General features: G+C 70.4%; 39 protein-coding genes and 1 pseudogene (1 of these 40 cut by a window edge). 20 read left to right on the plus strand and 20 right to left on the minus strand.

Annotated features, from left to right (window positions below):
* A protein-coding gene (locus ACFP3H_RS14350; RefSeq protein WP_378605418.1) for an acetyl-CoA C-acyltransferase crosses the window boundary here: on the plus strand, positions 1–279 show its 3' portion. It extends 1,011 nt beyond the left edge of the window; the window shows 279 of its 1,290 coding nt (coding positions 1,012–1,290); its start codon lies beyond the left edge, outside the window; it ends in the stop codon at positions 277–279.
* 6 nt (positions 280–285) lie between these two features.
* Here the strand turns inward: ACFP3H_RS14350 and ACFP3H_RS14355 are convergent, their stop codons facing one another.
* Together ACFP3H_RS14355 and ACFP3H_RS14360 are read right to left on the minus strand one after the other, a co-directional pair.
* On the minus strand, positions 286–687 hold the full coding sequence (locus tag ACFP3H_RS14355; RefSeq protein WP_378605421.1) for a VOC family protein: 402 nt from the start codon (positions 685–687) through the stop codon (positions 286–288).
* Entirely contained in the window at positions 657–1,427 is a 771-nt protein-coding gene (locus ACFP3H_RS14360) for a MerR family transcriptional regulator (RefSeq protein ID WP_378605424.1), read from the minus strand. Before ACFP3H_RS14360 ends, ACFP3H_RS14355 begins: the two co-directional genes overlap by 31 nt.
* A 60-nt stretch (positions 1,428–1,487) precedes the next feature.
* Between ACFP3H_RS14360 and ACFP3H_RS14365 the strand changes: the two genes are divergently transcribed.
* Complete coding sequence (locus ACFP3H_RS14365) at positions 1,488–2,633, plus strand: erythromycin esterase family protein (RefSeq protein ID WP_378605427.1); 1,146 nt, start codon at positions 1,488–1,490, stop codon at positions 2,631–2,633.
* 51 nt (positions 2,634–2,684) lie between these two features.
* Here the strand turns inward: ACFP3H_RS14365 and ACFP3H_RS14370 are convergent, their stop codons facing one another.
* The 3 genes from ACFP3H_RS14370 to ACFP3H_RS14380 are packed head-to-tail and all read right to left on the minus strand — an operon-like array spanning position 2,685 to position 6,447.
* A complete protein-coding gene (locus ACFP3H_RS14370; RefSeq protein ID WP_378605430.1) occupies positions 2,685–3,533 on the minus strand; it encodes an HAD family hydrolase in 849 nt (282 codons plus the stop codon).
* On the minus strand, positions 3,530–4,909 hold the full coding sequence (locus ACFP3H_RS14375) for a metallopeptidase TldD-related protein (protein WP_378605548.1): 1,380 nt from the start codon (positions 4,907–4,909) through the stop codon (positions 3,530–3,532). The genes ACFP3H_RS14370 and ACFP3H_RS14375 overlap by 4 nt, the downstream gene beginning before the upstream one ends.
* An 8-nt stretch (positions 4,910–4,917) precedes the next feature.
* Positions 4,918–6,447 (minus strand): TldD/PmbA family protein, encoded by a 1,530-nt coding sequence (locus ACFP3H_RS14380; RefSeq protein WP_378605433.1) that lies wholly within the window; start codon positions 6,445–6,447, stop codon positions 4,918–4,920.
* A 178-nt stretch (positions 6,448–6,625) separates the two neighbouring features.
* On the opposite strand from ACFP3H_RS14380, the gene ACFP3H_RS14385 reads away from it, so the two are divergent.
* Complete coding sequence (locus ACFP3H_RS14385; protein WP_378605436.1) at positions 6,626–7,270, plus strand: TetR/AcrR family transcriptional regulator; 645 nt, start codon at positions 6,626–6,628, stop codon at positions 7,268–7,270.
* On the opposite strand, the gene ACFP3H_RS14390 is transcribed toward ACFP3H_RS14385, so the two are convergent.
* Positions 7,267–8,034 carry a sulfite exporter TauE/SafE family protein gene (locus ACFP3H_RS14390; protein ID WP_378605439.1) on the minus strand — a complete coding sequence of 256 codons (768 nt, stop codon included), beginning with the start codon at positions 8,032–8,034 and terminating at the stop codon, positions 7,267–7,269. The genes ACFP3H_RS14385 and ACFP3H_RS14390 overlap by 4 nt on opposite strands.
* Positions 8,035–8,089: 55 nt before the next feature.
* Between ACFP3H_RS14390 and ACFP3H_RS14395 the strand changes: the two genes are divergently transcribed.
* The 9 genes from ACFP3H_RS14395 to ACFP3H_RS14435 all read left to right on the plus strand — a co-directional run bounded on the left by ACFP3H_RS14395 (position 8,090) and on the right by ACFP3H_RS14435 (position 30,012).
* Positions 8,090–9,265, plus strand: a complete 1,176-nt coding sequence (locus tag ACFP3H_RS14395; protein WP_378605442.1) for a sensor histidine kinase — start codon at positions 8,090–8,092, stop codon at positions 9,263–9,265.
* A gap of 24 nt (positions 9,266–9,289) precedes the next feature.
* On the plus strand, positions 9,290–9,949 hold the full coding sequence (locus ACFP3H_RS14400; protein WP_378605445.1) for a response regulator: 660 nt from the start codon (positions 9,290–9,292) through the stop codon (positions 9,947–9,949).
* Between the two features lie 72 nt (positions 9,950–10,021).
* The gene (locus ACFP3H_RS14405) at positions 10,022–10,513 is read left to right on the plus strand and encodes an FxsA family protein (protein ID WP_378605448.1); all 492 of its coding nucleotides are present in this window, start codon (positions 10,022–10,024) and stop codon (positions 10,511–10,513) included.
* Positions 10,514–10,531: 18 nt separating this feature from the next.
* Positions 10,532–10,735: a hypothetical protein gene (locus ACFP3H_RS14410; protein WP_378605451.1), complete on the plus strand. Its 204-nt coding sequence runs from the start codon at positions 10,532–10,534 to the stop codon at positions 10,733–10,735.
* A 49-nt stretch (positions 10,736–10,784) separates the two neighbouring features.
* The gene (locus ACFP3H_RS14415) at positions 10,785–12,377 is read left to right on the plus strand and encodes an amidohydrolase (protein WP_378605454.1); all 1,593 of its coding nucleotides are present in this window, start codon (positions 10,785–10,787) and stop codon (positions 12,375–12,377) included.
* A gap of 35 nt (positions 12,378–12,412) precedes the next feature.
* A complete protein-coding gene (gene lnt / locus ACFP3H_RS14420; protein WP_378605457.1) occupies positions 12,413–14,188 on the plus strand; it encodes an apolipoprotein N-acyltransferase in 1,776 nt (591 codons plus the stop codon).
* Positions 14,189–14,391: 203 nt separating this feature from the next.
* Positions 14,392–28,059, plus strand: coding sequence for a non-ribosomal peptide synthetase (locus ACFP3H_RS14425; protein ID WP_378605460.1), 13,668 nt, complete (start codon positions 14,392–14,394; stop codon positions 28,057–28,059).
* Positions 28,056–29,045, plus strand: coding sequence for an ATP-binding cassette domain-containing protein (locus tag ACFP3H_RS14430; RefSeq protein ID WP_378605463.1), 990 nt, complete (start codon positions 28,056–28,058; stop codon positions 29,043–29,045). Before ACFP3H_RS14425 ends, ACFP3H_RS14430 begins: the two co-directional genes overlap by 4 nt.
* 166 nt (positions 29,046–29,211) lie before the next feature.
* Complete coding sequence (locus tag ACFP3H_RS14435; RefSeq protein WP_378605551.1) at positions 29,212–30,012, plus strand: ABC transporter permease; 801 nt, start codon at positions 29,212–29,214, stop codon at positions 30,010–30,012.
* Between the two features lie 95 nt (positions 30,013–30,107).
* Here the strand turns inward: ACFP3H_RS14435 and ACFP3H_RS14440 are convergent, their stop codons facing one another.
* Positions 30,108–30,443: an RNA polymerase-binding protein RbpA gene (locus ACFP3H_RS14440; protein ID WP_378605466.1), complete on the minus strand. Its 336-nt coding sequence runs from the start codon at positions 30,441–30,443 to the stop codon at positions 30,108–30,110.
* A gap of 490 nt (positions 30,444–30,933) precedes the next feature.
* Here ACFP3H_RS14440 and ACFP3H_RS14445 point away from each other — a divergent pair, with 490 nt between their 5' ends.
* Positions 30,934–31,260, plus strand: a complete 327-nt coding sequence (locus ACFP3H_RS14445; RefSeq protein WP_378605469.1) for a hypothetical protein — start codon at positions 30,934–30,936, stop codon at positions 31,258–31,260.
* Positions 31,261–31,272: 12 nt separating this feature from the next.
* Here ACFP3H_RS14445 and ACFP3H_RS14450 read toward each other — a convergent pair whose 3' ends face one another.
* Positions 31,273–32,247: a hypothetical protein gene (locus ACFP3H_RS14450; protein WP_378605471.1), complete on the minus strand. Its 975-nt coding sequence runs from the start codon at positions 32,245–32,247 to the stop codon at positions 31,273–31,275.
* Positions 32,248–32,761: 514 nt separating this feature from the next.
* The gene (locus tag ACFP3H_RS14455; RefSeq protein ID WP_378605474.1) at positions 32,762–33,415 is read right to left on the minus strand and encodes a M23 family metallopeptidase; all 654 of its coding nucleotides are present in this window, start codon (positions 33,413–33,415) and stop codon (positions 32,762–32,764) included.
* A 279-nt stretch (positions 33,416–33,694) separates the two neighbouring features.
* On the opposite strand from ACFP3H_RS14455, the gene ACFP3H_RS14460 reads away from it, so the two are divergent.
* Entirely contained in the window at positions 33,695–34,033 is a 339-nt protein-coding gene (locus ACFP3H_RS14460; RefSeq protein WP_378605476.1) for an ArsR/SmtB family transcription factor, read from the plus strand.
* On the opposite strand, the gene ACFP3H_RS14465 is transcribed toward ACFP3H_RS14460, so the two are convergent.
* The gene (locus ACFP3H_RS14465) at positions 34,015–34,998 is read right to left on the minus strand and encodes a glycosyltransferase family 9 protein (protein WP_465263762.1); all 984 of its coding nucleotides are present in this window, start codon (positions 34,996–34,998) and stop codon (positions 34,015–34,017) included. The two genes, ACFP3H_RS14460 and ACFP3H_RS14465, sit on opposite strands and share 19 nt — an antisense overlap.
* A 152-nt stretch (positions 34,999–35,150) precedes the next feature.
* Between ACFP3H_RS14465 and ACFP3H_RS14470 the strand changes: the two genes are divergently transcribed.
* Both ACFP3H_RS14470 and ACFP3H_RS14475 read left to right on the plus strand, forming a co-directional pair.
* Positions 35,151–35,738, plus strand: coding sequence for an HdeD family acid-resistance protein (locus ACFP3H_RS14470; protein WP_378605482.1), 588 nt, complete (start codon positions 35,151–35,153; stop codon positions 35,736–35,738).
* Positions 35,739–35,818: 80 nt separating this feature from the next.
* Entirely contained in the window at positions 35,819–36,169 is a 351-nt protein-coding gene (locus ACFP3H_RS14475; RefSeq protein ID WP_378605485.1) for a hypothetical protein, read from the plus strand.
* A gap of 30 nt (positions 36,170–36,199) precedes the next feature.
* Here the strand turns inward: ACFP3H_RS14475 and ACFP3H_RS14480 are convergent, their stop codons facing one another.
* The 3 genes from ACFP3H_RS14480 to ACFP3H_RS14490 all read right to left on the minus strand — a co-directional run bounded on the left by ACFP3H_RS14480 (position 36,200) and on the right by ACFP3H_RS14490 (position 39,190).
* A complete protein-coding gene (locus ACFP3H_RS14480) occupies positions 36,200–37,000 on the minus strand; it encodes a HugZ family pyridoxamine 5'-phosphate oxidase (RefSeq protein WP_378605488.1) in 801 nt (266 codons plus the stop codon).
* Positions 36,997–38,253 carry an esterase/lipase family protein gene (locus tag ACFP3H_RS14485; RefSeq protein ID WP_378605491.1) on the minus strand — a complete coding sequence of 419 codons (1,257 nt, stop codon included), beginning with the start codon at positions 38,251–38,253 and terminating at the stop codon, positions 36,997–36,999. The genes ACFP3H_RS14480 and ACFP3H_RS14485 overlap by 4 nt, the downstream gene beginning before the upstream one ends.
* Positions 38,254–38,473: 220 nt before the next feature.
* Positions 38,474–39,190 (minus strand): metal-dependent hydrolase, encoded by a 717-nt coding sequence (locus ACFP3H_RS14490; RefSeq protein WP_378605494.1) that lies wholly within the window; start codon positions 39,188–39,190, stop codon positions 38,474–38,476.
* Between the two features lie 88 nt (positions 39,191–39,278).
* Here ACFP3H_RS14490 and ACFP3H_RS14495 point away from each other — a divergent pair, with 88 nt between their 5' ends.
* Together ACFP3H_RS14495 and ACFP3H_RS14500 are read left to right on the plus strand one after the other, a co-directional pair.
* Positions 39,279–39,689, plus strand: coding sequence for a nitroreductase/quinone reductase family protein (locus ACFP3H_RS14495; protein ID WP_378605497.1), 411 nt, complete (start codon positions 39,279–39,281; stop codon positions 39,687–39,689).
* A 57-nt stretch (positions 39,690–39,746) separates the two neighbouring features.
* On the plus strand, positions 39,747–40,202 hold the full coding sequence (locus tag ACFP3H_RS14500) for an SRPBCC family protein (RefSeq protein ID WP_378605500.1): 456 nt from the start codon (positions 39,747–39,749) through the stop codon (positions 40,200–40,202).
* A 57-nt stretch (positions 40,203–40,259) separates the two neighbouring features.
* On the opposite strand, the gene katG is transcribed toward ACFP3H_RS14500, so the two are convergent.
* The gene (gene katG / locus ACFP3H_RS14505) at positions 40,260–42,485 is read right to left on the minus strand and encodes a catalase/peroxidase HPI (RefSeq protein WP_378605503.1); all 2,226 of its coding nucleotides are present in this window, start codon (positions 42,483–42,485) and stop codon (positions 40,260–40,262) included.
* An 11-nt stretch (positions 42,486–42,496) separates the two neighbouring features.
* Positions 42,497–42,931, minus strand: coding sequence for a Fur family transcriptional regulator (locus ACFP3H_RS14510; RefSeq protein WP_378605506.1), 435 nt, complete (start codon positions 42,929–42,931; stop codon positions 42,497–42,499).
* Between the two features lie 146 nt (positions 42,932–43,077).
* Here ACFP3H_RS14510 and ACFP3H_RS14515 point away from each other — a divergent pair, with 146 nt between their 5' ends.
* Positions 43,078–44,127, plus strand: coding sequence for a fused (3R)-hydroxyacyl-ACP dehydratase subunits HadA/HadB (locus tag ACFP3H_RS14515; RefSeq protein WP_378605509.1), 1,050 nt, complete (start codon positions 43,078–43,080; stop codon positions 44,125–44,127).
* Between the two features lie 70 nt (positions 44,128–44,197).
* On the opposite strand, the gene ACFP3H_RS14520 is transcribed toward ACFP3H_RS14515, so the two are convergent.
* Entirely contained in the window at positions 44,198–44,806 is a 609-nt protein-coding gene (locus ACFP3H_RS14520; RefSeq protein WP_378605512.1) for a TetR/AcrR family transcriptional regulator, read from the minus strand.
* A gap of 114 nt (positions 44,807–44,920) precedes the next feature.
* On the opposite strand from ACFP3H_RS14520, the gene ACFP3H_RS14525 reads away from it, so the two are divergent.
* The gene (locus tag ACFP3H_RS14525; protein ID WP_378605515.1) at positions 44,921–45,781 is read left to right on the plus strand and encodes an SDR family NAD(P)-dependent oxidoreductase; all 861 of its coding nucleotides are present in this window, start codon (positions 44,921–44,923) and stop codon (positions 45,779–45,781) included.
* A gap of 5 nt (positions 45,782–45,786) precedes the next feature.
* Here the strand turns inward: ACFP3H_RS14525 and ACFP3H_RS14530 are convergent, their stop codons facing one another.
* The 4 genes and pseudogenes from ACFP3H_RS14530 to ACFP3H_RS14545 form a co-directional block, all read right to left on the minus strand.
* Positions 45,787–46,392 carry a GTP-binding protein gene (locus ACFP3H_RS14530; protein WP_378605518.1) on the minus strand — a complete coding sequence of 202 codons (606 nt, stop codon included), beginning with the start codon at positions 46,390–46,392 and terminating at the stop codon, positions 45,787–45,789.
* A complete protein-coding gene (locus ACFP3H_RS14535; protein WP_378605521.1) occupies positions 46,373–46,747 on the minus strand; it encodes a DUF742 domain-containing protein in 375 nt (124 codons plus the stop codon). The genes ACFP3H_RS14530 and ACFP3H_RS14535 overlap by 20 nt, the downstream gene beginning before the upstream one ends.
* Before the next feature lie 12 nt (positions 46,748–46,759).
* Positions 46,760–47,164 (minus strand): roadblock/LC7 domain-containing protein, encoded by a 405-nt coding sequence (locus tag ACFP3H_RS14540; protein ID WP_378605524.1) that lies wholly within the window; start codon positions 47,162–47,164, stop codon positions 46,760–46,762.
* Position 47,165: 1 nt separating this feature from the next.
* A pseudogene (locus tag ACFP3H_RS14545) lies at positions 47,166–47,491 on the minus strand (sensor histidine kinase); the annotation flags it as partial.

Raw genomic sequence — 47,491 nt, forward strand, 5'->3', positions numbered from 1 at the left:
GCCTTCGCCGCCCAGACCCTGTCGGTGCTGAAGATGCTCGAGAGCGCCGAATGGGCCAAGACCCGCCTCGACCGCGACGAGGCCGTCGGGTCCGTCGACATCGACACGCTGAACGTGCACGGCGGCTCGATCTCGCTGGGCCACCCGTTCGGCGCGACCGGCGCCCGCATGGTCACCACGATGGCCAATGAACTGGCCCGCACCGGGAAAGAGACCGCGCTGCTGGGGATTTGCGCGGCGGGTGGGATCGGCGCGTCGGCGGTGCTCGAGCGGGTCTGAGACAGGTCAGTCGGCGCGGGGGCGGTGCGCCCGGATATCCACCGGGCGCCCGTCGGGGTCCTCGGCCGTCATCGTCCACTGCGCGGGCAGGGTGTCGATCGCGCTCACCGGCAGGCCTGCGTCGGTGAGGCGATCGCGCACCGCACGCAGCCTCGCCAGGGTGCCCACGCGCAGACCCCAGCCCGCGCGGCCGAGAGGATCGCGCTCGGGACGCGGCGCTGTCGGGGTCTGCACGAACATCAGATGGTCGGCGCCACCCACGTCCAGGACGGCGATCCGCGGATCGGTCGAGGTCGCGGCGCGCTCGAAAGACAGTGTCGCGCCGAGGAATTCGGTGTAGTAGCGCACGAGCCGATCGAGGTCGGCGGTGGCGAGGGTCAGGTGATTGATTCCGAGGAGATCGGGCATGGTCGTTCCAGGCTAGCCGGATAGGCGGCGGTGTAGTCGCTCAATGCGGCCGCCGCGTCGAGCATGGCGACGCCCTGGGCGGTAAGTGTCGACTGCCAGGTGTCGAGGGCGCTCGCCAGGGCTCGGGTGCTGCCCGCGTCGCGGATCTGGGCGATGACGGCGGCGATGTGGGTGAGGCGGTGGTGGCCTCGGCGCAGGATGTGGGCCAGTTCGGCGTCGCGGAGGTCGGTGGGGTCGTAGTGGCGGTAGCCGGTCGCGGGATCGCGGGTGGGGGACAGGATGCCCGCGGCTTCCCATGTTCGCAGGGTGGCGGGGGTGACGCGCAGGTGACGGGCGAGTTCGCCGATCGTTCGGGTGCTCGCGGAAAACGGTGTGGCAGGGGGTGATTCGGTGACGAGCTGGTCGACGGCCCGGCGGACCGAGGTGAGGGTGTCGCGGTCGCGCAGCAGTTGGGTGTGGGCGCGATCGATCAGGGTGAGGGCGGTGTCGAGGTCGTCGGCGTGCAGGGCGCGCATGATCTCGCCCGCGGCGGTGTGGCCGTAGGCGGGCACCAGGGTGCGGTAGGTGCGCAGGGCGGCGGCGTGGAGTGCGGTGTAGACGCGGTAGCCGGCGGGGGTGCGCTCGGCGGGTGGGAGGAAGCCGTCGTATTCGTAGTTGCGGACCGCCTGGGTCGAGATGCCGTGCTCGCGGGCCAGATCGGCCGGGCGCAGGGTTTTCGCCGGTTTGAGACTTTTCCGCACCGACGCAGCATAGTTCCTGCTCGAGTCTCCACCGTTCTTTCAACGATACGGTGAATACACATGAGTCGAAGAATTCTGGAGTTCGTTCCGGCGTCGTGCGCATTGCTCGCCCTCGGGGAACCGACGCACCGGGAACCCGGTTTCGCCGCGATCCGCAACGAACTGGTCGCGCAGGTGGTGGCGGGTGGGTTCCGATCTGTTGCCCTGGAAACCGACAGGGTCGCCGCCCTCGCGGTGGACGAGTTCGTCCGCGGCGGCGCGGGCACCCTCGACGACGTGATGCGCACCGGCTTCTCCCACGGCTTCGGGGCGTTGGCGGGCAATCGGGAGCTGGTGGCGTGGTTGCGCGAGGACAACGCGGGTCGACCACCCGCCGACCAGGTCCACTTCCACGGCTTCGACGCCGCCATGGAGACGATGAGCGCGCCCAGCCCCCGCCCCTACCTCGAATTCGCCCGGGACTACCTCGAACTCGACCTCGACATCGCCACCTGGGCCGGGCCCGACGAGCGGTGGAGTCGCACCGAAGCGGTGCTGGACGCGGCCGCCTCGGTCGGGAACACCGCCGACGCCGAGCGGTTACACGTCATCGCCGACGACCTGCACACCGTGCTGTACACCCGCGCACCCGCACTGATCGCCGCCACCTCACTGAACGAATGGCACAGTGCCGCCGTCCATCTCAGCGCAGGACTGGGTCTGCTGCGCTACCACCGTCAAGCGGCGCGACCCGGCGCGGACGAGGTCCGCTGGACCACCCTCGCCGCCACCCGCGACGCACTCATGGCCCAGAACCTGCTCGACCTGCACGCGATCGAAGCACCACGCGGACCGACCCTGGTGTACTCGCACAACCTGCACCTGCGCCGCAACTCGAGCACCATGACGATGGGACCGATGGAACTCACCTGGTCCGGCGCGGGCGCGATCGTCGGCGCGCTACTGGGGGACCGCTACCGCGTGATCCTCGGCAGCCTGGGCCGCAGCGACGGACTCGCCCTCGGCGATCCCGCCCCGGGCACCTACGAGCACAACCTCCACCACCGCACCGACACCTGGGATCTGATCGAGGCGACAGCGGTCGGGACCGGCCATACCCGCACCGATGTGACTCAGGAACAGGGCTACTTTCCGTTGGATGCGGACATCGTCACCGCATCGGACGCGATCCTGCACCTGAGCGTCGGCCGCGCACCGACCGGGTAGGCGCTCCGGGGTGGCGGTCCACAGTTGGTGCGGCAGGTTCGATTCCGCAGCTCAGTGTCGGCCGGGTACTGCTCGCGTTCCCGTTTCGTGCCGCGCCAATTCCTCCAGGTAGGAGGCGACCCCGTCCTCGTCGTTGGTCGGCAGGACCCGGTCGGCCAGGGCGAGGACCTCGGGGTCCGCGTTGGCCGGGACCAGCGCGGTCCCCGCCCACGTCAGCATGGCGACGTCGTTGAGCGCGTCCCCGGCCGCGGCCACCGCTGTCGGGTCGATGCCGTCGAGGGCGCACAACCGGGCCAGCGCACTGGCTTTCGATACCCCCTCGGCCGCCATCTCCATGTACGCCGCACCCGAATGCGTCAGCTCCACCCCGGTGATACCGGCCGACACCGCCGCCCGGTACAGCTGCGCGCCGGGCAGTTCGGGATGGCGGGCCACGATCTTCACCATCGCGTCGAGCCCGGCGGGCAGGGTGTGCGACAGCTCCATTTCCCGCGGATCGCGATGGTGATCGGTGAACGCGCACAGCGCGGCGTAGCCGGGCTCGGCGACGAACCGGGTGGCGCCCACCGTCGCGAACACCACGCCGGGAATCAGGTCGCGGATCCGCCGGATCACCGCCGCGGCGGCCTCGGCCTCGATCGTGACGGTGTCGACGATCGACGGCGTGCCGTCGGCCAGATCGAGCAGCACCGCACCGTTGGCGCACACCGCCTTCCCGCGAAAACCACACGATCGGGCCAGCTCGTCCACCGAATGACGCGCCCGCGCGGTCGCCCACACCACCTCGATACCGGCCGCCTGCGCACTCGCCATCGCCCGCGCGGTCCGGCCCGACACGGTGCGATCCGAGCGCAGCAGCGTGCCGTCGAGATCGGTGGCGAACAACCGAACCCGGGTCATGTGGCCTGGCTGACCGAGGACATGTGGAAGTCGGGAATCCGCAAGGGCGGCATGGCGGTCCGGGTGAACCAGTCCTTCCACTCACGCGGCAGCGTGATCTCGGTGGCACCGGCCTCCGAGACCCGCCGCAGCAGATCCAGCGGACTCTCGTTGAACCGGAAGTTGTTCACCGCCCCGGTGACCTGCCCGTCCTCGACCAGATACACCCCGTCGCGGGTGAGCCCGGTGAGCAGCAGCGTGGCCGGATCGACCTCGCGGATGTACCACAGGCAGGTCAGCAGCAGACCGCGCTCGGTGCGCGCGATCATGTCGTCGAGCGAGGCATCCCCGCCGCCGGTGAGCAGCAGGTTCTCGCCGGGAACCGTGGCGGGCGCGGAGAATTCGGCCGCGGTGGCGCGGGGGTAGACCAGCGATTCGATGACGCCGTCGCCGATCCAGTCCACCCGCTGGGCCGCCAGCCCGTTGTCGAACACCGACAGCGACTCCGACGACGACGGCGTCGCCACGAACGGGCGGTACTCGAGACCGCTCGCGTTCGGATCGGAGTACAGGGTGAGCCCGAGGTCGCCGAGCCGCTCACCGATGCGCGTGCCCCCGGCCCGCGAGAACGCGGTGTGCCCCTCGTGCGCGCCCCGACCCTCCATGCTCCAGGCCAGGTAGATCATCAGATCGGCGACCGCCGAGGGCGGCAGCAGGGTCTCGTAACGACCCGCGGGCAGCTCGACGCGCCGCCGCGACCAGTCCAGCCGCCGCGACAACTCGCCGAGCAGACCCGGGGTGTCGACATCGGTGAAATCGGCGGTGCCGACCCCCACCCACGCGCTCGCCAGATCCTTACCCTCGCCGCGCTTTCCGTTGATCTCCACCGACCCGGTGGGCTGGGAGAACCGCCGCCGGACCCCGGTCGAGGTGCCCAACCAGGTGGTGTGCACCTGGTGGTGGGCGAAACCGTAGAGGCGGTCGGTGCCGTCGAAACCGACCGACAGATCGCGCGCCAACCCGGCGAACACCTCGATCTCGGTGGCCCCTGGCGCCTGATCCCAGCTCGCGGTGTCGTCGACGGTGGCGTCGAGCAACGGCATGGCGTCGCGCGCCGGGGTGGCCGTGCGGGCGGCCTCCTCGCTGGCCCGCACCACCGCCTCGATCTCGGCCGGATCGACACTGGTGGAGCTGATCGAGCCCACCCGCGCCGAGTTCGGGCCGTCGCGGAACACCGAGACCACCGCCCAGTCCCGCGAGATCGAGGAACCGTTGGTGGTCATCGAGTTACCGGCCCACCGCAGCGACGCCTCGTGCGCGTCGGTGACGATCACGATCGCCTCATCGGCTTTCGACGCCGCCAGCGCACGCTCGACCACCGCGCCCGCCGGGAACAGACCCTCGCTCACTGACCGCCCTCCGTCCGGGTATTGAGAATGTTGACACCACGCACCAGCACCGACGGGCAACCGTGACTCACCGCCGCCACCTGACCCGGCTGGGCTTTACCGCAGTTGAACGCGCCCCCGAGCTGCCAGGTGCTCGGCCCACCGAGGGCCTCCATCGACCCCCAGAAGTCGGTGGTCGTCGCCTGATACGCCACATCGCGCACCTGCCCGGCCAATTCGCCGTTGCGGATGCGGAAGAACCGCTGACCGGTGAACTGGAAGTTGTAGCGCTGCATATCGATCGACCAGGACTTGTCGCCGACGATGTAGAGGCCGTCGGAGACCCGCGAGATGAGGTCGGCGGTGCTGGTGTCGCGTTCGGGATCGGGCTGCAACGACACATTCGCCATCCGCTGGATCGGCACGTGATGCGGCGAATCGGCATAGGAGCACCCGTTGGAGCGATCCAGGCCGAGCCGGGGAGCGAACACCCGGTCCAGCTGATAGCCGACCAGGACGCCGTCGCGCACCAGATCCCACTGCTGACCCGCTACGCCCTCGTCGTCGTAGCCGACGGTGCTCAGGCCGTTGACCTGCACGCGGTCACCGGTGACATGCATGATCGGGGTGCCGTAGCGCAGGGTGCCGAGCTGGTCGGGCGTGGCGAAAGACGTTCCCGCGTAGGCGGATTCGTAGCCGATCGCGCGATCGTACTCGGTGGCGTGGCCGATGGATTCGTGGATCGTGAGCCACAGGTTCGTCGGGTCGATCACCAGATCGGTCGGACCCGCCACCACCGTGGGCGCCTTCACCTTCTCGGCCAACCAGGCGGGAATCCGCGCGAGCTCCTCGGCCCAGTCCCAGGTTCCGTCGGCGCCGGTGACGTACTCCCACCCGCGACCGGCGGGCGCGGCCAGGGTCCGCATGGTCTCGAACACCCCGGCGGCGGAATCGACGGTCACCGCCTCCAACTGGGGATGCAGGCGCACCCGCTGCTGGGTGATCGAGGAACCGGCGGTATCGGCGTAGAAGGTCTGCTCCTTGACCTGCAACACCGAGGCGGTCACGTGATCGACACCGTCGGCCGCCGACAGCCGCTCCGAATAGTCTTGCAGCAGTGCCACTTTGTCGGCCGTGGGCACCGCGAACGGGTCGAGGTCGTAGGCCGACACCCACGACACGTCCGCGTAGCGGGGCTCGTCGGCGAGTTCGACGCGCTCGCGATTGAGCGAACGCAGCGCCCGCGCCACCGTCACCGCCCGGCGCGCCACCGCGGCGGCGGTCTCGGGCGTGAGCGCGGCATGGGAGGCGAAACCCCATGTCCCGTCCACGATCACGCGCACCGCCAGACCGAGCTCGGTCGAATCCGTCACCGCCTCGACGCGCCCGTCGCGCAACCGGATCGACTGCGTCACCAGGCGCTGCACGCGCAGATCGGCGTGCTCGGCACCGGCCGCGCGCGCCGCCGACAGCGCCGCCTCGGCCAAGACGCCGAGCCCGAGCGCGCGGAACTCCTCGTCCACCTCTGGGGAAGTAGTGGTACTCACCGGACCTACGCTAGCCGGTGGCACCGACACTCGGCAGCCGCGGCGCGAAAAGTGCCGTCCACCAGCGCGTATTTCGGACCGTCCGGCGCGAAACCGGGCGTGCGCCAGGCACAACCGGGACGCGCGGAGGCTCGCGCGTTCCCGCCGAGGCGAGCGTCGATGCCGTAGGGTGCCCGCCGTGCCGCCATCTGCCCTGCGTGATCGAAAACGGGAACGAACCCGTCGTGCGATCCTCCTGGCCGCCGTCGAACTGTTCGAGGCCAGGGGCTACGACGAGACGACCGTGGCCGATATCGCCGCCGAAGCCGAGGTCGGCACCCGCACCTTCTTCAACTACTTCGCCAGCAAGGAAGAACTGCTCTTCCCCGAACCCGACGACCGGGTTCGCGCGGCCGTCGCCGCCATCGCCACCCGCCGACCCGGCGAACAGCCCGTGGAGGTCCTGCTGCGAGCGCTGCGCGCGGCAGGCGACGACGCGGGCGAACACCTCGTCGACGACGTGAATTCGCGCGTGGCCGCGTTGCGCGCGCGGGTCTCGCGCACCGTCCCCTCGGTCAGTGGTCGCGCCGCGCACGCCCAACTGCTCGCCCAGCGCGAGATCGCCGGGCAACTCCACCTCGCCTTCCCCGACGAACTCGACGAGGTCGGCGCCGCCGCGCTGGTCGGGGCCGTGATCGGCGCGGTCTCCGGTGCGCTGTCGGTGCTGTTCCGCGACCACCGCCACGGCGTCGACGACGGCGAGGGCCTGCACCGCCGCATCCACGAGACCACCGCGCGCGTGCTGCGCCCCTGGCTCACCGCCGCCGCGGAACCGGCGCGCTAGGCGAACTGCTGCCAGCCCAACCGGATCACCATCACCACCACCACGACCAGCAACACCACCCGCACGAACCCGGCACCCCTGGCCAACGCCATCCGCGAACCGACCAGCGCCCCGGCCACATTCGCCACGGCCATCCCCGCGCCCAGCCCCCACAGGATGTGCCCGGTCGCGCCGAGGAACAGCAGCGCACCCACATTCGACCCGCAGTTGATCACCTTCGCCATCGCCGCCGCCCGCACGAACTCGGTGCCCAGCAGCGTCGCGAAGGTGATGATCAAGAAGGTGCCGGTGCCCGGTCCGAGCAGGCCGTCGTAGAGCCCGATCAGACCCGCCGCCAGCGCGACCACCCAGATCACCTTGCGCCGGGTCGGTGGATGGGTGGCCATCGTCAACCCCACCGAGGGTCGCGCGGTCACGAAGATCGCCACCCCGACCAGCACCACCATCACCAGCGGAATGAACAGGTCGCGATCGATCAGCGACACCGCCGCCGCACCGCACGCCGCGGTGATCGCCGCGATCACCGCGCCCGGCAGCAGCACCTTCCACTGCATCGGCACCTTGCGCGCGAAGGTCGCCACCGCCGTGGCCGTGCCGGCCAGCGCGGCCAGTTTGTTGGTGCCCAGCGCGGTCTGTGGGGCGATGCCGGGCATGACGAGCAGCAGCGTCGGCAGAATGATCAGCCCGCCCCCGCCGACCACCGCGTCGACCCACCCCGCCGCCGCGGCCGCCACCAGTAGGACCGTCCAGTCTCCCCATTGCATCGGACAAGGCAATCAAGATCACGGCGCGAACGCCAGCCGAGACTAGGCTGACCGGGTGCGCCGGTTCAGCCTGTGGCTTCGTGGTCGACCCATCGTCGCCGACTCGATCCTGGCCGCGGTGCTCATGCTGATCGACATCGCCGGGGTGGGCGACGAGCGACACAAGGCCGTCTACCTGGTGTTCTCGGTCATCCTGCCGCTGCCGCTGGTCCTGCGCCGGGTGTACCCGCGCGCGATGGCCGCGGTGCTGCTGGTGCTGTCGGTGGTGAACACGATCGTCGGCCATCTGGTCGACGCGGGTGCCACCGATCACATCTCGCTGATCGGGGTCGGGGTGATGCTCTACACCCTCGTCGCCTACGTCGGCCGCCGCGAGGGCCTCATCTACCTGGCCTTCCTCGCCTTCGACCTGGTGTTGTCGGTGGCACTGCTCGACGAACCCACCGGCGTCGACCTGGCGATGGTCGGGCTCATCTACGCCCTGTGCTGGACCCTGGCCGAGTTCAACGGCGCCCGCCACGCCTACGACGCCGAGGTCGCGGCCCGCCTCGCGGTCGCCGACTACGACCGCGAACGCCGCGCGCACGACGCGGTCGCCGCCGAACGCACCCGCATCGCCCGCGAACTCCACGACGTGGTCGCCCACGCGGTCAGCGTGATCATCGTGCAGGCCGACGGCGCGAAATACGCCCTGCGCGCCGACCCCGACACCGCCGAACGCGCGCTGGCCACCATCGCCGGAACCGGCCGCGACGCCCTGCGCGAGCTGCGCCGCACCGTCGCGCTGCTGCGCACCGAACACGCGCCCGAGCTGCTGCCCCAGCACGGCAGCGCGGGCATCGCGAAGGTGGCGCAGATGATGCGCGAGGCCGGCGTGGCCGTGGATCTGGAACTGCGCGGCGAACTCGACGACATCGCCCCCGAACTGAGTCTGGGCGTGCATCGCATCGTGCAGGAGTCACTCACCAACACCCTGCGCCACGCGGGCATCGAGCCCAAGGCGGTGGTCCGGGTGCACCGCCACGAGACCGACATCCTGGTCGAAGTCACCGACAGCGGCGGCGTTCCGGCCCACGTCAACCCCGTGACCGGCATCGCGGGCGGGGGCATGGGCCTGGTCGGGATGCGCGAACGCGTCGCGGTGCTCGGCGGCACCCTGCACGCGGGCAGGCTCGACGACGGACGCTGGCAGGTGCGCGCCGAGCTGCCCTTGCACGTCGAAGCGGACTGATCACCCGCCCACTAGGGTGGGGCCATGCCGATCAGCGTGCTCGTGGTGGACGATCAGGAACTCATGCGGATGGGCCTGAAGATGGTGCTCGGCGCCCACCCCGACATCGACGTGATCGGCGAGGCGGGCAACGGCGACGAAGCCGTGCGCCGCGCGGCCGAGCTGCTGCCCGATGTGGTGCTGATGGACGTGCGGATGCCCGTCGTGGACGGGGTCACCGCCACCGCCCGCATCGTCGCGGCCGGATCGGGGGTGCGGGTGCTCGTGATGACCACCTTCGACCTCGACGAACACGCCCTCGGCGCCCTGCGCGCCGGCGCCAGCGGATTCCTGCTCAAGGACACCCCGCCCGAGGACCTCGTCTCCGCGATCCGCAGCGTCGCCGCCGGGGACGCGGTGGTCTCGCCCAAGGTCACCAAACGCCTGCTCGACCGGCTCGTCGCCGAGGACCCCACCAGCCTGCGCGACCCGAAGATCCTCGACGTGCTCACCGCCCGCGAACGCGAGGTCCTCGAACAGATCGCCCTCGGACACTCCAACGCCGAGATCGCGGCGGCGCTGTTCCTGTCCGAGGCGACGGTGAAGACCCACGTCGGGCGCGTGCTCACCAAACTCGGCCTGCGCGACCGGGTGCAGGCGGTGGTCCTGGCCTACGAGACCGGGCTGGTGCGACCGGGCAGCTGAGGTCTGGGGCACCCTCGGGAGAAAAATCGGACACTCGTGCGTTGAGGGAAGAGATCATCCGAAAGGATCGCCATGACCGCTGTGCTGTTCCTGTCCTATCTCCTTGTCGAGATCGCCGCCCTCGTCGCGCTGTCCCAGCTGATCGGCGTCGGCTGGGCCCTGGTCGTGCTGGTCGCGGTCTCGGGTGTGGGATTGGTGCTGCTCGGCAGGCAGGGCAGGCGGGTGTTCGACCGATTCCGGCGCGCCTCGCGCGGGGAGGTGACCGCCGAGAGCGCCGTCGCCGACGGGCTGCTCGTGGCCACCGGGTCGGTGCTGCTGTTCGTGCCGGGGCTGGTCACCGGTCTGGTCGGGTTGCTGGCCCTGTTCCCGCCCACCAGGGCGCTGCTGCGGCCGGTGCTCGAGAAGGTCGGCACCCGGCGCTTCGGCCCGCTGCCCTCGTTCGCGCCCTCGCCGTATCGCGGGATGGTCGTCGACGCCGACGGTGATGTGGTCGACGGCACGGTCGTCGGGCAGTGGTACGACGACGGTCACACCGGCGGCCCACGCGCACTCGGCCCCGCCTGAACCGACTACAGTACCGGCATGGCCACCGAGCAGATCACCGTCACGGTGAGCGAGGAACTGGCCGACGCGGTGCGCAGAGCGAGCGCCGCTGCCGGGCAGTCGATGTCGGACTTCACCATCGCCGCGTGGCGACTGGAATTGATCGCGGTCGAGGCCGGTGGGCGAGGTCCCACCGGGTTCGGCGAGGCCGAGATGCGCGCCGCGCTGTCGCTGCCCACCTGACCCGTCCCCGACACGGTGCCAATCGGCCTATACGGCAGACTGGGACACCGTGAGTACCCAGTTGCTGATCGGCGGCCGTTTCTACAGTTCCAGCTCCCCGGACGCGACCGCGATGGCGGTCACCGACGGCACCGTGGTGTGGTTGGGTGCCGAGGCCCCCGGCCGGGCGATGCACCCCGACGCGGAGATCATCGACCTCGACGGCGCCTTCGTCGCGCCCGCGTTCGTCGACCCGCACGTGCACGTCACCGCGCTGGGCCTGCAACTGGTCGGCCTCGACGTCCGTGGCGCCCGATCCCTGGCCGAGCTCCTCGCGACCGTGCGCGCCCACGCGGCGACACACCCCGCCGACGAGGTGATCATCGGTGAGGGTTGGGACGACACCACCTGGCCCGAACAGCGCCCGCCCACCGTCGCCGAACTCGACGCGGCGGCCGGGGGCAGGCTCGTCTACCTCGCCCGCGTCGACGCGCACTCGGCCGTGGCCTCCACGGCGCTGCTCGACGCGACCGGCGACCTCGGTGACGACTATCGGCCGGGCGAGCTCCTGCGCGCCGACGCCCACCATCGCGTACGCACCACCGCGCTCGCGAAACTGACTCGGGCACAGCGTGATTCGGCCCGCGCCGCCGCCCTGGACGCGGCCGCCGCCGCCGGCATCGTCGCGGTGCACGAGTGCGCGGGGCCCGAGATCTCCGGGCGCGACGACATCCGCGAGCTGCTCGCGTTCGAACACGGTGTGCACGTGCGCGCCTACTGGGGCCAGGCCGTGCGCACCGCCGACGAAGCGCGCGCGCTGATCGAGGAACTCGGCGTGCACGCGCTCGGCGGCGACCTGTTCGTCGACGGTTCGCTCGGCTCCCACACCGCGCTGCTGCGCGACCCCTACGCCGACGCGCCGGGTCACGGCGCCCGCTTCCTCGACGAGGACACCGTCACCGCCCACCTGCGCGCCTGCACCGAAGCGGGCATCCAGGCCGGATTCCACGCCATCGGCGACGCCGCGATGGACACCGTCGTGTCCGGCTTCGCCCGGGTGGCAGCCGAACTCGGCGGCCCCGCGATCGCCGCGCGCGGACATCGCGTCGAACACGCGGAGATGACCGACGCCGCCGCCATCGACCAACTCGCCGCGCTCGGGGTCATTCTCTCGGTGCAACCGGGCTTCGACGCGGCCTGGGGCGGTCCCGACGGCATGTACGCGACCCGCCTCGGCGCCGAACGGGCCGCCGGGCTCAACCCGTTCTCGGCCATGGCGGCCGCCGGGATCTCCCTCGCCGTCGGCTCCGACGCGCCGGTCACCGACATGAACCCGTGGCGCCAGGTCCGCGCCGCCGTGCACCACCGCACCCCCGGCCACGGGCTGTCCCCGCGTGCCGCCTTCGCCGCCGCCACCCGCGGCGCCTGGCGCGCGGGCGGGGTCCGCGACGGCATGGCGGGCACCCTCGTGCCGGGCGCCCCCGCCTCCTACGCGGTGTGGGACGCGGGCGAGCTCGTCGTCGCCGCGGCCGCCGACACCGTTCAGCGCTGGTCCACCGACCCCCGCTCCCGCGTCCCCGGCCTGCCCCGCCTCGACCCCGACGCCACCCTGCCGACCTGCCTGCGCACCGTGCGCGACGGCATCCCCATCTACACCGCCTGACCGGCCATCAGCAACGAATCACGGAGCCCGACACCATGATCGACCCCGCGACGGACAACCCCGCCCACTCCGCCGATTCGCCGCCCGGGTCGTCGGGTCGCGACGGGTCGGACGCTGTTCCCCAGGACACGGCGCCGCGCGCGGGTGCGTCGGTCGCCGGTGACGCCACGGCCTCGTCGGGTTCGACGCGCGCGCGAACAGCGACCTCGGGTTCGCACCGGACGCGGTCCCTGGTGTCCTCGATCGCGCCGCGCCTGCTCGCGGCCGTGGTGGGCGGGCTGCTGCTGTTCGGCAGCTTCCCGCCGCGACCGCTGTGGTTTCTCGCGCCGGTGGCGCTGGCGCTGCTGACCCTCGCCGTGCGCGGACCCGGCACGCTGCGCGGCGGGTTCGGCTACGGAATGCTCGGCGGGCTGGCCTTTTTCGTGCCGCTGCTGCCGTGGACCGGGATCTACGTGGGGCCGGTGCCGTGGCTGGCGCTGTCGACAGTGTGCGCGGTGTACTTCGGACTGTGGGGTGTGCTCGCGCGCTGGTTGGGCGCGCTGCCGGGGTGGCCGGTGTGGCTGGCGCTGGCGTGGACCACCACCGAATGGCTCAGGTCCAGCTTTCCGTTCGGCGGATTCCCGTGGGGGCGAGTCGCTTTCGGTCAGGCCGACGGGTGGTATCTGCCCCTGGCCGCGTACGGGGGCGCGCCGCTGATCGGCTTCGCCGTCGCACTGACCGGCACCGCCATGGCGGCGCTGATCCTGCGCGTCCGCGCGTGGGTCCGCACCCCGGCGCCGCGCCCGAACACCCGCGCCGTGCGGACCGGATTTGCCACCGCCCTGGTCGCCGTGGCTATCATGCCCCTGGCCGGAGTGATCCTGCGGCCGACGCTGCCCGCCCCGGACGACGGCACCCGGACGATCACGGTCGCCGCCATCCAGGGCAGTGTGCCGCGGCTCGGGCTCGACTTCAACGCCCAGCGCCGCGCCGTGCTGGACAACCACGTTCGGCGCACCGAGGAGTTGGCCGACGCCGTCACCCACGGCGCCGCCGCACGGCCCGACATCGTGATCTGGCCCGAGAACTCCTCCGATATCGACCCGCTGCGCAACGCCGACGCCGCCGCCGAGATCACCGAAGCCTCGGTGCGGATCGGCGCCCCGATTCTCGTCGGCGCAGTCCTGGTGAACGGTGACCGCACGACCACCAACTCGGTGATCGTGTGGAACGGCACGGACGGCCCCGACGATCGGCACGACAAGAAAATCATCCAACCCTTCGGCGAATATCTGCCGATGCGCGGATTCTTCCGTCTGTTCTCCTCCTATGCCGATCGCGCCGGCTATTTCGTACCGGGTGACGGCGACGGAACGATCGTGGCCGCCGGAGTACCGATAGGGGTGGCGACCTGCTACGAAGTCGCCTTCGATCGGGCATTTCGGGAATCCCTCGGCGCGGGTGCGCAATTGCTGACGGTGCCGACCAACAACGCCACCTTCGGTGAGAGCGAGATGACGTATCAGCAACTCGCCATGTCGCGGGTACGCGCGGTCGAACACGGACGCGCGCTCGTCGTCGCAGCAACCACCGGAGTCAGCGGCATCATCACCGCAGATGGCGTGCTCAGACAGCACACCGAACAGGTCGTGCCCGCCGCGTTGGTGGCCCAGCTACCGTTGCGCGACACGGCAACTGTCGCCACCCGAATGGGCGCGGCACCCGAACTGGCGTCCGTTATCCTGACCGCGATCGGCGTCGGCCTGGTGTTTCGTCGACGCCGCGGAGCGAATCAGGCTCTGGCATTGCAGAGTTCGGAAAATTCTAAATAAGCGGTTTGTTTCAACCCGGAGTAAGCGGCACCAAGTTGCGGCACTTCGGGTGTAATCCGTTGACCTCGAAATAAATTCACATCGGTAGCCATCCGGCCGCCGTCGTACTCCGAATCATGGGCGTGGATAAGCCACGCCCTGGGCCCTCGTGTGCCCGGGCGCTGCTCGGGGAGTTGTGACACAAGGCAGAAACGGAGTGCTTGATGAGTTCTTTGGCGACCGACCGCGTCAGTTCATGCGTCACCGACGGGGACCCTGGCCGACCGTTCGCCCTCTCGCCCGGTCAGACGGCCCTGTGGTACGCGCAACGGATCCGGCCCGATATCCCGCTCACCATCGCGCACTACGTCGAACTGCACGGTGACCTCGACGTCGGTCGGCTGCTCTACGCCGTCGAGCGCTACGGCGCCGAATCCCAGGTCGGGCACGTGCGCCTGCTCGAGATCGACGGCGTGCCGCACCAGCGCGTCGACCTCACCTGGCGACCCGGCTGGGCCCGCATCGACCTGCGGGCCGAACCGGATCCGCGCGCGGCGGCACAGGAGTGGATGAACACCCACGCCAGCACCCCCATCGACATGGAGAACGAGCCACTCACCATCAACGTGATGTTGCGGGTGGGCGAGGACGAATGGTTCTGGTACCAGCGCGGCCACCACATCGTCATCGACGGCTACGGCGCCATGAACGCGCTCGCGCGCACCGCCGAGATCTACACCGCCGTCGGCGCCCACGGCGAACCCTCGGCCTCGCGGGCCGCCGCGCTCGTCGACCTCTACGCCGAACAGTCGCGCTACCGCGAGTCGAGCCGCTTCCGCGCCGACCGCGAGTACTGGATGGAACTGCTGACCGGAGTCGGCGAGCCGATGACGCTGTCGTCGGTCACCGCCGCGGGCGACACCATCGACGCGGGCCGCCACCGGGCCACCGCGGTGCTCGACACCGACCTCGACACCCTGCTCACCGACGCGATCGCCACCCACAGCACGGCCAATTCCGCGCTCATCGTGGCCGCGCTGGCCGCCTACGTCCGGTCGGTCACCGGCGATTCCGATGTGGTGCTGAGCCTTCCGGTCTCGGCGCGCACCACGGTGGCGCTGCGGCGTTCGGCCGGTGTGGTCTCGAATGTGGTGCCGCTTCGGATCCGGTTCGACGACGACACCACCGTCGCCGATGTGGTGCGCCAGACCGAACTGCAGATCACCGGCGCCCTGCGCCACCAGCGCTACCGCTCCGACGACATCCGCCGCGACTGCGGGTACTCCCGCGACGCGCGCGGCTTCTTCGGCCCGATGGTCAACATCATGCTGTTCCACGACGAGTTGAAGTTCGACGACATCGCCGGCCAGATCCATGTGCTGGCCACCGGACCCGTCGAGGACCTCTCGATCAATATCTACAACGGCGACGGCGGCCGCATCCAACTCGACTTCGAAGCCAACCCCAATCTCTACGGCGAGGCCGAGGTCGCCGCCCACCACGGCCGCTACCTCGACTTCCTGGCGCGCTTCCTGGCCGCCGAACCCGCCACGCCCGCGCGCGAACTCGGCGCGATCACCACCGCCGAACACGCCAGGGTGCTGCGCGAATGGAACGACACCGACGCGCCGGTCGCCCCCGCCACGCTGGTCTCGCTGTTCACCGATCAGGTCCGGCTCAGCCCGCACGCGGTCGCCCTCGAATTCGGCTCGCACACGGTCGGTTACACCGAACTCGACGACCGGGTGAACCAGCTGGCGCGCGAACTCATCGCCCGCGGCGCGGGCCCGGAGACCACGGTCGGGGTGTGCCTGCACCGCAGTATCGACCTGGTCGTGGGGATCTACGCGGTACTCGCCACCGGCGCCGCCTACCTGCCGCTGGATCCCGAGCATCCGGTCGATCGTCTCGACGCGGTGCTCACGCAGGCGCGTCCGGTGTGTGTGCTCACCGCCGCCCGTGACGGCGTGCGACTGCCCGCCGGTGCGGTGCGGGTGGACCTGGACACCCTCGATGTCAGTGACAACGAGGTCGCCCCGATCACCGACGCCGATCGGCGCGCGCCGCTGCGGGCCGACCACCTCGCGTACGTCATCTTCACCTCCGGGTCCACCGGTAAACCCAAGGGCGTCGGCGTCACGCACGCCGCGATCGTCAACCGGTTGCGCTGGATGCAGGCCGAATACCCGCTCGACCACACCGACGCCGTGCTGCAGAAGACCCCCGCCACCTTCGACGTGTCGGTGTGGGAGTTCTTCTGGCCCCTGCAGGTCGGGGCCCGCCTGGTCGTCGCGGCACCGGAGGGCCACCGCGACCCGGCCTATCTGGCGCGGATCATCACCGAGAAAGCCATCACCACCGCCCATTTCGTGCCCTCGATGCTGTCGCTGTTCGTCACCGACCCGCGGGTGCGCGGCGGGGCCGGACTGCGCCGGGTGTTCTGCAGCGGCGAGGCACTGCCCGGCGCCACCGTCGCCGATTTCCACGCCGCGCTGCACGGTCCCGACGGGGGACCGGAACTGCACAACCTCTACGGTCCCACCGAGGCCGCGGTCGACGTCACCTACTGGCCGTGCCCGCCCGAGGCCACCACCGTGCCGATCGGCTCGCCGGTCTGGAACACCCAGACCTATGTGCTCGACCCGCGATTGCGCCCGGTGCCGCCCGGCGTGGTGGGGGAGCTGTACCTGGCCGGCGTCCAACTCGCGCGCGGCTACCTCGGCCGACCCGACCTCAGTGCCGACCGGTTCGTCGCCAACCCCTTCACCCCCGGGCAGCGGATGTACCGCACCGGCGACCTGGCGCGCTGGCAGATCGACGGCGGGGTCCTGGAGTACCTGGGCCGCACCGACTTCCAGGTCAAGATCCGTGGCCTGCGCATCGAACTCGGCGAGATCGAATCCGCCCTGCTCGCCCAGGACGACATCGCCCGCGCGGTCTGCGTGGCGCGCACCGGTCGCACCGGGGACGACGAACTCGTCGCCTACGTCGTCGCCGCGCCGGGCGCCGACGCCCCCGATCCCGCCACGCTGATCGCGGTGCTGCGTCGCGGTCTGCCGTCCTACATGGTGCCCTCGGCCCTGGTCGTGCTCGACGAACTGCCGCTCAGCGCCAACGGCAAGGTCGACCGCAAGGCACTGCCCGCCCCGGAGACCGGGGTGCGCGTCACCACCGGCGCCGCCGTGCCGCAGACCGAACTGGAATGCGCGCTCGCCACGATCTTCGGCGAGGTCCTCGCGCTCGAGGACACCGTGATCGGGGTCGAGGACAGCTTCTTCGACCTCGGCGGCAACTCGCTGGTCGCCGCCCGCGCGGTCGCCCGGATCAACACCGGCCTCGACGCGAATCTGACCATCCGGGAGATGTTCGAGTCGCCCACCATCGCCGCGCTGGCCGACTACATCAGCACCCACCGCCCCGAATCCTCCACGCCCCGACTGGTTCCCGCGCGCAGGCCCGAACGGGTGCCGCTGTCGATGGCCCAGCAGCGACTGTGGATCCTCAACCGGTTCGCCGAACACGCCGCCGCCTACAACATGCCGCTGGCCCTGCGGCTCACCGGCGACCTCGACCTCGACGCGCTGCGCGCCGGCCTGCGCGATGTGCTCGACCGGCACGAGAGCCTGCGCACCAGCTACCCCGAGGGCCCCGAGGGCCCGTACCAGCTGATCCACCCGGTCGGCAGCGTGGTGCCCGACCTCGACCCGATCGAGGTCGACGCCGCCGCGATCACCGAGTTGGCGGCGCAGGTGGCCGCGCGCGGTTTCGATCTGCGCACCGAGACCCCGCTGCGGGTCACGCTGTATCACGTCGGGCCGAACGACTACCTGCTGTTCGTGGTGCTGCACCACATCAGCGGCGACGGCTGGTCGGTCGCCCCGCTGGCCAGGGACCTCATGGTCGCGGTGTCCGCGCGGGCCGACGACACCGCCCCGCAGTGGGTCGCGTTGCCGGTGCAGTACGCCGACTTCGCCCTGTGGCAGCGCGAACTGCTCGGCGAGGAAACCGATCCCGAGGCGCCTATCGCGCGCCAGCTCGCGCACTGGCGCACCACCCTGGCCGGACTGCCCGATCAGCTCGACCTGCCCTTCGACCGGCCGCGTCCGGTGCAGCGCGCCACCGGCGGCGACACGGTCGAATTCCGGATCGACGCCGAAACCCGGCGCGCGGCAAGCGAACTCGCGGCCAGTCGCGGGGTCAGCATGTTCATGGTGTTGCACGCGGCGCTGGCCACCGTGCTGGCGCGGTTGTGCGCGAGCACCGACATCACCATCGGCACGCCCATCGCGGGCCGGTCGGATCCGGCGCTCGACGAGCTGGTCGGCATGTTCGTCAACACCCTGGTGCTGCGCACCGAGGTCGACCTCGACGCCGGCTTCGAGCGCATGCTCGACCGCGTCCGCGAGACCGACCTGGACGCCTTCGCCAATCCCGACGTGCCCTTCGAACGGCTCGTCGAACTGGTCAACCCCGACCGCTCGACCAGCAGGCACCCGCTGTTCCAGGTGATGCTGTCCTACGACCGCACCCCGCAGTTGCGCGTCGAACTGCCCGGTGTCACCGCCGAACTGGTCCCCATCGAGATCGGCGTCGCCAAATTCGACCTGCAGCTCGAGGTCCGCGACAGCGACGACGGCGGCCCACTGCACGCCGAATTCGGTTTCGCCACCGATGTTTTCGACCGCGCCACCGTCGAGGCCATCGCCCGCCGATTCACCGCCGTGCTCACCGCGGCCGTCACCGCGCCGACCCGCGCCATCGGTGACCTCGACATCCTCGACAGCCGGGAGATCGCGCGGCTGGTGCCCGTCTCGGGCGCGCCGGCCGAACCGGCGGGGACCCTGTCGCGGCTGCTCGTGGAGACCGCGCAACGGCTGCCCGATTCGGTCGCGGTGCGTTACCTGGGCATCGACACCACCTACCGGGAACTCGACGAACGCTCGAACCGGTTGGCGCGCAGCCTGATCGCGCACGGCGCCGCACCGGAGACGGTGGTCGCCCTCGCGCTGCCGCGCAGCCTGGAATCGATCATCGCCATCTGGGCGGTCGCCAAGACCGGCGCCGCCTACGTGCCCGTCGACCCGGCCTACCCGGCCGAACGCATCGCGCACATGATCGGCGATTCCGGCGCCACCCTCGGGATCACCCTGCCCGAACACCTCGCCGCACTGCCCGCCATCGTCGGCAAACACCGCCGGGCGCCGGAGTGGTTGGTGTTCGGGACCGCCGATTTCGAGGCCGACTGCGCCCTCCGCTCGGCGAGCACGCTCACCGACGCCGATCGCCGACTGTCCATGCGCGCGGGTCAGCCCGCCTACCTGATCTACACCTCCGGCTCCACCGGCACCCCCAAGGCCGTCGTGGTCACCCACGCCGGCATCGCCTCGCTCGCCAGCGAGCAGGCCCAGCTGTTCCGGGTGAGCGATCACGCCCGCACCATGCACTTCTCCTCGCCCAGCTTCGACGCCTCGGTGCTGGAACTGCTGCTCGGCTTCGCGGCGGGCGCCACCGTCGTGGTGGCGCCCGCCGACCTGTACGGCGGTGCGGAACTGGCGGGATTCCTTCGCTCCGAACACATTTCGCACGCCTTCATCACCCCGGCCGCCCTGGCGACCGTGCCCGCGGGCGACTTCCCGTCGCTGCACACCGTGATCGTGGGCGGTGAGGCCTGCTCGGACGAACTCGTCGACACCTGGGCCTCGACCTACCGGATGCACAACATGTACGGCCCCTCGGAGGCCACCGTCGCGGTCACCGCCAGCGCGGCCATGGTGGCGGGGGAGCCGGTACCGCTGGGCGCGCCGGTGCGTGGCATGCGGTTGTTCGTACTCGACGGCCGGCTGAACCCGGTGCCGCCGGGGACACCGGGCGAGCTGTACGTCTCGGGGCCGGGTCTGGCGCGCGGCTACCTCGGCAAGACCGCGCTCACCGCGCAACGTTTCGTCGCCAACCCGCACGGTCGGGTCGGCGAGCGGATGTACCGCACCGGCGATCTCGTGGTCACCGACATCGCGGGACGGTTGCGCTTCCTCGGTCGCGCCGACGACCAGATCAAGATCCGCGGCTTCCGCATCGAACTGCGCGAGATCGACCACGTGCTGTGCGAACACCCCGGCGTGCGGTCCGCGCTGACCGTCGTCCATGTCGACGAGCACGGCCACCAGCGCCTCGCCTCCTACATCACCGCCGACGGCGTCCTCGAGACCGCCGCCGTGCTCGACACCGCCCGCAACCGGCTGCCCGCCTACATGGTGCCCGCCGCGCTCGCGGTGCTCGACGCCATGCCGGTGACCCCGGCGGGCAAACTCGACCGCCGCGCCCTGCCCGCACCGGAATTCGTGGTCGGCACCGGGTCGCGGGCGCCGCGCACCCACCTCGAGATGCGGGTCGCGGCGGTGTTCACCGAGATCCTCGGCCGCCCCGTACCGGGCGCGGAGGACAGCTTCTTCGACATCGGCGGCAACTCGCTGCTGGCCACCCGGCTCGCGGCCGCGCTGCACGCCGAGTTCGAGGTGGACCTGCCCGTCCGACAGATCTTCGAGGCGCCGACCGTGGCGGGCATCGCCGGGCTGATCGCGGAAGCGCCCCGGACGCAACGGGTGGCGCTGGCGGTACACACCCCGCGCCCGGGACGCATACCACTGTCGCTGCCGCAGCAACGGCTGTGGTTCCTCAATCGATTGTCCCCCGAATCGAGCGCCTACAACATCGCGTTCGTCTTGCGAATCGGCGGAGATCTCGACATCGACGCGCTGCGCGGCGCCCTCACCGACCTGGTGCGCCGCCACGAAGTGCTGCGCACGGTCTTCCCCGAGGACCTCTCCGGCGCCCAGCAGGTGATCCTGCCCCCGGCCGAGGCGATGCCGACGATCGAGGTGATCGACACCGAACCCGCCGCGGCCGAGGCGGAACTGACCGCGCTGGCCCGCACCGGTTTCGACCTCACCCGACACACTCCGCTGCGAGTGTCGTTGCTGCGCACCGCCGCCCGCGAACACCTGCTCGGTGTCGTCGTGCACCACATCGCCGCCGACGGCTGGTCGCTCGGGCCGCTCACCCGCGATCTGGCCGTGTCCTACGTGGCCAGGACCGTCGACACCGCGGTCGAACAGGCGCCGCTGCCGGTGCAGTACGCCGATTTCAGCCTCTGGCAGCGCGCGGTCCTCGGCGCCGAGGACGACCCGGACAGCATCGCCGCCACCCAGCTCGCCTTCTGGCGCGAGACCCTGGCCGAACTGCCCGAGGAACTGCCGCTGCCGTTCGACCGCCCGCGTCCGGCCGAACCCACCGGCGCCGCGGGCACCGTCACCTGCTCGATCTCGGCGCCGCTGCAGGACGCGCTCGACGAGCTGGCCAGTGAGACCGGCGTCAGCCTGTTCATGGTGGTGCGCTCGGCGCTGGCGGTGCTGCTGCGCAGCGTGACCGGCGGACGTGACATCCCCATCGGCACGCCGGTCGCGGGGCGCACCGACATCCAACTCGACGAGCTGGTCGGCATGTTCGTCAACACCCTGGTGCTGCGCTCGGACGTGGACCCCGACCGCAGCTTCATCGACCTGCTGCACGCCGACCGCGACGCCGAACTCGCCGCGCTCGCCCACGCCGACGTGCCCTTCGAGCGGGTCGTCGACGCGCTCGGCCGGGAGAGCCGGGCCGGCAATCGGCACCCGCTGTTCCAGGTCGCGCTGAGCATGCAGGACGATCGCACACCCGAACTCGAGCTGCCCGGCCTGCGGCTCAGTGCCGAGGAACTCGATATCGCGCTGGCCAAATTCGACCTGGAACTGCGGGTCGCCCCGGCCGCCACGCACGGACGACGATTCGAATTCGTCTACGCCACCGAGCTTTTCGACGCCGACACCGTCGCGACCATGGCCGAGCGGTTCACCCGCATCCTCACCCAGGTCACGGCCAATCCCCGGCGGCGGATCTGCGATCTGGACCCGCTGACCGTGGCCGAGCACCGCGATCTGGTCCCCGCGCAGGGACCGGCCGGGATCACCCCGGTCATCCTGGCCGAGCTGCTCGCGGGCACCGCCGCGCAGTACCCGCGTCGGCCCGCCGTGCGCTGGTTCGCCGGTGGCAGCATCGCCGGCGAACTCGGTGCGCTCGACTACGCCGGCGTCGCCGACCGGGCCCACCGGATCGGGCGGGCCCTCATCGCCCGCGGGATCGGCAGCGGGGACCGGGTCGCCGTCGGCCTCACCCGGTCGCTGGACTGCCTCCTGGCGATCTTCGGGGTGGCGGCCAGCGGGGCGGCGTTCGTCCCGGTCGACCCGCGCTATCCGGCCGACCGGGTGCGGCACATGCTCGCCGACTGCGCGGTCAGCGCGGTCCTCACCAGCGCCGACGCCATCGAGGGCCTGCGCGCCGCCGCCGGGTCGCTCGACACCCAGTGGCTGCGGGTCGACGACGAGCACCTGCTCGCCGAACTCGCCGCGCACGACGGCTCCCCGATCACCGACGCCGAACGCGTGCGCCCGGTCCACATCGCCGACCCGGCCTACCAGATCTACACCTCCGGCTCCACCGGTCTGCCCAAGGGCGTCACCGTCACCCACAGCGGCCTGGCCAACCTGGCGCTGGACCTGCACGAACGCATCGGCATGGACCGGTTCGCCCGCACCCTGTTCCTGTCCACGCCCAGCTTCGACGCCGCCGTGCTCGACCTGCTCCTGGCCGTCTACGCCGGCGCGGAGATGGTGATCGCGCCGATCGATGTCTACGGCGGCGACGAACTCGGCGCCCTGATGGACCGCCAGCAGATCAGCCACACCTTCCTCACCCCGGCTGTGCTGGCCTCGATCGATCCCGCCCGCTGGCCGCTGCCCAGCCTGCGCGGGCTGATGGTCGGCGGCGAGGCGGTACCGCCGGACCTGGTGGACAACTGGGCTGACGGGCGCCGACTGCTCAACGCCTACGGACCCACCGAGACCTCGGTCATCGCCGCGATGTCGGAGCTGCGGGCGGGTGGCCAGGTCACCATCGGCACCCCGGTGCGCGGCCTGCGCGCGGTGGTGCTCGACGATCGGCTGCGACCGGTCGTCACCGGCGTGCCCGGTGAGCTCTACCTCAGCGGCGGCGGCACCGCGCAGGGCTACCACGAGCGCTTCGGCCTCACCGCCTCGCGGTTCCTGGCCGACCCGTTCGGTCCCGCGGGCAGCCGGATGTACCGCACCGGTGACGTGGTCCGCTGGACCAGCACCGGCACGATCGACTACCTCGGCCGCAGCGACCACCAGGTCAAACTGCGCGGCTTCCGGATCGAACTCGGCGAGATCAGCGCCGTGCTCGGCGGCCATCCGGCGGTCCGCTTCGCCCACACCGAGGTGCGGGCCATCGCGGGCGACGACCGGATCGTGGCCTGGGTCCAGCTCGAGGAGAACACCGATCCCGCCGTGCTCGCCGAGGTGCGCGAGCACGCGAGCGTGCGCCTGGCCGGTCACATGGTGCCTGCCTCGCTCAACCTGATCGACACCGTCCCGCTCACCCCGGTCGGCAAGCTCGACCGTGGCGCCCTGCCGGAACCGGAGTTCGTCGTCACGCAGGGACGGGCGCCGCGCACCGGGGCCGAGCGACTGGTGGCGAAGGTGTTCGAGGACCTGGTCGGCGCGAGCGGCGTGCGCGCCACCGACAGCTTCTTCGACATCGGCGGCAACTCGCTGCTGGCCACCCAGCTGGTGGCCCGGTTGGCCGCGGCCACCAACGTGCGACTGGAAGTGCGCACGGTGTTCGCCACGCCGACGGTCGCCGAACTCGCCGCGCTCGTCGACACCGGGCCCACCGGCGACGAGCACCGCCCCGCGCTCGTGCCCCAGGTGCGCCCGGACCGCATCCCGCTGTCCGCGGCGCAGCGCAGGCTGTGGTTCCTCAACCGGTTCAATGCCGGCGGCACCGGCGAGGACCACGCCGCGGGCGCCTACAACATCCCGGTCGTGCTGCGCCTGCACGGCCAGATCGACCTGTCGGCACTCATTGCCGCATTGCACACGGTGCAACGTCGGCACGAGACCCTGCGCACGGTGTTCCCCGAGAGCGCGGGCGAGCCCGAACAGCTGGTGCTCGACCCCGAGATCGCCGCGGTCACCCTGTTCCACGCGACGGCCGCCCCGCACGAGGTCGACACCGCCGTCGCCCGTTTCGCGAGCCCCGGCTTCGACCTGTCGGTCTCGGTGCCGATGCGCGCGGCGCTGATCACCGTCGATCACCTCGGCGGCTCGGTCCCCACCAAGGCCAAGTACGCGGTCGCGAGTTCGGCCGAACACGTGCTGGTCCTGGTCGTGCACCACATCGCGATGGACGGCTGGTCGCTGGAACCCCTCGCCGGGGAAGTGGCCGCCGCCTACCGGGGCATCCAGGTCGGCGAACCGTTCGGCGAACAGATTCCCGAGATCCAGTACGCCGACTACACCCTGTGGCAGCGCGAACTGCTCGGCACCGAGGACGACCCGGACTCGCTGATCAGCAACCAGCTCGCGCACTGGACCGATGTCCTGGACGGGGTGCCCGAACTGCTCGCGGTGCCCTCGGACCGACCCCGCCCGCCGGTGCCCTCCTACCGGGGCGGCACCGTCGCCTGCGCGGTCGACGCCGCCACCCACCGGGCGCTGCGCGGCATCGCGGGCGCGAACAACGTCAGCATGTTCATGGTGTTGCACGCGGCGCTGGCCGTGCTGCTGCACCGGGTCACCGGTGACGAGGACATCGCCGTCGGCACCGCCAGCGCGGGTCGCGGCCACCCGGCCCTGGACGCGATGATCGGCATGTTCGTCAACACCCTGGTGCTGCGCACCCAGGTCGTCGACGAACGCGCCTTCATCGACCTGCTCGGCACGGTTCGCGACGGGGACCTCGACGCCTTCGCCAACGCCGACGTGCCGTTCGAGCGGCTCGTCGAAGTGGTCAACCCGGCCCGCTCCCAAGCCCACCACCCGCTGTTCCAGGTGATGCTGTCGCTGCGCAACACCCCGCTGCGGATGCTGGAACTGCCCGGTCTGCGGATCGAAGCCGTCGACGCCGACGCCGGCATCGCCAAGTTCGACCTGCAGTTCACCTTCATCGAGCGCCAGACCGCCGACCGGGTGGGCGACGGCATCGAGCTGTCGGTGAACTACGCGGCCGACCTGTTCGACGAGGTCACCGCCCGCAGGCTCGGCGACCGACTGGTCCGGCTGCTCACGGCCGTGGCCGCCGACCCCAACACCGCGGTCGGCGATCTCGCCCTGCTCGACGCGGTCGAGTGGACCGCGCTGGCGCCGGTACACGGCACGCGCCCCGAACCCGCGCGCACCCTGCCCGCGGTATTCGGCGCCGCCGTGGCCCGCTCCCGCGACGGGGTCGCGCTGAGCGCGGGCGACACCGTGGTCACCTACGACGCCCTCGACCGCTGGACCAACCGGCTCGCCCGCGTCCTCATCGGCCAGGGCATCGGCCCGGAAAGTCTGGTCGCCCTCGGCATTCCGCGCTCGGTGGAATCGGTGGCGACCATGATCGCCGTCGCCAAGGCCGGGGCCGCGTTCGTGCCGGTCGACCCGAACTACCCGGCCCAGCGGATCAGTCACATGCTCACCGATTCCGGTGCGGCACTGGGCCTCACGCTGCTGGCACACCGGGACCGGCTGCCCGGTGACGCGCGCTGGCTGGTGCTCGACGACCCGCAGACCAGGGCCACCGTGCTCGGCACCGACGACGCGCCGATCACCGACGCCGACCGGATCTCGACGCTGCGCCTGCACAACCCGGCCTACGTCATCTACACCTCCGGCTCCACCGGTACCCCCAAGGGCGTGGTCGTCACCCACGGTGGCCTGTCGAACTTCGCCGCCGAGACCGCCGACCGCTTCGACGTGCGACCCGGCAGCCGGGTACTGCACTTCGCCACCCCGAGTTTCGACGCCGCCGTGCTCGACATCCTGTTCGCGCTCGGCGGTGCGGCGACGCTGGTGATCTCCCCGGCCGGGGTGGTCGGCGGCGAGGACCTGCGCCAGGTGTTCATCCGCGAGCGGATCACCCACGCGTTCATCACCACCGCCGCACTGGGCACCGTCGATCCGACCGGGGTGCACTCGCTGGCCCACGTGCTCGTCGGCGGCGAGGCACTGCCGCCGGACCTGCTGGCCCGCTGGGCGCCGGGCCGCAACTTCTACAACGTCTACGGCCCCACCGAGACCACCATCGTCACGCTGATGCCGCAGCCGATGAGCCCGCAGGCCCCGATCACCATCGGTGGCCCGATCCGCGGTGTCGCGGCGAGCGTGCTGGACCGGCGCCTGCATCCGACCCCGATCGGCGTCACCGGCGAACTGCAGTTGGCTGGCGCGGCCCTGGCACGGGGCTACCTCAACCGGCCGGGCCTGACCGCCCAGCGATTCGTCGCCAACCCCTACGGCGCACCCGGTGAACGGATGTACCGCACGGGCGATCTGGTGCGTTGGCGCAACGGCGCGAGCTCCGCGCTCGAGGTGGAATACGTCGGGCGCACCGACCATCAGGTGAAGGTGCGCGGCTTCCGCATCGAACTCGGCGAGATCGACGCCGCGTTCGCCCGCCACGCCGACGTCGAGCTCGCGCTCACCATCGGCCACACCACCCAGGCCGGGGTCACCGCGCTGGTCACCTACGTGAAGGCGCGCGCGGGCTCCGCGCCGAGCGTGCCCGAACTGCTCGAGCACGTGGCCGGGCACGTGCCCAACTACATGGTCCCGCAGGCGGTCATGCTGCTCGACGAGGTGCCGCTCAGCCCGGTCGGCAAGCTCGACCGGTCGCGGCTGCCCGAACCGGTGTTCGTCGCCGCCGGTGGGTACCGCGCGCCGGTGACGCCCACCGAGGTGGCGCTGTGCGCGGCGTTCACCGAGGTGCTCGGGGTCGAGCGGGTCGGCGTGGACGACGGGTTCTTCGAACTCGGCGGCAACTCCCTGCTGGCCACCAAAGTCGTTGCCGCACTGCGGGATCAGGGCTACGAGATGCCGGTCCAGATGATGTTCGGCGACGCCACCCCGGCCGGGATCGCGGCCCGCCTCGACGACACCGACCCGAACGCGGTGATCGAGGCGGCCATCGCGCCGGTCCTGACCATCCGCGCGGCCACCAGCAAGCACGACACCCCGCTGTTCTGCGTGCACCCGGCGATCGGACTGTCGTGGTGCTACGCCGGGCTGCTCGCGCACCTGGACCAGCAGCGTCCGGTGTACGGGCTGCAGGCGCCGCACGTGTCCGGCGAGGAGGGCTTCACCTCGATCCCCGAAGCCGCCGGACACTATGTCGCCCACATCAGGTCGATCCAGCCGCACGGCCCCTATCACCTGCTCGGTTGGTCGCTGGGCGGCCTGATCGCCCAGGAGATCGCCGTGCAGCTGCAGGAGCTGGGCGAGGACGTGGCGCTGCTGGCCATGCTGGACAGCTACCAGCTCGGCGACCGCTGGCTCGACACCTCGATGCCCAGCGTGGCCGACATCCTCGGCGAGTTCGGCGCCGACCTCATCGACGGGGCACCGCTGCCCGCCGACCTCGACCTGCACGAAGCGGCGGATCTGCTGCGGGCACAGCCGGGCCCGTTCGCCGCGCTCTCGGTCGAGCACCTGCACAGCCTCTACACCGGGTACGCCGACGGCACCGTCATGGCCAACCGGTTCCGGCCGCGCATGTTCGACGGCGATCTGTTGTTCTTCACCGCCGCGGCGGACGAGATCAACGCCGCCGATCCCGGCCGGTGTGCCGACGCCTGGCAACCGTTCGTCACCGGCGACATCCACAACCACGACCTGCCCTGCAGGCACGCGGCGATGACCTCACCGGAATCGTTGGCGGTGATCGGCCCCGTGCTGCATCGCCACCTCGACGCCATCCCGGAGATCACCGTGTGCGGCAGCGGCCAGAAGGAGATGCGACCGTGAGTTTCGCGGTAGAAGTACGTGGCCTGGCCAAGAGTTACGGCAAGGTGCGCGTGCTGAAGGAGATCGACCTGGAGATCCCGGCGGGCACCGTGCTCGGCCTGCTCGGACCCAACGGCGCGGGCAAGACCACCACCGTGCGCATCGTCACCACCCTGCTGCGCCCCGACGCGGGCTCGGTGCGGGTGGCCGGCGTCGACGTGCTCGGCGACCCGGCCACCGCGCGCACCCGAATCGGGTTGTCCGGCCAGTACGCGGCGGTCGACGCGAACCTGACCGGCTACGAGAACCTGCGCATGGTGGCCCGCCTGTACGGCATGGGCCGCAAACAGGCGGTGGCCAGGGCGGAGGAACTGCTCACCGCCTTCGGCCTCGACCACGCCGCGGGCCGCCGCGCGGGCACCTACTCCGGCGGCATGGCGCGCCGCCTCGACCTGGCCGGCGCGCTGGTGGCCCGGCCGCCGGTGGTGGTGCTCGACGAACCCACCACGGGCCTCGACCCGCGCGGGCGCCTGGACATGTGGCAGGTGATCGGTGATCTCGTCGACGACGGCACCACCGTGCTGCTCACCACCCAGTACCTCGAGGAAGCCGACCTGCTCGCCGACCGGATCACCGTGATCGACAAGGGCACGGTGATCGCGCGCGGGTCGGCCGACGAACTCAAGACCTCCATCGGCGGCGACCGGCTCACCGTCACCCTCGCCCCCGGACAGGCCCCGTGGCCCGCGCTGGCGGTGCTGCACCAGGTGGGCGTGGGCGAACCGTTCCACGAACCCGGCAGCGACGAGGTCTCGGTGGTGGTGGGCAACGGTTCGCGCACCATGGTCGAATCCCTGCGCCGCCTCGACGACGCGGGCATCTGCGTCCTCGACGCGAACGTGGTGCGCCCGACCCTCGACGACGTATTCCTCTCGCTCACCGGCACCCCCGCCGAACCCATGCCCGAACCCGAAACCGACGACGTGCAAGAGGAGATCCTGTCATGAGCGAGCGCAGCGAGCGGCTGATAGACACTGCTGCCATGGCAGTCATGCCGGCGCCGAGCGCCAGCGAGGTGCAGGCATGAGTGCCCCCGACATCACGGTGGACGATTACGAAACCCGTGATCTGCCGATCACATCGGCTACCCCGCGCCCGAGCGCGCCGGTGACGATGACGCCGCGGGCGCGGTTCGCGCGCGACAGCGCGATCGTGGCCTACCGCAACCTGCTGACCATCCTGCGGGTGCCGACCCTGCTGGTCACCGCGACGATCCAGCCGCTGATGTTCGTGTTCCTGTTCGCCTACATCTTCGGCGCCTCCCTCGGCGGCGACCAGTACCGCGAGTTCCTGATCGCGGGCATCTTCACCCAGACCGTGGCGTTCAATGCCGCGTTCACCACCGTCGGCCTGGCCGGTGACCTGCAGAAGGGCATCATCGACCGGATGCGCACGCTGCCGATGTCACGGCTGGCGGTGCTGATGGGCCGCACACTGTCGGACCTGGTGGTCAATATCGTGAGCCTGGGCGTGATGTCGATCTGCGGCTACGTCGTCGGCTGGCGCATCCACGGCAGCTTCGGCGACGCGATGCTCGCCTTCGGAATCATCCTGCTGTTCGCGTTCGCGATGTCGTGGGTGGGCGCGCTCACCGGCCTGATCTCGCCGACCGTGGAGGTCGCCCAGAGCGCGGGCCTGATCTGGCTGTTCCCGCTGACGTTCATCTCCTCGGCGTTCATCTCCGCCGAGACCCTGCCCGGCCCGCTGCGCACCATCGCCGAGTGGAACCCGATCACCGCGGTCTCGGCCGCGAGCCGCAAGCTCTTCGAGAACAGCTCACCCCCGAGCTTCGGCACCCCGTCGGGCTGGGCCGCGGACAACTGCATCCTCTACGCGATCATCTGCTCGGTCGTCATCCTGGCCCTCGCGATGCCCGCGGCCCTGCTGCAGTACCGCAAAGTAGCCAGCCACTGAGCTCATCGGCGGCTGGCGCCGCAGGGTTCGCTGGACCAGGAAATGTCGAAGGCCGCCTTCCCCTGTGGTGGGGAGGCGGCCTCCGACATCGTGCGTCAGGCCCGGCGGCGGGTCTTGAGCAGGTCGAGGCGCTCCTTGAGCAGCTCCTCGAGCTCTTCCTTGCTGCGGCGTTCCAGCAGCATGTCCCAGTGGGTGCGCGGCGGCTTGACCTTCTTGGTCTCGACCGAGGTGCCCTCCATGAGCTGACCCTCCTGGCCGTTACGGCACAGCCAGGTGGGCGGGATCTCCGCGTCGTCGGCGAACGGGACGTCGAACTCCTCACCGTTGTCGGTGCGGTAGCGGGCGATCCGGCGCGGGGCCAGGTCGTGGTCGCGATCGGTCTCGTAGCTCACCGCTCCGAGCCGACTGCCCCGGAGTACGCGATCTGCCATGTGTGCTCCTGTAATTTCGGCGGCCGGGGCCGCGGTTTTCGGCGCTTGACTCCGCCTCTTCCCTCCCTACGGGTACTCCTTCGTCGCACCCTTCGGTCAGTCCATCGGCGGAGGCGCGCCGAAAACAGGTCTTGGTATTACCTCAACGCACGGGAAGTCTGAACTGTTCCATTGTAGTCGTAGGGCCGACGTGGGCTGTCGTAGTGCCCAGGCGGCCCGTCGTAGTGCCCGGCCGACCCGTCGTAGTGCCCAGGCGGCCCGTCGTAGTGCCCAGGCGGCCCGTCGTAGTGCCCGGCCGGCCCGTCGTAGTACCTGGCCGACCCGTCGTAGTGCCCGGCCCGCCCGTCGTAGTGCCCAGTGGGCCGTCGCACCGTCCGCGTGGGCGAGCGTGGCTCGCCCGGCCGACGCGGCGAGGCCGAGGCCAGGAGTGTGCCCGCTCAGCGAGACCTGAACCGGCGGATTCGCGCACGGGCCGATAGGGTTTCGCACCATGTCGCGCAGTCGCCTGCTGTCCTGCTCGTGGTGCGGGCGGGAGATCGTGGATTCGGAGTCGGGTCGCCGTCGCCGCTATTGCCGCCAATCCTGCCGCCAGCGTGCCTATGAACACCGAACCAGTCTCAAGGGCACCGGTATCCCCGAAGATGCCGTGGTCCTCACCTCCCAGGAGGCCGCCGATCTGGCCGACCGCTGGTTCGCCGCCCGCTGCGCCGCCGAGGATGTGGCGACGGCGGTGGACGAGGGCGCCTCGCCCACCGAACTGGCCCAACTCAGCGCCACCCTGCTCCAACTCGCCCGCGAGGCCGAACGCCTCCGCTAGGACACAGCGTGCCTAGCTCGCCCGGTCCGCTTCTCGGGCGCGCAGGTAGACGGTGATCACCCCGGCCGTGACGAACAGGGCGAGCGCGGCGCCAGCGCCGAGCGTGGTCGAGTCGGGGTCGGTGAGGGGTTGGCCGCGCAGGGCCTGCCAGCAGGTGAGGGTGACGAGGCCGAAGTAGCCGAGGGTCGCGACCACGAGCAGGGCGGCCCGGGTGGTTTCGGTGCGCAGCCAGGGGTAGCGGGGGACGAGCGCGAGCAGCGCGACGGCCAGGACCAGGAGTAGCTGGATGCCGTGCAGGCCGAGGAAGTGCGGAATGCGCAGGTCGCCGCCGATGGTGCTCCAGCCGGTGATCGGCAGACCGGGGGCGCTGTCGCGGGCGGTGTCACCGGCGCGGACGGTGTGTCCGGCCATGAGTCCGACGACGGTGCCGTCGGACTGGCGGACGAGTTGCGGGCCGGTGAACCCCATCAGGTAGCCGAGCATCATCCCTGTCACCGCCAGCCACAGCCCCGCCTTCAACGCGATCCGGGTGGGCTGATCCGTCAGCTTCTGCCACGAAATGATCACCGCGAGCACGAGATTCGCGACGAACAGCCCGGGAACGCCGGAGGCGAACACCTGCTGGCCGATCGTGTTGACCGGATCGGTGGCGGTATTGAAATGACTGAACGTCCCGCGCGCGGCCTGCACCGCGATGAACCCCACGTCGAGCACCCCGGTGACCGCGAACACCGTCCCCAACCACCAGCTCACCCGCCGCCCCCGATGCGGCAACCGCAGCATCCAGGCCAGCGTCAGCCCGTAGAGCGCGAACGCGAACCCGAACTTGGCCGGTTTCACCCACACCGACTCCCCGAGCAACAACCGGTCGTCGACCACCATGCCCACCACCGACACGACGACCAAGGCCACCATCAGCGCCGAATTCACCAGCAGCGGCCCGTGCCACGGCCCTTCCTCGCGCACCGAACCGGTCCGCGAGCGCATGCGGGACAGAGTGTGGGTGAATCCGATCGTCGCCATACACCGAAGCTAGAAATCGCCTACGCCCCACCGAATCCCGCTACGGACCGGTCCCCACCCCCTACCCGAGTACGACCTGTCGCCGACCCCTGGCTCGGCCGCGCGAGAACCCCGAGAACACCCCCACTCCTCGCCTCGTCGACGGCAACGCCTCGGTCACCGCCGCGCTCAGCACCGGTGCGGATGCCGCGCGCCGTCCGCCCTCTCGCCCGCGCGCCGACAGCGGCGCGCACCCAGCAATCTCCGCGCGATCGTCGGGCCGCTCGAGCCGCGCGCACCCCGGCGGTTCCCGCAGCGTCACGACCCATTGACGACAGCGGCAACTTCGCGCACGCCGAACCGACGAACGTCCCCATCGATAGCGAAACGCGACCGCGAGGTCGGTCTGGTCTCGGGAGACCATGACTCGACGCTCGCGGTCGCGCGGCTTCGGGAATTTCCGATCGCGCGGCGGGCGGCGATCAGTGGTTGGTGAGGATCAGTCCTGCGGGACACCCAGGTGGATGCCGCGGGCGCCGAGCCAGGCGTGCGGGTCGATCGGGTTGCCGTACTGCGAGCCGTCCGGCACGCGCACCTCGTAGTGCAGGTGGGGGCCGGTCGACTGGCCGCGGTTGCCGACGGTGGCGATGGTGTCACCGGCGTTGACCTGCTGGCCGGGGTGGACCAGGATCTCGTTGACGTGGCCGAACACGCCGATGGTGCCGTCGTCCTGCTGGACGCGGACCCACAGGCCGAAGCCCGTCGCGGGACCGGTTTCGATGACGGTACCGTTGGTGACGGCGAAAACGGGCGCGCCGATCGGGTCACCGAAGTCGATGCCGTTGTGCGCCTGGCCCCAGCGGGGACCGTAGTACGAGGTCAGCCGGCCGTGCACCGGACGAACCGTGCTCGGCGGCGGGGGCGGCGGGGGAGCGAGAACCGGCAGCTGCGGCAGCTCGAGGGCTACCGCCTCGCGGTGCTCCTCCCACGCGATGGGCGCCGACGCCTGCGGGCCCTGGGCCTCGGCAGGGGTGTACGCGGTGAAGCGGTACGGCGACTGGCCGGTGTTGATGGCCTGGGTGGCATCCGCGGCGATAGTAGTGGTCAGGACAGGGCTCTCGGGCTCACTGAAAGTGGCGACGGAGGTACCCACGAGTGCGGACAAAGCCACCGCACCCGCGACTACGCCTCCCCAACGGCCGGCGAAGGCGTCGGAGACTCGAGCAGATAACGGGTTGGTCACGAACATGTTTAAAAACGTAGCTAACCCGTGACCTGCGCGGCGAATGATGTGGTTGCGATCACGAACGGCTATAACCGCAGTTGATCTATAACGATCCCCTAACGAAACTCCGCATCCGTGGACTCACCGGGTGAAATGCTCGTGTGCAAGATCGTTGCCGAAATACCCCGATCCGGGGAGACTGTTTCAGTGGACGCTAACGGAGTTCGGGCTATCACGGCGTTATCCGACCCCACTCGGCGCGCGATCTTCGAGTCGCTGCCCCAGGGGCCGCGCTCGGTCGCCGACCTCGCCACCGCCACCGGAATCACCAGCTCAGCGGCCTCGCAGCACCTGCGGATCCTGCGCGAGGCGCACCTGGTGCGGATGCGCCGCGACGGTAACCGCCACCTCTACTCCCTCGACCCGCGCGGTCTCAACGACGCGCGCGACTATCTCGACAAGTTCTGGCCCAGTGCCCTGGCCGCCCACGCCGCGGCCCTGCGCGACGCCGTCGGGGAGGACGCCGCTCAGCCCACCCGGCGGTAACGCGACCGGCTGGTCTCGGTCCAGGCCTGCTTGTCCAACTGCGCGTCCACCGCCGAGATCACCTCGGGCGCCCCGATCCGCAATAGTCCGGGGTCGGGGGACATGGCGTCGGGATCGCCGGTCTGCCCGGCCCACAGCACCGCGTGCCTGCCGAGCAGATGCGAGGGCGGGCCGACCCGGCGCGGCGGGGTGGGGCCGAACAGCAGGACCGTGCGCGTGCCGAAGGCGGTCGCCAGGTGCGCGACCCCGGTGTCGCCGCTGATCACGAGCCCGGCCTCGGCGACCGTGGCGGCCAGATCGGTGAGGTTCTGGCGCCCCGCGAGCACCCGATCGTCGGGCAGACCCGCCTGCGCGGCCACCTGCCGGGCGATATCGCGTTCGAAGGGGTCGCCGGTGAGCACCACATCGCGGCCCAGCACCAGCAGGTGTCGCACGACCGCGGCGAACCGTTCCGGCGGCCAGCGCCGCGCGGGGGCGCCCGCGCCGATGTGGACGACCACGCAATCGCGACGACTGATCGAGGCCACCGGCGGCACCAACCCGATATTGCGGCGATCGGCGTCGATGCCCTCACCCTCGAGCAGTCGACACCAGCGATCGACCATGTTCGCCTCGGGGTCCCAGCGCGGGCCCGCGAGCTTCGGTAAGGCGGGGGTGCGGTGGCCGATGATCCGCGCGGCCCCGGTATCGGCCAGTGCCCGTGCGCTGGCGCCGTCGGGGCCGTGCAGGTTCACCGCCAATTCCGGTGCGGGACCGTCCCAGATCAGGGCGGCCGGATCGGCGGTGGGCACGAGCTCGTCGACCGAGGAGATCAGGTCGACGATCTGCTCGAGCCGAGGTGGCGCCGCCAGGACGATTCGGCTCCGCGGTTCGGCCCGGCGCAGGGCACGCAGAGCCGGGACCGCGGCGAGGAGTTCACCGAGGCCCCGAGCTTGCAGCACGAGTACAACCGACACCCCCTTCATCTACCCGAGCCGCTCGCGCGCCAAACGTTCGTCCGGGCAAGGAGGTGACGACGCGCACGCTCGCCCGGTCAGCGCGGCGGGTCCGATCGCGACACGGTCACAGCCCCAGCTAATTTCCGGAAAACCAGCGCAACCGGGCATAACATCTCGTCATGACGACAAATACCGTGCTGGGGAGCCCGTTGACGGCTCTTGCCAAGAAAACCTGGCAAACAATTCTGGTCACCGGTCTTCTCGCGGTGGTGCTCGGCATCATCTTGCTCGTGTGGCCCGGTCCGTCGCTGCTCGTGGCGGGCGTGCTGTTCGGTATCTACATGGTTGTCAGCGGTATCTTCCAGCTGATCGCCGCCTTCACCCACCTGCCGAGCACCAGCTTTCGCGTGCTGTCCTTCATCAGCGGTGTGCTGTCGCTGATCATCGGTGTGTTCTGCTTCCGCGACGACCTCACCTCGATCGTGCTGCTGGGCCTGTGGATCGGCATCAGCTGGCTGTTCCGCGGTATCGCGGTGCTGTTCTCGGCGATCTCGGAGACCAGCGGCGTGCCCGGACGCGGCTGGCAGATCTTCTACGGCATCATCAGCGCGCTGGCCGGTGTGATCCTGATCGTGTGGCCGATCGGTTCCGTCGCCACGCTGGTCCTGGTGGTCGGCATCTTCCTGATCATCATCGGCATCATGGAGGTCATCACCGCTTTCGGCGTCCGCAAGGACTCGCACCTGCTGGATCAGCAGGCCAACTGACCCCCACACGGAAGAGTTCGTCTGACACGGCCGGTGCCTTCGGGTACCGGCCGCTTTCGTCTGTATTACGCTGCGCACCCATGGAATTGGTCTACAAGCTCGTCGTCGTCGCCCATCTGCTCGGCATGGCGGCGGTCGTCGGTGGTTATGTCGCCTCGCGCCCGAGGGTCTCGGAGTTGATGGTGTGGGGTGCGCGGGCGCAGCTGATCACCGGCGTGATCCTGGCCGGGATGGCCTCGGGGATCGAGTCACTGCACAAGGAACCCGACACGACCAAGCTGGCGGTGAAGCTGGTGATCGCGTTCGCGGTGGCCGCCTTCGCCGAGATCAGCCGCGGTGACGCCAAGCGCGGCAAGCAGGTCCCCTGGATGACCGACGCCGCGGGCGGCCTCGCGATCGTGAACGTGCTGGTGGCGGTGCTGTGGCCCTGAGCGCGGGCGAACGGCGAACGCGCGGGGCGCTCAGTCGGTGGCGCGGGCTCGGCGGGCCAATTCGACGGTGGCGGCGCGCAGTTCGCTGATCTCGGAGATCGGGGTGGCGTAGCCGACGCGGGTGCGGGCCACCCCGCGCGGGGATTCCACGCGCAGGTCGAGGCCGTAGCGGTCGGCGCGTTCGCAGGTGGCGGCGATGGCGTCGGGGAAGCCGCCGAGTTGCTGGGCCATCGCGAGCAGGGCCTCGGCGTGGTCGGCGTTGAGGTGGGCGATGCCGGGGGCGGCGTGGGCGACGATCGGATCCGGTTGCGCCGCACGGTATTCGGCGGCGGAGGCGGAGTCCATGCGACCGTAGCCGCCGACCCAGCGCACGCGTTCGACGCGCAGGACCCACAGGGTGAAGTCGTTGTAGTCGATGTAGTACTTGGCCGCGGGGATGGCACTGAGGTGGGCCGCGCGGGCAGCGTCGGCTTCGGCGCCGGTGGGCTTCTCGACGAACCCGGCCAGGGTGATGCGGGTGCCTGCCAGGGGGTCGGCGGGGATGTCGGGGGTGACGATCGCGATGCTCGCGCGCGGGTCGCGGGCCAGGTTACGGCCGTGTTCGGCCAGGCGCGACACGCTCAGCACCGGTTGCCCGTCGAGCAGTCCGTAGGTGATGAACGACGCCCACGGCGCGCCGTCGGCGGTGAGACTGGCCAGGGTGCCGGTGTTGGTGCCCGCCGCGATCGTGCGTGCCTCCTCGGCCGCCGACGGGCGCGCCTCGTTGGCCAGGGGAGCGGTCGGCAGCGGTATGGCGGGTGCGTCGCCCGGGTCGCCGTGGTCGAGAGTCATGGCCACAGCGTATCCACCGGGCGCGGTCTGCGGGGCGTGCTCGTCAACCAGCTGTGCAGGGCCTCGTAGACGGCGTCGTGATTGAGCAGGCTGAAATGGTTCGCCGCGGGGATGTGCAGGCCGTTGACCGCGTCCAGATCCAGGCGCCGGGTGCGGCCGCGCCCCGATCCGCTGCCCGACAGGACCATGCCGTCGCCGATGATCACGCCGAGCGGGTGCTGGGGGCTGTGGGTGATGGTGGTGGTGACGAAGTAGTGGTCGACGCCCGGCAGCAGCGGAACCTCGATGACGGCTCGCGCGCGCAGGGTGTCCACGTCCGGATCGCGCCAGTCCTCGTCGACGAGGGAGCCGTGGCGCAGATCCCGGATGCCGGCACTGCGCCTGCGCAACAGCTTGCTCAGCGGGCGGGTCTCGGGCAGTAGGTCCAGCGCGGCCGAGGCGTAGTGCACGAACTGCTCGAGCGGCGCGCCCAGATGCGGCGAACCCAGGCAGACCACCTGACGCACCGCGCGTACCCACACCTGCTCGGCGGCTTCGGCCTGATGGCAGGCGCTGCGCATGACCAACCCGCCCATGGAGTGCCCGACCAGGCAGATCTCGTGCACCGGCATCGGCCAGCTCTCGACCAGCCGGGCCAGCAGCGCGCTGAGTTGGGCGGCGTTCTCGGAGATGTGCAGGCCGGTGTTGAAGCGGACGAAGACCGGGGTGTAGCCGAGGTCGGCTTCCAGCCGCTCGCCGTAGGTGGGGCGACCGCCGAGGCGCCAGGCGTGCTCGGATTCGATGAGCCCGTGCAGGAACACCACCAGCCGGGTGGTGGGTACCGGGACGTGCGCGGCCAGTTCCTCGGGCGGGACCGGGGCGCCGTCGACGCGGAAGGTCATGGGGGAGGCCAGGATCGGGGCGTCGTCCTCGAGGGCGTCGCCGATGAAACCCTGGATCGCGGCCAGCACGCCCGCGCCCCACACCGTGCGCGAGGGCGCGGTGACCCCGGGCAGCTGTACCGCGCTCGCGACCTCGCCGACGATGAGTCCGGTGCCGCTGACCGCCGCGTACACCCCGTCGGTGATCGCGTCGTGCACGACCTTCACCGGGGCGGCGGCGGGTCCGACGCCGAGGCGAATCGCGGCGAACACGCGGTCGGAGATGGCGCGATGCATGGCAGCGATCCCGTCCACGGCGCCGACGAATTCATCGCCCGCCAGGCGGGTGAGGGCCTGTATTTCGGCCTGGGATCGGGGGAGCTGCTCGGTCACGAAATTGAGAGTACAACTGTGCACTCAATTATGGGCGGTTCGGGTCGAGATCGGCCACGGGCGACGGTTGTCGAGGCCCGGATCTGGGACGCGACACAAATCCATCGCGTTACCGAGATATGCGCATCTATACATGTATGTGCATAGGGAAGGCACTGGGGACCGGCTGCGCCGGCCCGGCGAGGGACGGCGGGGGAGCCCGCCGTCCCGGTGCCCGAACTCAGCGCTGTTGCGTGATCGCGTACCAGAGCGCCCCCATCGCCCCCAGCACGAAAAGCGGTGAGATAACCCAGGTTTCGACCCGATTGCCGGTCCGCTCGATCAACGGCACCCGGGTCCGCAACGGAAACGGCCACAGCAGCCGACAACCCCGATCGGTCAGGCAATCGCCCAGCAGATGCGCCAGACACCCCAGCCCCACGCAGATCGGCAACCACGCGGGCCGATCCACGATCCAGTGATCCACCGCGAACGTGCCCGCCGCGGCCAACACGATCACCGTCCCGTAGGAACGCACGTTCTTGCCGGGCGGGCACAGGTGCAGCGACCGCACCGCCAGCGCGAGCAGGAAGAACACCAGCCCGAGGGTGAACGGTCGACCCAGATAGTGTTCGCCCGCCCACGTCCCCAGCACCGCGACGACCACGAACAGCAGCGAATGCGTCCCGTGCCGGTGTCCGCCCGAGGCCCACGAGATGAACCGGCACAGGTGATGCGAGACCGGGCCAAGGACGTGGGAGATGGTCCCGTTGGGGTGGTCCGCGTCGGGCAGCAGCGCGGCGCCCGCGGTGAGCAGGGTGCCCATGATCAGTTCGGCGATCCCGAATTTCGTTGTGTCGCTGTCGAACAGGGGGAACGCGGCGACGGTGAGCGGTAGCGCGGCGGCCGTACCGGCCCAGGCCAGCGCCCCACTCGTCGCATGAGAATGTCCTAGCACCCGGCAACGTTAGAGGACCTCACGGTCTGCGCGCATATGCCGTGGCAGGGGCGGAATTTCCGGGGGTGGTGGCGGTGTTGTGGCAGGCATGAGCGCATTCAACGACCAGGTGATCGCCGAGTTCCGGGCCAACGGCGGGCGCGTCGGCGGCCCGTTCGCCGGCCGCGACACCATGGTGATCATCACCACCACCGGCGCGAAATCGGGTCGGGCGATCACCAATCCGCTGGTGTTTCTGCCCGACGGCGACCGGATCGTGCTGATCGCCTCCAACGGCGGCGCCGACAAACACCCCGCCTGGTACTACAACCTGCTCGCCGATCCCACCCTGACCGTCGAGGTTCCGGGCGAAACCTATACGGGCAAGGCCGAATTGGTCGCCGAGCCGGAACGCACCGCCCTCTACGACCGGATGGTGGCGCTGATCCCGGGTTTCGGCGAGTACCGGGACAACACCGATCGCGAGATTCCGGTGTTCGCGGTGTATCGGACGAATTAGTCGCGCCCTCGAGCGGAATGGTTGCCGGGGGAGTGCGGCGCTGGTTCTCTCGACCGGGTGACCGAAACCATCGACGCCCCACGCATCGTCCACGCCTCCCGCGACATCGCGGCGAGCCCCGCCGCGATCTTCGAGCTGATCGCCGATCCCGCCCAGCAGCCGCGCTGGGACGGCAACGACAATCTCGCCGAAGCCGCCGCGGGCCAGCGGGTTCGCGCGGTCGGTGACGTGTTCACCACCACCTTGACCAACGGCGCCGACCGCGACAACCACATCGTCGAGTTCGAGGAGGCCCGCCGCATCGCGTGGAACCCGTCCGAGCGCGACAAGACCCCGCCCGGACACCTGTGGCGCTGGGAACTCGAGCCCCTCGACGACACCCACACCCGGGTGACCCACACCTACGACTGGACCGCCCTGCACGACGAGCTGCGGCAGGTGCGCGCCAAGGCCACCACGGCAGACAAGCTCCAGGCCTCGGTGGACCGGCTCGCCGAGCTCGCCGAATCCTGAGAGACGCCGAGATGCCCTGCGAATCACCGTGATTCGCAGGGCATCGGCGTGTCGGGATCAGACCAGATCGAACCGGTCCAGGTTGCTGACCTTGGTCCACGCGGCGACGAAGTCGTGCACGAACTGTTCGCGCGCGTCGTCGGTGGCGTAGGCCTCGACCAGCGCGCGCAGCTGCGCGTTGGACCCGAACGCCAGATCGACCCGGCTCGCGGTCCACTTCACCGCGCCCGACTCCCGATCGCGGCCCTCGTAGAGGCCGTCCTCGCTCGACGGCGACCACTCGACGTCCATGTCCACCAGGTTGACGAAGAAGTCGTTGGTCAACGCGCCCGGCGTCTCGGTGAACACCCCGAGCGGCGAGGACTGGTAGTTCGCGCCCAGGACTCGCAGTCCACCGATCAGCACCGTCAGTTCCGGTGCGGTGAGGGTGAGCAGGTTGGCCTTGTCGAGCAGCAGGTACTCGGCGGGCACCTGCGCGTCCTTGGACACGTAGTTGCGGAACCCGTCGGCCGGGGTCTCGAGCGCGGCGAAAGACTCGATGTCGGTCTGCTCCTGGGTCGCGTCGGTGCGACCGGGGGAGAACGGCACCGTCACCGGGAAGCCGGCGGCCTGGGCGGCCTGTTCGACACCCACCGCGCCACCGAGCACGACCAGGTCGGCGAAGGACACCTGCGTGCCGCCCGCCGCGTTGAAGCTGTCCTGGATGCTCTCGTAGACCCGGATCACCTGGGCGAGCTCGTCGGGCTGGTTGACCGCCCAGCCCGCCTGCGGCTGCAACCGGATCCGGCCGCCGTTGGCGCCGCCGCGCTTGTCGCTGCCACGGAACGACGACACCGCCGCCCACGTGGTCGACACCAGCTGGGCGATGGACAGCCCGGACGACTGGATCTGGCCCTTGAGCGCGGCGATCTCGGACTCACCGAGGACCGGGCCCTGCTGGGCGGGCACCGGGTCCTGCCACAGCAGTTCCTCGCTGGGCACCAGCGGGCCGAGGTAGCGCACGATCGGACCCATGTCGCGGTGGGTGAGCTTGAACCAGGCGCGGGCGAACGCGTCCTCGAACTCGGCCGGGTTCTCCAGCCAGCGCCGCGTGATCGGCCCGTAGATGGGGTCGAAACGCAGCGACAGGTCGGTGGTCAGCATGACCGGGGCGCGCTTGCGGCCCGGGACGAACGGGTCGGGCACGGTGTCGGCGCCCGCGCCGCCCTGGGGGATCCACTGGTGCGCGCCCGCCGGGCTCTCGCTCAGTTCCCACTCGTACCCGTAGAGGGTCTCGAGGAAGTTGTTGTCCCAGGCGATCGGCGTGCTGTTCCAGATGCCCTCGAGGCCGCTGGTGATCGCGTCCTCGCCGACCCCGGTGCCGAACTTGCTGCGCCAGCCAAGACCCTGCTCCTCGAGTGGCGCGGCCTCGGGCTCGGGACCGACATTGTCGGCCGGGCCCGCGCCGTGGGTCTTGCCGAAGGTGTGTCCACCGGCGATGAGCGCGGCGGTCTCCTCGTCGTTCATCGCCATCCGGGCGAAGGTCTCGCGGATGTCGACGGCGGCGGCGATCGGATCCGGATTGCCGTTGGGGCCTTCGGGATTGACGTAGATCAGACCCATCTGCACCGCGGCCAGCGGACGCTCGAGGTTGCGGTCGCCGCTGTAGCGTTCGTCGCCGAGCCAGGTGCGTTCGGGACCCCAGAACACGTTCTCGGAGGGCTCCCACGCGTCCACGCGCCCGCCACCGAAACCGAAGGTGCGCAAGCCCATCGACTCGAGGGAGACATTGCCGGTGTAGATGAGCAGATCCGCCCACGACAGCTTGCGGCCGTACTTCTTCTTCACCGGCCACAGCAGCCGCCGGGCCTTGTCCAGGCTGGCGTTGTCGGGCCAGCTGTTGAGCGGGGCGAAGCGCTGCAGGCCGCCGTCGGCGCCGCCGCGACCGTCACCGACGCGGTAGGTGCCTGCCGAGTGCCAGGCCATGCGGACGAACAGCGGACCGTAGTGGCCGAAATCGGCGGGCCACCAGGACTTGGAGTCGGTCAGGACGCGCTCGATATCGGCCTTCACCTCGGCCAGGTCGAGGGTCGCGAACTCCTTCGCGTAGTCGAAATCGCCGCCGAACGGGTTGGCCGCGGGCGGATCCTGTTGCAGTAGGCCGAGATTGAGCTGGTTGGGCCACCAGTCGAGGTTGCTGCCACGGGCGTCGGTGGACGCGAAGGGCTGGTGCGCGACAGGGCAGCCGCCGTTCTCACCGGGTTCCGTATTGGCTTCCGCGATCGGTGGGTGTTCCTCTGGCACGGCGAATCCTTTCAGGTCAGTGATGGCGATGTCGTGCAGTCAGAGCATCGACCCCAGTAGATGACCTCGGCCTCGTCGACGACGAAACCGTGGGTGTCGCTGGGGTTCAGGCAGGGTGTGTCGCCGACGGCGCATTCGACATCGACGATCACCCCGCAGGTTCGGCAGACCAGGTGATGGTGGTTGTCACCGACGCGGGTCTCGTACCGTGCGACGGTGCCCATCGGTTGGATCCGGCGCAGCAGCCCGGCGGTGGTGAGCGCGCGCAGCGCGTCGTAGACGGCCTGGGTGCTCACCGCCCCGAGGGAGGCTCTGACTCGACTCAGGATCGTGTCCGTCTCGGCGTGCGGATGTTCGTGCACCGCGGTGAGCACCGCCAGACGTGGCGCGGTGACGCGCAGTGGGGCTGCACGGAGCATCTGCTCGAAGTCCGGTTTTGTGGACACGTTCCAGATTATGACTCATTCCAGATCAGCGCGCCACGGTTTTCGTCGGACCGTTCGGAACTGTGAACTGTGCCAAGAAATGTACGGTCGGACTGCGCGTCGACTAGCCTGCCGGATGTCCGCTCCCCGAACGAAGGTGATTCATAGTGACTTCCGTAGTCGATGACCTGGCTGTCGATGCCCCTGATGTCGCGTCGAAGGTAGGCCACTACTACCGGGTCGACGGCGTGTACGAGGTCGGCCGCGAGAAGATCCGCGAGTACGCCCGCGCGGTCCAGGACTTCCACCCCGCGCACTGGGAGGACGAGGCAGCCGCCGCGCTCGGCTACCCCGGCCTGGTCGCGCCGCTGACCTTCGTCTCCATCCCGGCGATGGCGGCCAACAAGCTGCTGTTCGAGACGGTGGTGGTCGGCTACGACATGTTCGTGCAGACCGAGCAGGTCTTCGAACAGCACAAGCCGATCGTGGCCGGTGACCGCCTCATCGTCGACGTGGAGCTGTCCTCGGTGCGCACGATCGCGGGCAAGGACCTGATCACGGTCACCAACACCTTCGTCGACGAGGCGGGCGAGACCGTGCACACCATGCACACCACGGTCGTCGGCATCACCGGCGACGACGGGGTCTCGCCCGAGATCACCGCCGCGGTGGAGAACGTCATGCTGCACGGGGTGAAGGTGTTCAGCCAGGACAAGAGCGCCGCGGTGGAGACCACCCTGCGCCCCGAGGGCGAGCAGGTCGTGCTCTCGGTCGCCGGTGCCGCGCGGGTGCCCAGCACCACGCTGTCGTTCGACGAGCTCGGTGTCGGCGACGAACTGCCGCTGCGCGACGCCCGCGTCTCGCGCGGCGACCTGGTCAACTACGCCGGCGTCTCCGGCGACGGCAATCCGATCCACTGGGACGAGAAGATCGCCGAACTGGCCGGCCTGCCCGACATCATCGCCCACGGCATGCTGACCATGGGCCTCGGCGCGGGCTTCGTGTCCGCGTGGTCGGGCGACCCCGGCGCGGTCACCCGCTACGGCGTGCGCCTCTCGGCCCCCACCGTCGTCGGCCGCGAGGGCGGCCAGGTCGAGTACACCGGTCGCGTGAAGTCCCTCGACCCGGCGACCCGCACCGCGGTGGTCGCCGTCACCGCCAAGTCCGGCGGCCGCAAGATCTTCGGTCTCGCCACGACGAACCTGCGCTTCCGCTGAGTTCCGGGTAGGCCCGCGTTTCGGCGCGGGTCTACCTGCCTGTGGTGAAACATGCTGCCCGGCACCAGGTTCAGCCCCGTAGCCCGCGCAGCGCGGTCTCGACCACGCGGTCGGCGAAGTCGGTGGTGAGGCCCTCGGGGCGCAGCAGCCAGCGATCCATCAGTGGTCCCCAGATGAGGGCGATGGCCACCTCGAGGTCGACATCGTCGGCGATCTCGCCCGCGGCCTGCGCGGCGGCCAGTCGGTGGCGTTTGAGTTCGTCGATCGGGGCCTGGAGTCGTTCGGTGTAGGCGGCGGCCAGGCCCCGGTCGTGCATGATGGCGCTGGTCAGGCCGCGCAGCGGTAGGTCGAAGCGGGGGTCGGACAGTTCCGCGACGGTGGCGCGCAGGACCAGTTTCAGGTCGGCCTCTAGGTCGCCGGTGTCGGGGAGGCCGGGGCCTGCGGAGTCGCTGTCGGTGAGCATCAGCACGGCGTCGAGCAGGACCGCGCCCTTGGACGGCCACCACCGGTAGATCGTCTGTTTTCCCACCCCCGCGCGCGCGGCGATGGCCTCGATGGTCAGTTTGTCGTAGCCGATCTCGCCGGCCAGGTCGAAGGCGGCGGTGAGGATCGCGCGCCGGGAGTTCTCGTTGCGACGACTCGCGTCGGCCGACTGCTTGGGCGCGGGCTGGGGGCTCATGCGCACAGCGTATCAAAGAGACGAGACGTTGCGTCTTGACAGGGCGGAAAAGTGGTGGCAATCTGGGAAATGTCAGACGAGACGCAACGTCTTGTCTAGTGAAGGAGGAACGCCATGACCACCGCCGGTACCGCCACCCCCCGCGTCTGGTTCATCACCGGAGCCAGCCGTGGCCTCGGTCGAGCCTTCGCCGAAGCCGCACTGGCACACGGGGATCGGGTCGCCGTGGCCGCCCGCACCCGCGCCGCGCTGGACGAACTCGCCGCCGCCCACCCGGGCCGGGTCCTGCCGCTGACCCTCGATGTCACCGACCGTGCCGCCGTGCACACCGCGGTCGAGGAGGCCGTGGCACACTTCGGCCGCCTCGACATCGTGGTCAACAACGCAGGCACCCTGTCGATGGGCATGATCGAGGAATTCACCGAGCAGCAGGCCCGCGACCAGTTGGAGGTGAACTTCTTCGGCGCCCTGTGGGTGAGCCAGGCCGTGCTACCGCACCTGCGCGCCCAGCGCCACGGCCACATCGTGCAGGTCTCGAGCATCGGCGGACTCGCCGGATTCCCGCTGTCGGGCATGTACGCGGCGAGCAAGTTCGCGCTCGAGGGCATGAGCGAGGCGCTGGCCATGGAGGCCGCGGAATTCGGTGTGCGCGTGAGCATTCTGCAGCCGGGCGGCTACTGGACCGACCTGTACTCGGCGATGCGAAATACCACCCCGATCGAGGCGTACGCCCCGCTGCGCGCCCAGCTCGAGGCACAGTGGGCCGAGGGCTCCATCGACAGCGAACCCGCCCTGGCCGCGCGGGCGCTGCTCACGCTGGTCGACGCCGAGGAGCCGCCGCTGCGACTGCTGCTCGGAAACATGGTGTACGACTTGGCCTTCGACCTCGCACGCGCCAAGATGGCCACCTGGTCGGCGTGGGAGCAGACCAGCCGAGCCGCGGAACACGCGGTCGCCGCACCGGGCTCGGCATAGTCGGCTCAGGTGGTGACGGGGGTGCGCGCGGCGCGATCGATCAGGTACTCGACCAGATGCGTCAGCACCGCCTTGGCCGAGGGCCGATCGCGCGCGTCGCACAGCATCACCGGGGTGTTGGGATCCAGGTCGAGCGCGTCGCGCACCTCGTCGATGGTGTAGCGCGGCGCCCCGTCGAAACAGTTCACCGCGATCAGGAACGGCAGTCCGCGCCGTTCGAAGAAGTCCACCGCGGCGAAGGAGTTGCTCAACCGTCGGGTGTCGGCCAGCACGATCGCCCCGAGCGCGCCACGGCACAGCTCGTCCCACAGGAACCAGAACCGGTCCTGGCCGGGCGTGCCGAACAGGTACAGCACCAGATCCCGGTCGATGGTGATGCGGCCGAAGTCCAGCGCGACGGTGGTGGTGTGCTTCTGCTCCACCCCCGACAGGTCGTCCACGCCGGTGCTGACCTCGGTGATCAGCTCCTCGGTGCGCAACGGCGCGATCTCGCTGATCGAGGCCACCATGGTGGTCTTGCCGACGCCGAAGCCGCCGGCGACGAGGATCTTGACCGAGGCGGCCAGGTGCTGGCCGCCCGAGGTCGTCGGGTCAAAGTTTTCGGATGCCATCCAGAACCGCTCGCAATACGTTGAGGTCACCGGCGCCGGCGTCGGCCGTTACCGGAGCCCGGAAGATGAGGTGGCCCTCGGCGATGAGATCACCGACGAGGATCTTGGTCACCGCCAGAGGCAGTTTGAGCACGGCCGAGACCTCGGCCACCGATTGCGGACGCTTGCACAGCTGCGCGATCATCCGGTACTCGGGTTCGGGCCGGCGCAGGGTGGGGGCCGGGTGCACCGCGACCACCACCGTGAGCATGTCCAGGTCGTGCGCCGCACCCATGGTGCGGCCGCGGGTCACCGCGTACGGCCGAACCAGTGGTCCGGCCGCGTCGTCGAACCACGGATCGCCTAGTCGAGTCATCGGTGAAACTTTCTATAGCTGCGCATGTCCGTGGCGCGGTTCCGTCGACAGATAACTGCCGACCCGCGCCACGGTGAGATTCATTTCGTAGGCCACCATGCCGAGGTTGGCCGACTCGGTGGCCTGCAGCGCCAGGCAGGCGTTGTCGCCCGCCGAGGTCACGAACAGCACCGCCCGATCGAGTTCGATCACCGCTTGGCGCACCGCGCCGCCGTCGAAGCGGGCACCCGCGCTGCGCGCGAGACCGTGCAGGGTCGACGACATGGCCGCGAAGTGCTCGGCGTCCTCGCGCTTCATCTGCGAGGAACGTCCGAGCAGCAGTCCGTCGGTGGACAGCACGACCGCGTAGCGGACCCCTGCCAGCCGGTCGACGAGATCGTCGAGTAGCCAGTTGAGATCACCGGGGGAAGAGTTCACCTCAGCCTTCCTGTTCGTCCTGGTTCGAAGTGGTCTGGTGCCGGCGACCCTGACGGGTGCCGTTCTCGATCGCGGACATGAGATCACGCGCCTGTTCGGCCGAGCGCGGACGCTCGGGCTCGCGCGGGGCCTCGACCACGGGCTCGGACAGCTCCGGCGCCAGGTTGGTCTGCCTGCTGCGCCGCGGCAGGGCGGGCCGTTCGTCGGTGCCGGTGTCGTAGCGCGGATCCTGGGCGGCCTGCGGCGCCGGGGCGGGCGCCATCGGGCGCGGCGTGGGCGGATCGGCGACCAGCGTGGCCACCGGCGCGGGCGCCGGGTCCAGCGCGG

It is taken from the genome of Nocardia lasii (genome assembly GCF_042658545.1).
Taxonomy (GTDB): Bacteria; Actinomycetota; Actinomycetes; order Mycobacteriales; family Mycobacteriaceae; genus Nocardia; species Nocardia lasii.

Excerpts from the sequence above, each read along its gene's own strand:
- ACFP3H_RS14355 (WP_378605421.1), bottom strand. The coding sequence starts at position 687 with ATGCCCGATCTCCTCGGAATCAATCACCTGACCCTCGCCACCGCCGAC.
- ACFP3H_RS14365 (WP_378605427.1), top strand. The coding sequence starts at position 1,488 with ATGAGTCGAAGAATTCTGGAGTTCGTTCCGGCGTCGTGCGCATTGCTC.
- ACFP3H_RS14370 (WP_378605430.1), bottom strand. The coding sequence starts at position 3,533 with ATGACCCGGGTTCGGTTGTTCGCCACCGATCTCGACGGCACGCTGCTG.
- ACFP3H_RS14390 (WP_378605439.1), bottom strand. The coding sequence starts at position 8,034 with ATGCAATGGGGAGACTGGACGGTCCTACTGGTGGCGGCCGCGGCGGCG.
- ACFP3H_RS14400 (WP_378605445.1), top strand. The coding sequence starts at position 9,290 with ATGCCGATCAGCGTGCTCGTGGTGGACGATCAGGAACTCATGCGGATG.
- ACFP3H_RS14405 (WP_378605448.1), top strand. The coding sequence starts at position 10,022 with ATGACCGCTGTGCTGTTCCTGTCCTATCTCCTTGTCGAGATCGCCGCC.
- ACFP3H_RS14410 (WP_378605451.1), top strand. The coding sequence starts at position 10,532 with ATGGCCACCGAGCAGATCACCGTCACGGTGAGCGAGGAACTGGCCGAC.
- lnt (WP_378605457.1), top strand. The coding sequence starts at position 12,413 with ATGATCGACCCCGCGACGGACAACCCCGCCCACTCCGCCGATTCGCCG.
- ACFP3H_RS14425 (WP_378605460.1), top strand. The coding sequence starts at position 14,392 with ATGAGTTCTTTGGCGACCGACCGCGTCAGTTCATGCGTCACCGACGGG.
- ACFP3H_RS14435 (WP_378605551.1), top strand. The coding sequence starts at position 29,212 with ATGACGCCGCGGGCGCGGTTCGCGCGCGACAGCGCGATCGTGGCCTAC.
- ACFP3H_RS14440 (WP_378605466.1), bottom strand. The coding sequence starts at position 30,443 with ATGGCAGATCGCGTACTCCGGGGCAGTCGGCTCGGAGCGGTGAGCTAC.
- ACFP3H_RS14445 (WP_378605469.1), top strand. The coding sequence starts at position 30,934 with ATGTCGCGCAGTCGCCTGCTGTCCTGCTCGTGGTGCGGGCGGGAGATC.
- ACFP3H_RS14450 (WP_378605471.1), bottom strand. The coding sequence starts at position 32,247 with ATGCGCTCGCGGACCGGTTCGGTGCGCGAGGAAGGGCCGTGGCACGGG.
- ACFP3H_RS14465 (WP_465263762.1), bottom strand. The coding sequence starts at position 34,998 with ATGAAGGGGGTGTCGGTTGTACTCGTGCTGCAAGCTCGGGGCCTCGGT.
- ACFP3H_RS14470 (WP_378605482.1), top strand. The coding sequence starts at position 35,151 with ATGACGACAAATACCGTGCTGGGGAGCCCGTTGACGGCTCTTGCCAAG.
- ACFP3H_RS14475 (WP_378605485.1), top strand. The coding sequence starts at position 35,819 with ATGGAATTGGTCTACAAGCTCGTCGTCGTCGCCCATCTGCTCGGCATG.
- ACFP3H_RS14480 (WP_378605488.1), bottom strand. The coding sequence starts at position 37,000 with ATGACTCTCGACCACGGCGACCCGGGCGACGCACCCGCCATACCGCTG.
- ACFP3H_RS14495 (WP_378605497.1), top strand. The coding sequence starts at position 39,279 with ATGAGCGCATTCAACGACCAGGTGATCGCCGAGTTCCGGGCCAACGGC.
- ACFP3H_RS14520 (WP_378605512.1), bottom strand. The coding sequence starts at position 44,806 with ATGAGCCCCCAGCCCGCGCCCAAGCAGTCGGCCGACGCGAGTCGTCGC.
- ACFP3H_RS14525 (WP_378605515.1), top strand. The coding sequence starts at position 44,921 with ATGACCACCGCCGGTACCGCCACCCCCCGCGTCTGGTTCATCACCGGA.
- ACFP3H_RS14530 (WP_378605518.1), bottom strand. The coding sequence starts at position 46,392 with ATGGCATCCGAAAACTTTGACCCGACGACCTCGGGCGGCCAGCACCTG.
- ACFP3H_RS14535 (WP_378605521.1), bottom strand. The coding sequence starts at position 46,747 with ATGACTCGACTAGGCGATCCGTGGTTCGACGACGCGGCCGGACCACTG.